The organism is Acetobacteraceae bacterium, from assembly GCA_039613835.1.
Lineage (GTDB): Bacteria > Pseudomonadota > Alphaproteobacteria > Acetobacterales > Acetobacteraceae > Sorlinia.
Genome location: CP154827.1, coordinates 285,096 through 337,500, shown reverse-complemented (window position 1 = coordinate 337,500; position 52,405 = coordinate 285,096). Strand labels below are relative to the sequence as shown.

Annotated in this window: 67 protein-coding genes and 4 pseudogenes (2 of these 71 only partly in view); 24 read left to right on the top strand and 47 right to left on the bottom strand. The window is 56.6% G+C overall.

Annotation, left to right across the window (positions count from 1 at the left end):
• The 3 genes and pseudogenes from AAYR33_01960 to AAYR33_01950 form a co-directional block, all read left to right on the top strand.
• Positions 1 to 545, top strand: the 3' portion of a protein-coding gene (locus tag AAYR33_01960; GenBank protein ID XAO71745.1) for a sensor domain-containing protein. 397 nt of this gene lie to the left of the window's left edge; the window shows 545 of its 942 coding nt (coding positions 398–942); the start codon falls outside the window, past its left edge; its stop codon occupies positions 543 to 545.
• 170 nt (positions 546 to 715) lie between these two features.
• Positions 716 to 2,371, top strand: a pseudogene (locus AAYR33_01955) (fatty acyl-AMP ligase).
• Between the two features lie 178 nt (positions 2,372 to 2,549).
• Positions 2,550 to 3,700 (top strand): annotated as a pseudogene (locus AAYR33_01950) (pyridoxal phosphate-dependent aminotransferase family protein).
• Between the two features lie 51 nt (positions 3,701 to 3,751).
• Here AAYR33_01950 and AAYR33_01945 read toward each other — a convergent pair.
• From AAYR33_01945 to AAYR33_01935, 3 genes are all read right to left on the bottom strand, one after another.
• Positions 3,752 to 4,069 (bottom strand): hypothetical protein, encoded by a 318-nt coding sequence (locus tag AAYR33_01945; GenBank protein XAO71744.1) that lies wholly within the window; start codon positions 4,067 to 4,069, stop codon positions 3,752 to 3,754.
• A 150-nt stretch (positions 4,070 to 4,219) separates the two neighbouring features.
• Complete coding sequence (locus AAYR33_01940) at positions 4,220 to 4,690, bottom strand: hypothetical protein (protein XAO71743.1); 471 nt, start codon at positions 4,688 to 4,690, stop codon at positions 4,220 to 4,222.
• 218 nt (positions 4,691 to 4,908) lie between these two features.
• The gene (locus AAYR33_01935; protein ID XAO71742.1) at positions 4,909 to 5,658 is read right to left on the bottom strand and encodes a diacylglycerol kinase family protein; all 750 of its coding nucleotides are present in this window, start codon (positions 5,656 to 5,658) and stop codon (positions 4,909 to 4,911) included.
• 193 nt (positions 5,659 to 5,851) lie between these two features.
• Between AAYR33_01935 and AAYR33_01930 the strand changes: the two genes are divergently transcribed.
• The 8 genes from AAYR33_01930 (at position 5,852) to AAYR33_01895 (ending at position 11,001) form a co-directional block, all read left to right on the top strand.
• A complete protein-coding gene (locus AAYR33_01930) occupies positions 5,852 to 6,745 on the top strand; it encodes a metallophosphoesterase (protein ID XAO71741.1) in 894 nt (297 codons plus the stop codon).
• Positions 6,742 to 7,140, top strand: a complete 399-nt coding sequence (locus AAYR33_01925; GenBank protein ID XAO71740.1) for an LptF/LptG family permease — start codon at positions 6,742 to 6,744, stop codon at positions 7,138 to 7,140. Before AAYR33_01930 ends, AAYR33_01925 begins: the two co-directional genes overlap by 4 nt.
• Complete coding sequence (locus AAYR33_01920) at positions 7,109 to 7,939, top strand: LptF/LptG family permease (protein XAO71739.1); 831 nt, start codon at positions 7,109 to 7,111, stop codon at positions 7,937 to 7,939. The genes AAYR33_01925 and AAYR33_01920 overlap by 32 nt, the downstream gene beginning before the upstream one ends.
• The gene (locus AAYR33_01915) at positions 7,936 to 8,148 is read left to right on the top strand and encodes a hypothetical protein (GenBank protein XAO71738.1); all 213 of its coding nucleotides are present in this window, start codon (positions 7,936 to 7,938) and stop codon (positions 8,146 to 8,148) included. Before AAYR33_01920 ends, AAYR33_01915 begins: the two co-directional genes overlap by 4 nt.
• Positions 8,149 to 8,151: 3 nt before the next feature.
• Positions 8,152 to 8,274, top strand: coding sequence for an LptF/LptG family permease (locus AAYR33_01910; GenBank protein ID XAO71737.1), 123 nt, complete (start codon positions 8,152 to 8,154; stop codon positions 8,272 to 8,274).
• A gap of 28 nt (positions 8,275 to 8,302) precedes the next feature.
• Complete coding sequence (locus AAYR33_01905; GenBank protein XAO71736.1) at positions 8,303 to 9,130, top strand: sterol desaturase family protein; 828 nt, start codon at positions 8,303 to 8,305, stop codon at positions 9,128 to 9,130.
• Positions 9,131 to 9,254: 124 nt separating this feature from the next.
• Positions 9,255 to 9,914: an NTP transferase domain-containing protein gene (locus AAYR33_01900; GenBank protein ID XAO72344.1), complete on the top strand. Its 660-nt coding sequence runs from the start codon at positions 9,255 to 9,257 to the stop codon at positions 9,912 to 9,914.
• 1 nt (position 9,915) lies between these two features.
• Complete coding sequence (locus AAYR33_01895) at positions 9,916 to 11,001, top strand: glycosyltransferase (protein XAO71735.1); 1,086 nt, start codon at positions 9,916 to 9,918, stop codon at positions 10,999 to 11,001.
• A gap of 44 nt (positions 11,002 to 11,045) precedes the next feature.
• Here AAYR33_01895 and AAYR33_01890 read toward each other — a convergent pair whose 3' ends face one another.
• Positions 11,046 to 11,384 (bottom strand): hypothetical protein, encoded by a 339-nt coding sequence (locus AAYR33_01890; protein ID XAO71734.1) that lies wholly within the window; start codon positions 11,382 to 11,384, stop codon positions 11,046 to 11,048.
• A gap of 143 nt (positions 11,385 to 11,527) precedes the next feature.
• On the opposite strand from AAYR33_01890, the pseudogene AAYR33_01885 reads away from it, so the two are divergent.
• Both AAYR33_01885 and AAYR33_01880 read left to right on the top strand, forming a co-directional pair.
• A pseudogene (locus AAYR33_01885) lies at positions 11,528 to 12,380 on the top strand (inositol monophosphatase).
• A gap of 124 nt (positions 12,381 to 12,504) precedes the next feature.
• Complete coding sequence (locus AAYR33_01880; GenBank protein ID XAO71733.1) at positions 12,505 to 13,314, top strand: lipid-binding SYLF domain-containing protein; 810 nt, start codon at positions 12,505 to 12,507, stop codon at positions 13,312 to 13,314.
• Positions 13,315 to 13,316: 2 nt separating this feature from the next.
• Here the strand turns inward: AAYR33_01880 and AAYR33_01875 are convergent, their stop codons facing one another.
• Complete coding sequence (locus tag AAYR33_01875) at positions 13,317 to 13,613, bottom strand: endolytic transglycosylase MltG (protein XAO71732.1); 297 nt, start codon at positions 13,611 to 13,613, stop codon at positions 13,317 to 13,319.
• Between the two features lie 2 nt (positions 13,614 to 13,615).
• On the opposite strand from AAYR33_01875, the gene AAYR33_01870 reads away from it, so the two are divergent.
• A complete protein-coding gene (locus AAYR33_01870) occupies positions 13,616 to 13,747 on the top strand; it encodes a hypothetical protein (GenBank protein ID XAO71731.1) in 132 nt (43 codons plus the stop codon).
• Between the two features lie 61 nt (positions 13,748 to 13,808).
• Here AAYR33_01870 and fabF read toward each other — a convergent pair whose 3' ends face one another.
• From fabF to AAYR33_01795, 15 genes are all read right to left on the bottom strand, one after another.
• Positions 13,809 to 15,089 carry a beta-ketoacyl-ACP synthase II gene (gene fabF, locus AAYR33_01865; GenBank protein ID XAO72343.1) on the bottom strand — a complete coding sequence of 427 codons (1,281 nt, stop codon included), beginning with the start codon at positions 15,087 to 15,089 and terminating at the stop codon, positions 13,809 to 13,811.
• 152 nt (positions 15,090 to 15,241) lie between these two features.
• Complete coding sequence (locus AAYR33_01860; GenBank protein XAO71730.1) at positions 15,242 to 15,481, bottom strand: acyl carrier protein; 240 nt, start codon at positions 15,479 to 15,481, stop codon at positions 15,242 to 15,244.
• 244 nt (positions 15,482 to 15,725) lie between these two features.
• Positions 15,726 to 16,466: a 3-oxoacyl-[acyl-carrier-protein] reductase gene (gene fabG / locus AAYR33_01855; protein ID XAO72342.1), complete on the bottom strand. Its 741-nt coding sequence runs from the start codon at positions 16,464 to 16,466 to the stop codon at positions 15,726 to 15,728.
• A gap of 11 nt (positions 16,467 to 16,477) precedes the next feature.
• Positions 16,478 to 17,443, bottom strand: a complete 966-nt coding sequence (gene fabD / locus AAYR33_01850) for an ACP S-malonyltransferase (GenBank protein ID XAO71729.1) — start codon at positions 17,441 to 17,443, stop codon at positions 16,478 to 16,480.
• Between the two features lie 182 nt (positions 17,444 to 17,625).
• Positions 17,626 to 18,045 (bottom strand): hypothetical protein, encoded by a 420-nt coding sequence (locus AAYR33_01845; protein ID XAO71728.1) that lies wholly within the window; start codon positions 18,043 to 18,045, stop codon positions 17,626 to 17,628.
• A complete protein-coding gene (locus AAYR33_01840) occupies positions 18,039 to 18,239 on the bottom strand; it encodes a hypothetical protein (protein XAO71727.1) in 201 nt (66 codons plus the stop codon). Before AAYR33_01840 ends, AAYR33_01845 begins: the two co-directional genes overlap by 7 nt.
• A 17-nt stretch (positions 18,240 to 18,256) precedes the next feature.
• A complete protein-coding gene (locus AAYR33_01835; GenBank protein ID XAO71726.1) occupies positions 18,257 to 20,137 on the bottom strand; it encodes a hypothetical protein in 1,881 nt (626 codons plus the stop codon).
• A gap of 655 nt (positions 20,138 to 20,792) precedes the next feature.
• Positions 20,793 to 21,455: a glycine betaine ABC transporter substrate-binding protein gene (locus tag AAYR33_01830; protein XAO71725.1), complete on the bottom strand. Its 663-nt coding sequence runs from the start codon at positions 21,453 to 21,455 to the stop codon at positions 20,793 to 20,795.
• Between the two features lie 149 nt (positions 21,456 to 21,604).
• Positions 21,605 to 22,030, bottom strand: a complete 426-nt coding sequence (locus AAYR33_01825) for a sensor histidine kinase (protein XAO71724.1) — start codon at positions 22,028 to 22,030, stop codon at positions 21,605 to 21,607.
• Between the two features lie 40 nt (positions 22,031 to 22,070).
• Positions 22,071 to 22,301, bottom strand: coding sequence for an HWE histidine kinase domain-containing protein (locus AAYR33_01820; protein XAO71723.1), 231 nt, complete (start codon positions 22,299 to 22,301; stop codon positions 22,071 to 22,073).
• A 261-nt stretch (positions 22,302 to 22,562) separates the two neighbouring features.
• Positions 22,563 to 23,291 (bottom strand): hypothetical protein, encoded by a 729-nt coding sequence (locus AAYR33_01815; GenBank protein XAO71722.1) that lies wholly within the window; start codon positions 23,289 to 23,291, stop codon positions 22,563 to 22,565.
• The gene (locus tag AAYR33_01810; GenBank protein ID XAO71721.1) at positions 23,240 to 23,626 is read right to left on the bottom strand and encodes a hypothetical protein; all 387 of its coding nucleotides are present in this window, start codon (positions 23,624 to 23,626) and stop codon (positions 23,240 to 23,242) included. The genes AAYR33_01815 and AAYR33_01810 overlap by 52 nt, the downstream gene beginning before the upstream one ends.
• A 78-nt stretch (positions 23,627 to 23,704) precedes the next feature.
• A complete protein-coding gene (locus tag AAYR33_01805) occupies positions 23,705 to 25,768 on the bottom strand; it encodes a M13-type metalloendopeptidase (GenBank protein ID XAO71720.1) in 2,064 nt (687 codons plus the stop codon).
• Positions 25,769 to 25,847: 79 nt separating this feature from the next.
• Positions 25,848 to 26,498 carry a hypothetical protein gene (locus tag AAYR33_01800; protein ID XAO71719.1) on the bottom strand — a complete coding sequence of 217 codons (651 nt, stop codon included), beginning with the start codon at positions 26,496 to 26,498 and terminating at the stop codon, positions 25,848 to 25,850.
• Between the two features lie 42 nt (positions 26,499 to 26,540).
• Positions 26,541 to 27,362, bottom strand: coding sequence for a ferritin-like domain-containing protein (locus AAYR33_01795; protein ID XAO72341.1), 822 nt, complete (start codon positions 27,360 to 27,362; stop codon positions 26,541 to 26,543).
• 215 nt (positions 27,363 to 27,577) lie between these two features.
• Here AAYR33_01795 and bioB point away from each other — a divergent pair, with 215 nt between their 5' ends.
• Positions 27,578 to 28,582, top strand: a complete 1,005-nt coding sequence (bioB, locus tag AAYR33_01790; GenBank protein ID XAO72340.1) for a biotin synthase BioB — start codon at positions 27,578 to 27,580, stop codon at positions 28,580 to 28,582.
• Between the two features lie 214 nt (positions 28,583 to 28,796).
• On the opposite strand, the gene AAYR33_01785 is transcribed toward bioB, so the two are convergent.
• The 4 genes from AAYR33_01785 to AAYR33_01770 all read right to left on the bottom strand — a co-directional run bounded on the left by AAYR33_01785 (position 28,797) and on the right by AAYR33_01770 (position 30,895).
• Positions 28,797 to 29,126 carry a hypothetical protein gene (locus tag AAYR33_01785; GenBank protein XAO71718.1) on the bottom strand — a complete coding sequence of 110 codons (330 nt, stop codon included), beginning with the start codon at positions 29,124 to 29,126 and terminating at the stop codon, positions 28,797 to 28,799.
• Positions 29,127 to 29,197: 71 nt separating this feature from the next.
• A complete protein-coding gene (locus AAYR33_01780; protein ID XAO71717.1) occupies positions 29,198 to 29,836 on the bottom strand; it encodes a TonB-dependent receptor in 639 nt (212 codons plus the stop codon).
• Positions 29,833 to 30,036 (bottom strand): hypothetical protein, encoded by a 204-nt coding sequence (locus AAYR33_01775; GenBank protein ID XAO71716.1) that lies wholly within the window; start codon positions 30,034 to 30,036, stop codon positions 29,833 to 29,835. Before AAYR33_01775 ends, AAYR33_01780 begins: the two co-directional genes overlap by 4 nt.
• 73 nt (positions 30,037 to 30,109) lie before the next feature.
• A complete protein-coding gene (locus tag AAYR33_01770; GenBank protein XAO72339.1) occupies positions 30,110 to 30,895 on the bottom strand; it encodes a TonB-dependent receptor plug domain-containing protein in 786 nt (261 codons plus the stop codon).
• 85 nt (positions 30,896 to 30,980) lie between these two features.
• On the opposite strand from AAYR33_01770, the gene AAYR33_01765 reads away from it, so the two are divergent.
• From AAYR33_01765 to AAYR33_01750, 4 genes are read left to right on the top strand one after another with little or no spacing between them, the layout of a single operon-like run.
• Complete coding sequence (locus tag AAYR33_01765; GenBank protein XAO71715.1) at positions 30,981 to 31,343, top strand: hypothetical protein; 363 nt, start codon at positions 30,981 to 30,983, stop codon at positions 31,341 to 31,343.
• On the top strand, positions 31,333 to 31,989 hold the full coding sequence (locus tag AAYR33_01760) for a PepSY-associated TM helix domain-containing protein (protein ID XAO71714.1): 657 nt from the start codon (positions 31,333 to 31,335) through the stop codon (positions 31,987 to 31,989). The genes AAYR33_01765 and AAYR33_01760 overlap by 11 nt, the downstream gene beginning before the upstream one ends.
• Positions 31,895 to 32,605, top strand: coding sequence for a PepSY-associated TM helix domain-containing protein (locus AAYR33_01755; protein XAO72338.1), 711 nt, complete (start codon positions 31,895 to 31,897; stop codon positions 32,603 to 32,605). Before AAYR33_01760 ends, AAYR33_01755 begins: the two co-directional genes overlap by 95 nt.
• A 24-nt stretch (positions 32,606 to 32,629) precedes the next feature.
• Positions 32,630 to 32,776: a hypothetical protein gene (locus AAYR33_01750; GenBank protein XAO71713.1), complete on the top strand. Its 147-nt coding sequence runs from the start codon at positions 32,630 to 32,632 to the stop codon at positions 32,774 to 32,776.
• Between the two features lie 213 nt (positions 32,777 to 32,989).
• On the opposite strand, the gene AAYR33_01745 is transcribed toward AAYR33_01750, so the two are convergent.
• The 9 genes from AAYR33_01745 to AAYR33_01705 all read right to left on the bottom strand — a co-directional run bounded on the left by AAYR33_01745 (position 32,990) and on the right by AAYR33_01705 (position 37,413).
• Positions 32,990 to 33,280, bottom strand: a complete 291-nt coding sequence (locus AAYR33_01745) for a hypothetical protein (GenBank protein XAO71712.1) — start codon at positions 33,278 to 33,280, stop codon at positions 32,990 to 32,992.
• Between the two features lie 22 nt (positions 33,281 to 33,302).
• A complete protein-coding gene (locus AAYR33_01740) occupies positions 33,303 to 33,440 on the bottom strand; it encodes a hypothetical protein (GenBank protein XAO71711.1) in 138 nt (45 codons plus the stop codon).
• 257 nt (positions 33,441 to 33,697) lie between these two features.
• Positions 33,698 to 33,895 carry a hypothetical protein gene (locus AAYR33_01735; GenBank protein ID XAO71710.1) on the bottom strand — a complete coding sequence of 66 codons (198 nt, stop codon included), beginning with the start codon at positions 33,893 to 33,895 and terminating at the stop codon, positions 33,698 to 33,700.
• On the bottom strand, positions 33,892 to 34,245 hold the full coding sequence (locus AAYR33_01730; GenBank protein ID XAO71709.1) for a hypothetical protein: 354 nt from the start codon (positions 34,243 to 34,245) through the stop codon (positions 33,892 to 33,894). Before AAYR33_01730 ends, AAYR33_01735 begins: the two co-directional genes overlap by 4 nt.
• Positions 34,217 to 34,852 (bottom strand): MCE family protein, encoded by a 636-nt coding sequence (locus tag AAYR33_01725; GenBank protein XAO71708.1) that lies wholly within the window; start codon positions 34,850 to 34,852, stop codon positions 34,217 to 34,219. The genes AAYR33_01730 and AAYR33_01725 overlap by 29 nt, the downstream gene beginning before the upstream one ends.
• Positions 34,852 to 35,352: a hypothetical protein gene (locus AAYR33_01720; GenBank protein ID XAO71707.1), complete on the bottom strand. Its 501-nt coding sequence runs from the start codon at positions 35,350 to 35,352 to the stop codon at positions 34,852 to 34,854. The genes AAYR33_01725 and AAYR33_01720 overlap by 1 nt, the downstream gene beginning before the upstream one ends.
• 273 nt (positions 35,353 to 35,625) lie before the next feature.
• Complete coding sequence (locus tag AAYR33_01715) at positions 35,626 to 35,841, bottom strand: hypothetical protein (protein XAO71706.1); 216 nt, start codon at positions 35,839 to 35,841, stop codon at positions 35,626 to 35,628.
• A complete protein-coding gene (locus AAYR33_01710) occupies positions 35,838 to 36,893 on the bottom strand; it encodes an adenylate/guanylate cyclase domain-containing protein (GenBank protein XAO71705.1) in 1,056 nt (351 codons plus the stop codon). The genes AAYR33_01715 and AAYR33_01710 overlap by 4 nt, the downstream gene beginning before the upstream one ends.
• A complete protein-coding gene (locus tag AAYR33_01705; GenBank protein ID XAO71704.1) occupies positions 36,814 to 37,413 on the bottom strand; it encodes a hypothetical protein in 600 nt (199 codons plus the stop codon). The genes AAYR33_01710 and AAYR33_01705 overlap by 80 nt, the downstream gene beginning before the upstream one ends.
• A 321-nt stretch (positions 37,414 to 37,734) precedes the next feature.
• On the opposite strand from AAYR33_01705, the gene AAYR33_01700 reads away from it, so the two are divergent.
• On the top strand, positions 37,735 to 38,550 hold the full coding sequence (locus tag AAYR33_01700; GenBank protein XAO71703.1) for a folate-binding protein: 816 nt from the start codon (positions 37,735 to 37,737) through the stop codon (positions 38,548 to 38,550).
• A pseudogene (hisI, locus tag AAYR33_01695) lies at positions 38,534 to 38,958 on the top strand (phosphoribosyl-AMP cyclohydrolase). The gene AAYR33_01700 and the pseudogene hisI overlap by 17 nt, the downstream one beginning before the upstream one ends.
• A 24-nt stretch (positions 38,959 to 38,982) precedes the next feature.
• On the opposite strand, the gene lpxB reads toward hisI, so the two are convergent.
• The 5 genes from lpxB to rpmI all read right to left on the bottom strand — a co-directional run bounded on the left by lpxB (position 38,983) and on the right by rpmI (position 44,388).
• Positions 38,983 to 40,176, bottom strand: coding sequence for a lipid-A-disaccharide synthase (gene lpxB, locus AAYR33_01690; GenBank protein XAO71702.1), 1,194 nt, complete (start codon positions 40,174 to 40,176; stop codon positions 38,983 to 38,985).
• Positions 40,177 to 40,183: 7 nt separating this feature from the next.
• On the bottom strand, positions 40,184 to 42,646 hold the full coding sequence (gene pheT / locus AAYR33_01685) for a phenylalanine--tRNA ligase subunit beta (protein XAO71701.1): 2,463 nt from the start codon (positions 42,644 to 42,646) through the stop codon (positions 40,184 to 40,186).
• Positions 42,647 to 42,649: 3 nt separating this feature from the next.
• A complete protein-coding gene (gene pheS / locus AAYR33_01680; protein ID XAO72337.1) occupies positions 42,650 to 43,720 on the bottom strand; it encodes a phenylalanine--tRNA ligase subunit alpha in 1,071 nt (356 codons plus the stop codon).
• An 81-nt stretch (positions 43,721 to 43,801) separates the two neighbouring features.
• The gene (gene rplT / locus AAYR33_01675; GenBank protein XAO71700.1) at positions 43,802 to 44,173 is read right to left on the bottom strand and encodes a 50S ribosomal protein L20; all 372 of its coding nucleotides are present in this window, start codon (positions 44,171 to 44,173) and stop codon (positions 43,802 to 43,804) included.
• Between the two features lie 11 nt (positions 44,174 to 44,184).
• Positions 44,185 to 44,388, bottom strand: coding sequence for a 50S ribosomal protein L35 (rpmI, locus tag AAYR33_01670; GenBank protein ID XAO71699.1), 204 nt, complete (start codon positions 44,386 to 44,388; stop codon positions 44,185 to 44,187).
• 164 nt (positions 44,389 to 44,552) lie between these two features.
• On the opposite strand from rpmI, the gene AAYR33_01665 reads away from it, so the two are divergent.
• Positions 44,553 to 45,038, top strand: a complete 486-nt coding sequence (locus AAYR33_01665) for a hypothetical protein (GenBank protein XAO71698.1) — start codon at positions 44,553 to 44,555, stop codon at positions 45,036 to 45,038.
• Between the two features lie 11 nt (positions 45,039 to 45,049).
• Here AAYR33_01665 and AAYR33_01660 read toward each other — a convergent pair whose 3' ends face one another.
• The 9 genes from AAYR33_01660 to AAYR33_01620 all read right to left on the bottom strand — a co-directional run bounded on the left by AAYR33_01660 (position 45,050) and on the right by AAYR33_01620 (position 51,148).
• A complete protein-coding gene (locus tag AAYR33_01660; protein XAO71697.1) occupies positions 45,050 to 45,487 on the bottom strand; it encodes a SufE family protein in 438 nt (145 codons plus the stop codon).
• Positions 45,487 to 46,800 carry an ATP-dependent protease ATPase subunit HslU gene (gene hslU / locus AAYR33_01655; protein ID XAO71696.1) on the bottom strand — a complete coding sequence of 438 codons (1,314 nt, stop codon included), beginning with the start codon at positions 46,798 to 46,800 and terminating at the stop codon, positions 45,487 to 45,489. The genes AAYR33_01660 and hslU overlap by 1 nt, the downstream gene beginning before the upstream one ends.
• Positions 46,801 to 46,814: 14 nt before the next feature.
• The gene (hslV, locus tag AAYR33_01650; GenBank protein XAO71695.1) at positions 46,815 to 47,378 is read right to left on the bottom strand and encodes an ATP-dependent protease subunit HslV; all 564 of its coding nucleotides are present in this window, start codon (positions 47,376 to 47,378) and stop codon (positions 46,815 to 46,817) included.
• 48 nt (positions 47,379 to 47,426) lie between these two features.
• The gene (locus AAYR33_01645) at positions 47,427 to 47,888 is read right to left on the bottom strand and encodes a response regulator (GenBank protein ID XAO71694.1); all 462 of its coding nucleotides are present in this window, start codon (positions 47,886 to 47,888) and stop codon (positions 47,427 to 47,429) included.
• Positions 47,885 to 48,205: an ATP-binding protein gene (locus AAYR33_01640; GenBank protein XAO71693.1), complete on the bottom strand. Its 321-nt coding sequence runs from the start codon at positions 48,203 to 48,205 to the stop codon at positions 47,885 to 47,887. Before AAYR33_01640 ends, AAYR33_01645 begins: the two co-directional genes overlap by 4 nt.
• Positions 48,206 to 48,325: 120 nt before the next feature.
• Positions 48,326 to 48,898, bottom strand: coding sequence for a histidine kinase dimerization/phospho-acceptor domain-containing protein (locus AAYR33_01635; GenBank protein XAO71692.1), 573 nt, complete (start codon positions 48,896 to 48,898; stop codon positions 48,326 to 48,328).
• Entirely contained in the window at positions 48,858 to 49,367 is a 510-nt protein-coding gene (locus AAYR33_01630) for a response regulator (protein ID XAO71691.1), read from the bottom strand. The genes AAYR33_01635 and AAYR33_01630 overlap by 41 nt, the downstream gene beginning before the upstream one ends.
• Positions 49,368 to 49,673 carry an ATP-binding protein gene (locus tag AAYR33_01625; protein ID XAO71690.1) on the bottom strand — a complete coding sequence of 102 codons (306 nt, stop codon included), beginning with the start codon at positions 49,671 to 49,673 and terminating at the stop codon, positions 49,368 to 49,370.
• Between the two features lie 110 nt (positions 49,674 to 49,783).
• Positions 49,784 to 51,148, bottom strand: coding sequence for a hybrid sensor histidine kinase/response regulator (locus tag AAYR33_01620; protein XAO71689.1), 1,365 nt, complete (start codon positions 51,146 to 51,148; stop codon positions 49,784 to 49,786).
• Between the two features lie 215 nt (positions 51,149 to 51,363).
• Here AAYR33_01620 and AAYR33_01615 point away from each other — a divergent pair, with 215 nt between their 5' ends.
• Both AAYR33_01615 and AAYR33_01610 read left to right on the top strand, forming a co-directional pair.
• The gene (locus tag AAYR33_01615; protein ID XAO71688.1) at positions 51,364 to 51,768 is read left to right on the top strand and encodes a hypothetical protein; all 405 of its coding nucleotides are present in this window, start codon (positions 51,364 to 51,366) and stop codon (positions 51,766 to 51,768) included.
• Positions 51,749 to 52,405, top strand: the 5' portion of a protein-coding gene (locus AAYR33_01610; GenBank protein ID XAO71687.1) for a YdcF family protein. The gene runs 15 nt beyond the window's last position; the window shows 657 of its 672 coding nt (coding positions 1–657); the start codon lies at positions 51,749 to 51,751; its stop codon lies off the right edge, out of view. The genes AAYR33_01615 and AAYR33_01610 overlap by 20 nt, the downstream gene beginning before the upstream one ends.

Below are 52,405 nucleotides of genomic sequence, written 5' to 3'. Positions count from 1 at the left end.
TGGTTTACAACCCGCATTTCTCTCGCGCGTTATCGTCGTGGCGTCGCTTCGGGCGCGACGTGCTGGAGTATTTTGCGAACCAGACCCATTTCAATCTGATATTCGCCCCGCATTACAGGTTGTTCAACCGTCATCGCGAGGAGGGGCAGAAGTTGACTGAGCAATATCGCGCGCATGCGCACATGTTGATTGACCCGGGCAGCATGCGCAGCGTCGACATGACCTATACGCTGGCCGCGGACATTTATCTTGGCGATGTCAGCAGCCAGGTTGCCGAGTTCATCACCCGGCCACGCCCTTGCATCTTCCTGAATGCACATGATACAAAATGGCACAATAATCCAAACTATCGCAGTTGGACGTTAGGCGACGTTATCGTCTCCCCGGCTGAACTTGCCATGGTGTTGCTCAGAAATGCGCGCCATCCTGATACATATCGTGATGAACAAATACGCTATATGCAGGAAACATTCGACCATGATGAAGCCGATTCTACATCCGATGCGGCGCAGGCAATCATTGAATATCTGTCTCGCTCGGTCTAAAAAGACGCGCTTCACGCATTTCAGACAATAATTTATGTATGAGAGGAACGGAACCAAACTTTGGTTGAGGATTGTAAAATAACGAGCCCGGAGGTGCGGCAGGACGCTTCGTTCCTACAGATTCTGGTCAGGCGCGCACCTATGGTGCGTTTAAAACGTTTAGCGATGCGCTGGATTACGCCGCGCTCGGTCAGTCCGGCTATAATGTTTATAATGGCCGCGGACAGTTGATTGAGGCCCTGCCCTATGCCCGTTTACGGGAACAGGCTATTGAAACAGCGCACAAGCTTTTCGCTTGGACTGAAGAAATCTGACCGTGTGGCCATCATCGCGGAAAGTGATGGTGATTTCGCGCGTATCTTTTACGGATGCCAATATGCCGGACTTATCCCGGCCCCCTGCCCCTTCCTGTCGCTTTCGGCGGTCGCGAAGCCTATATCGCCACCCTGCGCGGTATGGTTGAGGCTGCGGACGCAAGGGCCGTCGTCATTCCGGAGCTGATCGGGAGCTGGACAGCAGAGATTGTCCGGGACATGCATCTTGTCTTCGGGGGCAGTCCGGCTGAGCTCCTCGCCCTCCCCGCGGCGGAGACCGGCGCGCTTCCGGAGTTGACCGAGACAGACATCTCCTATCTGCAATTCTCATCCGGGAGCACACGTTTCCCGATGGGAATCGCCGCCACGCAGAAAGCCGGGCTTGCCAACGCCCACGCCATCGCAAAATACGGTTTACAGGTAAAAGATTCCGGGGATCGCTGTGTTTCCTGGCTTCCGCTCTATCACGATATGGGGCTCATGGGTTTCTTCCTGACACCGATGAGCTGCCAATTGACGACGGACCTCCTCCCCACGCGGGAATTTGCGCGTCGTCCTCAGGTTTGGCTTGACCTCATCTCCCGCAATCGAGGGACAATCGCCTATAGCCCGTCCTTCGGGTATGAGCTTTGCGCCCGTCGTCCGCCGCCGTCAGGTCTTGATCTGTCAAGCTGGCGCGTTGCCGGAATTGGCGGTGATATAATCAGGCCGCATATCCTCGGCGATTTTGCTGAAAATTACAAAGTCCATGGGTTTGACAGCAAGGCTTTCGTCGCCAGTTACGGCATGGCGGAAACCACCCTGGCCATCAGTTTCGCGCCGCTTGAACATGGTATTCTCGCTGACACGATTGATCTGAAACATCTTGAGACTGAGCAGTTCGCGTGCGGTGTCAATAATTCAGAATCGCCCAAGCGGACATTTGTCGTCTGCGGCCATGCATTGCCGGGCCACCATATTGAAGCCTGGGACAGTGAGGGCAAAACCCTACCGGACCGAGCCATCGGGACGATTTACGTCAGGGGTCCAAGCATGATGACCGGTTATTTCGGTCGGGAGAAGGAGACGCATGCTGTCCTGTTCCCCGATGGTTGGCTTGATACAGGTGACCTCGGCTACATGCTGAATGGTCAGGTTGTCATCACCGGACGGGCGAAGGACCTGATGGTGATCAATGGGCGCAATATCTGGCCACAGGATATTGAGTGGTCGGTTGAAACCGCCATCACAGGGGTGCGCTCACGTGATGTTGCCGTATTCTCGATCGAGGCGGAAAAGGGCAAGTCAATTTTTGCCCTCGTGCAATGCCGTCTTACCTCCGTCGAGGCGCGTGCGGAAATGAAAGACAATATTGCAAGCGTCATCCGCCGTCGTCACGGTGTTGACGTGGAGGTTGTCCTGGTGCCGCCGCACACCCTGCCGCAAACATCGTCAGGTAAATTAACCCGCGCGAAGGCAAAAGCCATGTATCTGGCGGGTCAGTTTGCGCAAGAGGAGAGTTCCGCAGCCTGACATCGAACCCGGTTCTGTCGCGCTTTACGGACACGTCAAATCTGCGCGCCATGCCGTCACATCACTAAAAGCTTGGGTTGACGCGCAGCCAACATAAAGGATCGAGAGTTGGTCACGCTTAGCGGATTGCCTCGATCCTCGGATACGACGTAGCCTGAAGCGCAATGGAGACAAAATAATGACTGCCACGCCGCGCAACCCGTTTGACGTGGTGATCGAACGCCCCCTCTCGGCCACGATCGGTTTGATTGAGGGGCGGGAAACCCTCCTTTTCGGGACGAATAATTATCTCGGCCTCAGCCAGTGCCCGGAAGCGATCGCCGCCACCGTCAAAACCCTCCAAGAAGAGGGGGTGGGCACAACGGGCTCACGTATTGCCAATGGTACTTAATGGGTTGCATCCCCAACTTGAAAATAAACTTGCCGCATTTTTCAGGCGGTGGCACTGCATAATTTTCTCAACCGGTTATCAAGCCAATCTGGGTCGTATCTCCGCGCTTACGGGTAAGGATGACATTCTTTTTATTGATGCTGATAGTCACGCCAGTATTTATGATGGCAGTCGCCTCGGTAATGCGCAGGTAATCCGCTTTCGACATAATGACCCGGCGGATCTCGATAAACGGCTCAGCCGCGTCAAGAACCATCCAGGCGCCAAGTTGATCGTGATTGAGGGCGTTTATTCCATGACCGGAAACGTCGCCCCGATGCGCGCTTTTGCTGAGGTCAAAAAGAAGCACGGCGCCTGGCTTCTCGTTGATGAAGCGCATTCTTTCGGCGTTCTGGGCGAGAATGGTCGCGGCGTTGCTGAGCAGGATGGCTGTGAAAACGATGTGGATTTCGTCATCGGCACATTTTCCAAAAGTCTCGGGACGATTGGCGGCTATTGCGTGTCGAACCATGACGGCGTCGAGATGATCCGATTGGCATCACGGCCATATATGTTCACCGCATCTCTGCCGCCTGACATTATCGCCGCCTCAGGGGCCGCTCTCGATGCCCCTCAGGCGCAACCCCATTTGCGGGCGCAACTGACGCAGAATGCCTGGCAACTTCATGCGGGGTTGAAGAAACTTGGCCTCTCCGTCAGCCAGCATGTCAGCCCGGTTGTCGCTGTCACTTTGCCGGATATCCCGACAGCCGCGGGTTTCTGGAATCGACTTCTGGAGCTTGGGGTTTACGTCAATCTGTCTCTGCCACCCGCAACGCCGGATGACCGGCCTCTGCTTCGCTGCTCGGTAATGGCCGCCCCACAGCCCGGCCCAGATTGACACTGCCCTCACCGCCTTCGCAAAAGCCGCGCAGGATCTCGGCGTTCTAACGGCTTGACAGGCCACGGAAGACACGCATCTTCCCTGCGGCGTTCATGAAAATGGAAATTCAGGAACGTCGCAGGATGCTTCTCGCGCGCCATAACAGGCGGGGCAGACAGATGAGAGGGTGACGCGCCTCAAAAGGTGAAAGGCGCATGGCCAGACCGCTATGGCGCTGGATTTTGTCCGCCAGATAAAGAGCGCCATTCTCAAAAGTGAAGGCCGCTTTGACAAGGCGCGCAGCATTCAGCCACCACCCGAAGCGCCGCATTTGACGCCATTGTCGCCGTGCTTTTAAAAGCCGCAGCCGCGATATGACCATAAAGCGCCCGCCCTCGTCATTTTCCCGGACAGGAAAACCGAGTTTCGACCAGCTATGCGTCAATATCGCCTCGAACCAGTCAGCGCGCCCCTCAATGATCGACGCCGCGCGGCCCGCATTTTCCGGACGTAATTCATTGCGATAGGTTTCAGAAAAGAGATGGCGCCAGATCTCGGCGGGTTGGGCCGGGCCGGGCAGCAGGCACGCGACCCACTATGCGGCTGTCAGAACCGCCTCCCTGACAGCCATGAGGATTTGGTCAGCCGCGACTGTATCGCGCACCCAGACAAGTCGAGTTGGTTGCGTAAAGCGCGACCAGATGCAGCTATCATAACTTGCCGGGCCGGCGCAACGCGTGAATTGATCGATCGTCATCACGGCGACCTTCGCGCGCATGAGGCGCCCGTTAATTGTCTGGCGCACATAGACGACATTGGGCTGCAGATATTTACCGGCCAGACGGATCACGCGGTTGCGCCATTCCCAATCACTCATGTCATCGACAATGACATAGAAGTCGAGAAGCGCATCCAGATCGTCAGATCGCATCCCCGCACCATAGAACAGCACGCCTAAAGGACGGCATGCGCCCAGCATCTGCGCGGCGAAAGCGGATATTTCCGGCGGAACCGCCTTGATGAGTGTCGAAGACAGGATGGGGGAGAGCGCGTCCATTTCAGTCATGCAGAAACTGGAATTGTGGCCCGTTTGAGAGCGTCACCTGACGCGAAGGGCCGGAACTGAATTTTTCACCGTCAAGGATGAAGTCGCTAGGGCATGTCATGGTCAAGCTGTCGGCTCGATCACTGTGATAGGATGGATGCTGCCGCAACCATTTTGGTGACCGTCCCCGGACGAATAATCTGACAGCACGCCATAAATGTTGAGGATGGCCACTGACATTAAGGAAACGCAAGCCCTGTCGGGGGGGTTTTCCGGCGTTGGTCACCGTCACCGTCCCAGAAAGGCCACATCCCCATCGTCAGACGATCCAGCGCCGTGGAAATGAAGAGAAAACTCGGCCCATCGCTTCTGACGGCCTCATCGCATTCAAGTCGCAGGCGATCGCCATCGAGCCACATATTCCGATATTTGCGGTGCAGAAGCTTCCAGAGTGTTGCGATCAACGTCGCGGCAACGGCCAGATTATGGGGTGCGAACCTCAATAAATGAGGGGAGTGCGCAATTTCAATCGCGCGCTTAAATCCGGTCGTGCCATGAAACATGTCGATCCGCAATTGCGTGCCCCGATCCGTCCAATTGATCCGGAGCGTGCCGCGTTTCTCTTTCGTGAGAGATTGTGGATCATGGAGGAGGCGCTCAAAAGCCTTCCGCCCGCGGGATTTAAAGCCGACATCCCGGGCGATGAGATTGGAGTTGCCGGAGGGGAAAATCGCCAGTTCAGGCAGATCATCCTCACCATAAACATGATATAAGGCCATCATCACGTCGCTGATCGTGCCATCGCCCCCGCTAATGGCGATTGTCCTGATACTCTGTCGATGTAATTTTTCGATGACGCTTCGCAATTCAGCTTGCGTCCGCGGCTCAAAAAAGCGATCAGCCAGGCAATGGCGCGCTCTTTTGGTAAATCTGTCCAGACATTGACGGTTTTTTCGGCTGCGAGGGTTGTTTATAAGAGCGAGAGGCACAGAAAATCTAATCCAAATTCATGAACGCGATCAGCCAAATCTTTACATTCATCATTGATAAATGACGTTTCAGCGGCGCCAGCGCAAGCGCCCTTGCGCAGTGTGTCAGAGCGCCATAGCATAGTTGTCCACATCGAACCAGAAGAGCATTGAAGAAGGCTATGTTATTTCCCCATGCAGCCGAGGCTTTGTGATGGGCCAGGGCAGTGACAAAGCAACGATTGCACATATAGCAGACGTGCACTTGCCGACACCCGGCAAGCTCCCGCTTCGGGACCTTCTGAACAAACGCTGTTTAAGCCTTCTTTCCTGGAAGATGAAGCGCCAATATCGACACCTAACGGAAATTTCATCCCGGATCGTGGCGGATATGGCGCTTCATCGTCCGGACAGGATCCTCAATATTGGCGACATCACCAATCTTGGCCATAAAAGTGAGTTTGAACAGGCTGAAAAATGGATGCGCGCCCTCCCCGCACCCTGTTATTTTGTGCCGGGAAATCATGATATTCTGGTCCGGGAGGATGTCCGTGAAGGGCTGGATCTCATGTCATCCTGGATGGAAGGGTCGGCGCAACAATTCCCCTTTGTCACGAGATTCAGAGACGTGGCCATCATCGGGGTCAACAGCGCCATACCGACGCCGCCTTTCAAAGCGTGGGGCCGCGTGGGAGAGGTTCAGGGGCAGCGCCTTCTCAACGCTCTGGAAACCACGAGGGGTTTATTCCGTATTGTCATGATCCATCACCCTCCCGGATACGGACTGGTCAAGTCCGGGAAACGTCTCAAAGACGTGAGAAAGATTGCCGAAATCATCAAACAGGGCGGGGCGGAACTTGTGCTGCATGGACACTCTCATAACGAGTCGCTTGTGACTGTGCCGGAGACGGAGATCCCCCTTCTTGGCGTGTCTTCAACCTCCATGCACTCTTCCAAGCCATGGCGCCGCGCGTCATGGAACCGTCTCGACATCTCAAAAAAAGAGGGTTTCTGGTCGCTTGGCATCACGCAGAGGCTTCTGGCTGACAATGATGTCATGGAAGACGGGTTTACGCGCCATCTCAAGCTGCCGATGAAAAGCAAGTGAGGAAGAGACCCCTTCGTGAGCTGGATCGCCACCTTCTTCGCCAGCTTATCCCACCTTTCCTGATTTCTCTCGGGACCGTCATGACGGCCCTGCTTCTCGAACGGCTGCTCGTTCTGCTGGATGATCTTGCTTCTGAAGGGAGCTCGCTTGCGACTTTCCTGTCCTTATTGACCGACCTGCTGCCCCATTATCTGGGGCTCGCCATTCCGGCGGCGTTTAGCGTCAGTATATTCATCACCATTCGCAGGATGAGCGACCACAATGAGATCAATGCCCTGATGGCGAGCGGCATCTCCCTCTCCCGCATATCGCACACATATGTCCTGATCGGCATTCTGCTCGGCAGCAGCAGTCTTCTGCTTTATGGCTACATCCAGCCTCTGGCGCGCTATTGATTTCCGTTCCGGCTTCTACTCAGCCGCGCATGCGGCCTGGACGCCGCGTTTCCAGGCGCGCATGTTTGCCACCACAACGGACGGCGCCATGCTGACCACCGAGAAAACACGCGCCAATGGCTCCGTGCTGGAGAAAGTTTTCATCCGCGCCAACGGAACAAACGACACGCTCCATCTTATTTCAGCGCAGAGAGGGTTGATCACGACCCTGCCCTCACGATCTGAAACGCGGCTGGACCTCTGGAATGGCGATATCATCACGGCGCGCCATGGCAATATGCGGGATCTGCATAAAACCCATTTTGAGCATAGTGCCCGGTTTTTCATCAATGACCCGACCGTGCACTCCTTCCGCTCGCGCGGCAAGGATGCGCGGGAACTAACACTTTTCGAATTGATCAGACGGCTGGAGCATTCCCACCAGATCATCTCCCCTTCCGCCGATCCCGATACGATCCCGCGTTCCAATCTGCGCGCGGAGCTTGATTTCCGGCTTGCACAAGCGCTGACAATGCTCTTTATTGCGCCGCTTGCCGCCACGCTGACGATCGGTATCAAAAGACGACGGCCGATAACAGGGATGATTTTACTCGCCATTCTGCTTGTCGGATTTTATCACCTCCTGCAATTCGGTCAGAGTCTCGTCGCCACCGGCGCTGTCCAGGGTTTTTACGGCGTGTGGATACCTGAATTAACTTTCTGCGCCATATGCATTCTGCTTTTCGTCACGCGCTCTCAAGGCGGCTGGCTCCGACCCAAAAAGGTCAAAATCCCGAACGGAATGCCCATCACGCGATGACATCAATATTCAGTCTCCATGGCTCCGTTCTTTACCGTCATCTTATTACCGCGGTCCTCGCACGGACGGCGCTCGTCAGCGCGATTTTCATCTCATTGATGGAAGTTCTGGGCCTCTTGGAGAAAATGTCGTCAATACTTGGCCGACATCAGGGCCTGTCGGGCGTCATTTACTATTGTGCCCTGAGATTTCCCGTATTGCTTGAGTAAAGTGTGCCTTTATCCCCGCTTCTCGGCACGATTTTCCTGCTTGTGCAGATGAATCAGCATAGTGAAATTGCAAGTTTGCGTGCTGCCGGCCTGTCAACGCCGCGCCTGTATGGGCGTGGATCTTAAAACTCGAGGCAGGATGAGGTATCGCTTAATGGCTCGAAACGACAATTTTCTCCGCGCATTCTGGCGCGCCCGTAAAGAGCAGGTGTCTCTTAAAACGGGGTGGAGCTTCGACCTGGGCAAGATGTCCCTTCCGCAGCTCTGGATGGCGCATCTGACGCATCGCACGATATTGCTCTATTTTGGCATTATTGTGGCAGGCGCCTGTGCGTCCATTTCTTTCAGCCATAGCGTGTTCGGCTTTATTGTGCCCGCTCTCGTCGTGATCGCGATCTACCCTTATGCCTGGTACTTCATCCATCGCAGCATTCTGCATGCGCGCTGGCTTTATCGCACCCCTTTCACCGCGGCGCTGTGGAAACGCGTGCATTTTGATCACCACCAAGACCCGCATCTGCTTGACGTGCTTTTCGGCTCACCCGCGACAACGCTGCCGACAATCGCCATCATCGTCATGCCTGTCGGTTATGCGATTGCGGGTTGGCAAGGCAGTTTTTCAGCACTTACGACCGGCGTCGTCGTGACATGCATTTGTGAGTTTTTCCATTGCATCCAGCATCTCGCTTATAAGCCGAAATCCACGTGGGTGCACCGCATCAAGCAGCTTCATGTCCTGCATCACTTCCACAATGAAAAAGGCAATTACGGCATCACAAACTACCTGCCGGACCGCCTCTTTGGCAGTTTCTTCGCCGATGCACGTCAATGGGCGCGCAGCAGCCATGCTTTTGATCTCGGATATGATCTCAAGAAAGCGCAGCGTTATCCCTGGGTGATGGAGCATACGGGCGCGCCGCCGAGGCAGCGCCCTGAAGGCGCGCGCCCCGCACGGGAAGTCCCGACAAACCGTGCAGCATGAGCGCCAGAGCGCTCATCCTTGCCGGATCACGCGGGGGCCCGGGCGAGACGCGCTTGAGAGCGCCATGCAGGTCGACCAAAAAGCCCTCCTGCCGATCATGGGCCGACCGATGATCGACTGAGTCATCGCGGCCCTGCGCGCCTCCCCGGAAATTTCGGCGCTCGCTATCAGCGCCACCCCAACGGAAACGTTACGCGCCTGTGTCCGAGACATTCCCGTTATCGAGACGGGTCATGGGCCGAGCGGCAGTGTCGCCCGCGCTCTGGAAATTTACGATACGCCCCTTCTGATCATGACGGCCGACCACCCGCTTTTGCGACCGGAATGGGTCATGGACTTCATGGCGCAAGCCTCCAGCAACTGTGATTTCGCCATTGCCATCGCGACGCGCGAGGCCATTTTGCGCGATGTCCCGAATACAAAGCGCACCTTCATCCGATTGGCGGATGTGCAGTTCTCGGGGTGCAACATGTTTTACGCGGCCACACCCAAAGCAAAGGCGATCGTCCAATTCTGGCAGAATATTGAGCGCAATCGCAAAAAGCCCTGGCAGCTGGCTTTAGGTATTGGCTGGCCCGTCATCTGGGATATTCTGCGTCGCCGCCTGACGACGGAACGTCTTGCCGCGCATATTTACCGACTGACAGGTGCCGCGATCAAATTTATTTCCATAGAAGATGGCCGGGCTGCGGTGGATGTCGATAAGCCTTCTGACCTCACCCTTGTTGAACAGATTCTCGCAACTGCCCCACATCCCGTCGCTTCCGGCGCTATGACAGATTAACATGAAAATCGCTTATCTCATTAATTCGGTCGAAGGTGGCGGCGCTGCTTTCCCCGTCCCGGATATTGTGCAGGTTCTGAAATCCAGGGGGCATGAGGTCGTTATTTTCGCCCTGACCCCGCGCGACCGCTTGGCAGCACCGAATATCACCGCCGCCGGGATCAGGCTGGAAATCCGTGAGGGCGGCACGAAGGACCACCTGTCAGTCTATTACTGGCTCGCACGCCGATTGGCGGCTTACCGTCCTGACCTTGTCTGGACATCCCTGACGCGGGCCACGCTCCTCGGGCAATTATGGGCCAGAAAGCACCACGTCCCGACCGTGCACTGGCAGCATTCCGCCCATCTCAAACCCGCTAATGCTTTTCTTTTGCGCCGCATCCGACGGTGGACGCATTTATGGATCGCCGATTCGCAATGTGTGTATGACATGGCGCGTCGAAGACTGGGTTTGTCAGAAAAATCCCTGACATGCTGGCCGATTTTCCGCGCGGATGAAAGCCATCCCGTCAGCGCGAAATGGCGCGAAGGCACACCCATCCGCATCGGGACATTGGAACGTCTGCACCCTGTCAAAGGATATAAAACGCTCATTCAGGCCGCCGCCCTGCTGAAGAAAAATCCGGAAATCCCATCTTTCGAGGTTGAGATTGCCAGTGAGGGCATTGAGCGGGAGGAACTGGGAGCGGAAATCCTCGTTTCACAAGCGCCCGTGCGTTTACTGGGCCATGTGGAGGATACAAAGCGCTTCCTCAAACGACTCCATATTTACATGCAGCCTTCCCTTTGGGAAGGTTTCTGCCTCGCCGCGCATGAGGCGATGTTGAGCGGGCTGCCGGTGATTGCCACACCAGCGGGTGAAATACCGCATTCCGTCACACCAGAGACGGGGATCATCATCCCGAAACTGGATGCGCAACGCTTCGCCGACGCGATGGCGCAACTGATGCTGCAAGCTGAGACGCTGCACGATATGGGTCAAAAAGCGCGGGAGCGTGTGTTGGCGCGTTTCGGCGCGACAATCTTCAGCGCGAAGGGCCAAGTCATAATTCAGGGCATTGAGGATTGGATGTCTTCACGGGCTTAGCACTTGTCGGAGCCAAGACGCATTCAGTGCGCCCGCGGCGTCGATCAGTCCGCGGAGGGCTCGAAAGTTTCTTCAGATCGCAGCTGCGATAATTGCGACGAGATATTGACATCGAGCATGATGAGCAACAATGCTGCGAACAGAAACAAAGCGTAAAGCACCCGCGCGATAGGTTTCTTCTCAAGAATGATGGCGCATGTGAAAGCGTACGCACTTGCGCCCTCCGTGACGACGCGCAGCAATTCATCCTCATGTGAGTAAGTGACCGAGATCGCGAATAAAACAAAACCCGCACAGGCGCTTGCGGCTGATTTCTCTCGCTTGACCCAATCCATCACGGTCGGTTGCGGGTGGGGCCTCCCTTTTTTGGCGTCACACGTCATCCTTTTCAGGAAAAGGAAATATCAGGTCACATTTTCGGGCGCATTTATAACGCCTCTTTGGCTTTTGCGGCCCTAACTGCTATGGAACGGCAATTGCAAGACCCTATCAAGACGGTCTCCATTTACCCGAAACAGGCGATATTATGTCAGAAACACCGATCAACCGCCAGGCTGAACATCATTTTGTACAAGATGCGGAATCACCCCCGTTTATTGCACAGCGCCTCGCCTTTGCGCAACCAATTGTCAGAGATGCGGCGGCGCTGGCGATGGCCTTGCGCCCCGCGGCCCCGCGGCCAGCCTCAATGGCCGTCAGGATTACGTGACGGAGGCGGATAAAGCGGTTGAGAAGCTCATCTCAGCGCGCATCAAAGCGCTTTATCCGGCGGATGGTTTTATCGGTGAGGAGGATGGCAGTCAACGCGAAGGTCATTTTACCTAGGTTGTTGACCCGATTGACGGCGCATCCAACTTCGCCCGTAGGCGGGACAGGTGGTGCGTGTCTCTCGGTCTGCTTGAACAGGGGCGGCCGATTGGCGGGATTATTTTCGCACCTGCTTTGGATGAATTTTATCTGGGGCAGACCGGTGTCGGTGCCTGGATGAATGGCCGCCCCTCAAGGCTTCACCCTTGACGGATGGCAAATCAGCCATGATCGAAATGGGTTGGAGCCCATTTGTCACGACCGAAGAATATGCCAGACGCATGTCGCAATTTCTGGGTTTGGGCGCCATGCCACGTTCCTCCGGCTCGGGCGCTTTGGCCGCGGCGGATGTGGCCAGCAGGCGACTGGATGCTTACCTCGAAATCGCCATTAATTTATGGGATGTCGCCGCCGCGCTGGTTCTCCTGACCAAAGCGGGTGCCGTAACGTCCGATTTTTTTGGTGAAGGCGGGGCGACGCGCCCGACGCGCTTCTTGGCTGCGGCACCGGGCCTAGGAGAGGCCCTTCAGCGCGCAACCGACATACCGCTCAAATCTGCCGAATCTTCCTGAAAGGGGATGGCGTCGCCCGGCAAAATGCCCTTATATTGTCAGACTGAAAATGACGCCCGGATTTATCTTTCAGGAAGCAGGGATTAACATGCGAAGAATGACTTTCAAGACCTGTTTATTCACGATGGGCGCGCTATGCGCCATCAACCTGCCCGGCAAAATCCACGCGGCGAGCAAGCAGCAACTCCTCGTTGACCGTGCGGCCCTCGCCGTGCAAAGCATCTTCGTGGAATCCGCCGGTCATGAGCGGGCGGGGCGCTATTTGCGAAGTGCGCGCGCAGTGATGATCTGCCCGTCCCTCTTCCGCATGTCGATCGTCTTTGGCGGGTCAGGCGGCAGGTGTGTGCTGCTGGCACGGGACGCGCAGGGCTCGTGGTCTGATCCGGCATTTTACACGCTCAGTAATGCGTCCTTCGGCTTCCAACTCGGCGTCGAAAGCTCCCAGATGATGTTTTTCATCATGTCGGATCGCGGTTTGCAGGCCCTTCTCGATAGTCAGTTCAAGTTTGAAGCCGGGGCGTCAGCATCCTTCGCCAATCTCGGGAGCGGGATCCAGAGTGGCAGCGCGGGTGCGCGCAACACGGACATTCTCGCCCTGCAGAAATCTTCGGGCCTTTATGCCGGTGCATCGTTGGGCGGTACGAAGCTGACATCGGACAGTAGCGCCAACCGTGCTTATTATGGGCAGCTTGTCGGGCCGGAAAGCATCGTGATCAGTATGCGCGTCAATAATTCGGGGGCCGATCCGCTTCGTCGCGCCTTGATGCAATATTCCAACGCGAAAGCGTCATCGACAAAGGCGGGTCGGCATTCTTCCTCTGACCCGGATGCGGAAAACCCTGCTGGCACAGATGATATCGATACAAACGGCTCGACCTATCACGGCAAAAACAAAAACGACATTCAGGTCCAAAGCCTTCCCGCGCGGCGGTAATGTCACTCCGCCGGGACCGTCCCTTTTGCCGGGTGCGGCAGATGATAGTGGTAACGGCGGACCTCTGCGAGATGTGCCTTGAGGGTTGTGGAGAAGACATGCGACTCATCCCCTTTTGCCACAAAATATAATTCGTCACCTTGCGGGGCGTGGGCAACGGCCATGATGACCGCATATCCGGGCGCGCAGATCGGCCCGGAGGGCAATCCGTCCTGCGCATAAGTGTTATGGCCGTCATTAAAAGCCAGCTCAGACCGCGTCAGCGGATGGGGTAATCCCCTCGCCTTGGGATACATCATAAATGACGGTCGGGACGGATCAGATGCGCCGCGCGGAGTGTCGCGATCGTCATCTGCATATTGCCCCGCGGGATGACGATATCTGCCGTGGCCGGCATGGGGCCGGGCACCCGGTAAATGTGCCGGACCCATAAAAACCCCAGGCACCGCCACCCACCAGAAAGAGGATGACCGTGACAGCGATAAGGCGGCGTGTTAGACGCGGCGCAGGATCAGACACGCGTTGGTGCCACCGAAACCGAAGCTGTTTGAAAGTACAGTATCGACTTTGCGGGCCTGCGCCTCCAGCGGAACGCGATCAATGCGGCTCTCCGTTTGTGGATGGTGCAGATTTAGTGTCGGCGGCACGGTGTTGTCCCGCATGGCGAGAAGCGAGAAAATCGCCTCCACCGAGCCTGCCGCACCGAGGAGATGGCCAACGGCCGATTTGGTTGAGGACATAGCGACCCCGCCGCAAGCGTCACCCAGGAACCTCTCAACGGCCCCCAATTCGAGATCATCGGCCATGGTCGATGTCCCGTGTGCATTGATATAATCGATTTCGGACGGTTGGATCTGCGCCCGCTCAAGCGCTGCCTGCATGGCGCGGAACGCTCCAGCATGACCCTCCGCCGGAGCTGTGATGTGGTAAGCATCGCCGGACATACCGTAACCGAGCACCTCACCGTAAATTTTGGCGCCGCGTTTTTTGGCGTGCTCATATTCCTCAAGCACGACGATACCGGCGCCTTCACCCATGACGAAGCCGTCACGATCACGGTCCCACGGGCGTGACGCCTCATCGGGTCTGTTATTAAAACCGGTCGATAGCGCACGCGCCGCCGCGAAACCGGCCAGGCCAAGGGGACAAAGCGCCGCCTCAGCACCACCCGCCACCATGACATCCGCATCGCCCAACGCGATGATACGCGCCGCGTCACCAATAGCATGTGTCCCTGTCGCGCAGGCTGTCACGACAGAATGGTTAGGGCCTTTAGAACCGAATCGAATGGAGAGATGGCCTGAAATCAGGTTGACCAGAGCGCTTGGGATGAAGAAAGGCGACAGGCGACGGCCCCGCCCCTCATACACAGTCAAGGCGCCGTCTGAAATCGTCTGTAAGCCACCGATGCCGGACCCAACCATAACGCCGGTGCGGCACTGCCCCTCTTCATCCACCGGCATCCAGCCGGAATCACGGACAGCCTCAATCCCCGCCACGAGACCGAGATGGATGAAGCGGTCCATCTTCTTGATGTCTTTGTGGGGAATCCAGTCGCTCAGGCTCAGCCCACCCTCTTCCGTGGGGCCGGACGGTACTTCTCCTCCGATCAGGACGGGGAGATCACCGGGATCAAACGATGTGATGCGTCGGATGCCGGATTGCCCCTCGATGAGCTTTTTCCAGGAATGCTCGACGCCGACAGCGAGCGGCGTCACGAGGCCGATGCCCGTGACCACGACACGCCGTGACTCCGTCGAGGAAGATTTCGCCATCATGGGGATTACGGATCTCCGTTGGACGACGCCCAGAGGACAACAGAATTCTGGGTGCCGCGCAGTGTCATCTTTCTCAGCGCCCTTCCCTTTTCGCCCAGGCGGAAAATGGAAAGGCTTGAAGGAAAGGCATGTCATGCCTATCTTAAGAATCAGTCCTCTCTCTTCTTTTCAATGAAGTCGATCGCATCCTTCACAGTCGCGATTTTTTCGGCATCCTGCTCGGGGATTTCAACGCCGAATTCTTCTTCAAAAGCCATGACGAGTTCAACCGTATCAAGACTATCCGCACCGAGGTCATCGATAAAAGACGCTTCCGGAGTCACTTTACTTTCTTCAGCGCCGAGATGTTCAACGACGATCTTCTGAACCTTACGGGTGATTTCACTCATGTTTATCCGCTTTCTGTGTGCCCGGATCTCGGGCGGTTACAAACCTACCTAATGTCCCAAGTTGGGTCCACCGGGTCTACACCACGTGCAAAGGCCGACATGATGATCGGCCTCGCGGCGTCGGACCCCATGAGGCCCACCTCGTACTGACGCGCCCATCGCGCCGGATGAAGCAGCGGGCGCTTAGCACATCTTGCACCCCTCCGCCAAGTGCTTCCGGCACGAGGGGTGAGGCATGGCACCTTCACGGCATCAACATACCGCCATTCACACTCAATGTCATGCCTGTCACCCAGCCTGCCTCATCCGACGCCAGATAAACGCAGGCAGAGGCCACATCGTCAGGATGGCCCATGCGGCCGATTGGGATGACATTTAAGAGTTTTTCCCGCTGACTGTCAGGTAGGGCCTCCGTCATTGCCGTTTCGATAAAACCTGGCGCCACGGCATTAACGGTTACGCCGCGTGTTGCGATTTCCTGCGCCAAAGATTTTGTCATGCCAATCATCCCGGCTTTGGCGGCAGCGTAATTCGCCTGGCCGCCGTTGCCGGAAATCCCCACTATCGAGGCAATATTGATGATTCGACCCGTACGGCGGCGAATCATGCTTTTCACCGCCGCGCGACACAGTCGGAAAGGCGACTCCAGATCAACGGTGAAGACCTGCCGCCAATCCTCATCCTTCATGCGCATCATCAGCCCATCCCGCGTCAGCCCCGCATTATTCACGAGGATATCCAGCGGTGCCCCGGCTTTCGCCTCCGCCCTGCCAATGAGGGCATCCGCCTCTTCCGCGTTGGAGAGATTGGCCGCGCAGATCACGGGTTGGTTTTTCAATGTCGACGCGACCTCTTTCAGCGCCGGAACGCGCGTCCCGGAGAGCGCAATGCGCGCACCTTGCTGATCAAGCGCCCGGGCGATCGCGGCGCCGAGCCCGCCTGACGCCCCTGTGACAAGGGCGGTTTTGTTTGTAAGGTCAAACATGTGTTTCTCCGTCATATGACGCGCAGAAGCGCATCGATATCCTGCGGGGTCGCCGCGTTGCAGGCTGTCAGCTCGCTATTGATACGTCTGGTCAGTCCGCTCAGCACCTTGCCCGCACCGATTTCAACAACCACGGACACGTCTTTTTCCGGCAGGCTCTCGATTGTTTCCCGCCAGCGGACGGAACCCGTCACCTGCTGGATCAGGAGTTTCCTGATCATTGCGGGGTCGGTCACTTCCGAGGCTGTCACATTGGCGATAAGCGGGACATGCGGCGCTGTAAAATCCTGTTCCGCAAGTGCGTCTGCCATAACGTCAGCCGCCGGCTGCATCAGAGAGCAATGGAAAGGCGCGGAAACCGGGAGAATAACGGCCCGTTTGACGCCGCGCTCTTTCGCGCAGTTGAGAGAGGCCTCAATCGCCGCCTTATGGCCGGAAATCACCACCTGGCCACCGCCATTATCATTGGCGACCTCCAATATGGCGTGTCCGGACGCGTCAACATGTCGACGGGCTTCCTCACAGATCTCAAGAGCCTCCGCCGCTGTTACGCCAATCAGCGCCGCCATGGCGCCTTCACCCGGGGGGACGGCCTTCTGCATCGCGCGTCCGCGTATCCTCAGCAGCCGCGCCACATCCGTCAGGGAAATTGACCCGGCAGCTGCGAGCGCGGAATATTCACCAAGAGAGTGTCCGGCCACGACACGCGCCTTCTCTGCCAGCTGCCAGCCCGCCTCCTTCTGCAGTACCCGCAGGACGGCGAGTGAGACCGCCATCAGGGCCGGTTGTGCGTTTTCCGTCCGGGTCAGCTCATCCGGATCACCCTCAAACATCAAGGTTGAAAGACGCTGCTGCAAGGCTTCATCGACTTCCTGAAAAACTTCTTTTGCTGCGGGGAAAGCCTCATAAAGCGCACGACCCATGCCAACAGACTGACTTCCCTGGCCCGGAAAAACAAAAGCACATTGGCCGACCATGCAGCCACCTCCCTTAGTAACGCGAAATACTCAACGGGTCTTGGCGAAATCCGACCCGCCTGTCAAACCTGAGCGCCGTTTTCAGGGGTCAGGAAGGCACGGAAACGCTTTTCAAATCTCACTCCCTGGTTGCGACTCATTTCATCAAGCATGTTCATGACATGACGCGTCGGGCGGGCTGATTACCTGCCCCAGAAAATGACACCCCATCCCATCATGGTCCCATCATGGGTACGGGATGGGGTGTCATGCGCGCAGATTGGATCAGAATAAGAGGATGTTAGAAACTCACCCCCCAATGTGAACATGGCCTGACGCGGCGCCTGGCGCTGCATCGTGCCAAAACTGTAACCTTTATCCCGATTGAACGGGAAGCCATTCGTCCCGATCGTCCCCATCAGCTTGCAGTTCAGGAGATTATAAATGTCGAACCGGGCCGTGACGGGCGGCATCTTCCCGCCCAGCTTGAATGTATGCTGCAAATAGAGGTTGGTCATCCAATAAGCATAGGCATACATATCGTTCTGGTAGGAGAAGGGGCGACGGCTATAGAAAGTTGAACCCACGCCAGCCTCCGTGCCATTATGGGAATAAATCAGCATCGTGGATAGTGTGATCGGCGGATATCCCGGCTGGCGGAACCTTTGATCGGGAAGACCTTACCATCCGCGAAGAGGTCATTATCATAGGTGAATTTGCTGACACCCAATGTCTGGCGCAGCATGAAGCGACGCGTGATGGGCAGGTTGATGGCGACATCACCGCCGATAATGTGAGAGTGCGGAACAGCTGCCACAGTATTGGTGAGGCTGTTCAGCCCCCCCCATCATCTTCAGCGACCGAGAGCAGACGATTGGAGATCAGGTCGTAATAAGCATCCCATGAGAGGCGCACCCAACCGAGATTATCATGGCCGCCAATAATGAAGTTCCAGTTATTTTCCGGCTTGATATTGCGCGTTGCCGCGTCGAAAGTAGCCTGGTCACCGGCGGTCCAGGCCGAAGCGCTATAACCGATCTGACCTTGCGGGGAAACGCGATAGCCGGATTCATTATTCGCGATATCTACAAAAACATTATGCCCTTTACGCCACTGCCACGAAGCTGACAAATGCGGGAGGAAGTAATTGCGCGTTGATAACGTGCTGCGCGGCGCATCCCCTTCAAACCCACCACCCGATGTGGAGGTTTCCAGCGTTTTGAAACCGACCCCTGCATGCAGATTGGGGGAGAGGGTGATGTCGTCCTGAAGGTAAGCCTGACGCTCCCATGTTGACCATTTGGAATTGGCCTGTGTCTTAAAAGCCGGGCCATATTGAGAGAAATTTCCGAAAACACTCAGTGGTGCCCCAGTGCCGAGAAGCGGCTCATTATACCATGAGGTTAATGCCCGTGAATCCGTATGTTCCTGCCAGAAACCGGCGGACAGGGTGTGATGGCCCAATTTGGCCCGAAAGCTCAGCGTGCCGCCGAGACGTTGATTTTGCGGATGCCAAACCTGCTCGGAGAAGGGTGCGCCGGTGAGAGACGGCGTACCTGAATCTGTCAGCACCTCATGCGTGTCGCTATGAGTCATATAAAACGAAGCGCGACCCGAAAGAATTTTGGAAATGCGGAAATCATGCGCCAGGGAGCCGACGAGATCCTGTGAGGAATGCCCGCTATTGTAAGAGACAAGCCCTGCCAGATCCTTGCATGTAAATCCGTTACCACAATCCTTCGCCGCATTTTCCGGCAGGGAGATATTATAGGCGTAAGCGTAATTCGGCGCGAAATAATCACCCCGCCAGCCAAGCTGATCGTTGATCTGGAAGGACTGATCATTATATTCTGTCACTTTGGCGGTCGAGCCGGAAAAATATGCGGTGAAATCACCCCAGGAGACGTCCTGAACTGCCTTGAGGTGGCCGCGCATCGCCTGTTGATGACCATAAGCCATATATTTCTGACTGTAATTACGCTGAAAACCGACAAGCATTTTCGGGCCATGATGGCCGATTTGCCCGGTATCCGCTGAAATCGTCGTCTGGATCGTCTGGTTGCTCCCGTAAGGCTGCCAGATTGAGGCGTCCGCTTTGTTTTTTGGGTTGCGCATGAAGTAATGCAGGTCTCCGCCATTATCGGATGTGGAAAACGTGCTCACACTGCCAGACCCCGGGGATACGGAAATACCTCCCAGATCCTGTGCAATACCGATTTTAAGCACGTTCGTGCCGGTCAGACCGCCCCAGCCAATGTCATTGAGCAGGATGCCCTCATAAGTCACACCGAGTTCATTCATATGAAAACCGCGCAGATAAAGCCCCGCTGTCGTCATATCCACGCCGAAAGGATCCGTGCCGGAAAGGGAAGCGCCCTCCGTATATTGCAACATATAGAGAGGATTGGAGCCGGGCATGATGAGCTTCCAATCTTTCGGCGTCATGGGGCGCCGATTAGGATCCTTCAACAAGTAACAGCCGGCGCTGACATTGATCGCCTCATCCTTGCGCGACTCGTAGCTCACGCTCTTCTCGGCGCTTTTGCTGCGCGGTGTCGCACGCGGCTTCTTGTCGGGCGAGGTTGAAATCGGGGTTTTGGTGGAGTCCTCCTTCGTTTTCGCTTCGGAAAATGAGGGGGAGATGACGCATCCAGCAATAAGGAAAACACCATATTGCTGCATGATGCGCGACATTTTATTGACGAGCACTTGCATGATTTATTCACCATGATGGCCGCGCGCAGAGGGCCACATCCCACCGCGAGACGGCAGGGAAAGCAAAAGCGCACAACCAGATTTTTTCGATTAAATGGGGGTTCCCGTTCGGAAGGGTGTTCCGGTTAGGGGTATATGAGCGCGATTATCGACTCGGGGGCCACGCCGGCTGCACGTTGCCATATTTCCGTTGCTTGTCAGAGCGGCGCAGCGCTCTCACCGGACGTGGAAAAAGAATCGTCGAGATGGGATCCCATCCGAACTTGAGGGGAAGTTCGATTGCTGTTGCGCCGATCGCTCGATATGCAGTCCATCGAGTGAAAGAAAGGGCATTCATGGGCCTTTCCTCCTGATTGATCGTTTGCCACGACCTGATGCGTTAAGAGGTGACCCGCCAGAACAAGTCACCCACACGCGATCCAGTCATCGAATTGTCTCAAAACCGGTATTGGGACGATGATCCCGTCATGAGCACGACCTGTCAAAGCAGGCATAAACGCTTCAAAAACTTCGGGATTATCGACCTCATCCACCCGATTACGAGTCGAGCGTCCTATAACTTCTAGTAATGAGAGTAGCAATTTAATAAAATTTTTACGCGTTACCGCCGCCACAGTTGATGCTGAAAAGCAACAGACTTAAAACGTGTTTTATATCAGCGCGGGATAAGTCGGCCTCTCTGCCAGGATTCAGCTGCATCCTCAGGGTCAACGCCTTCAACCGTGATCGCGTAATCAAGGGCGCTCATGACCTTTAACCCCAGCATCATTTCAGAAAGCTCATCAAACAGATCCGGGTCACCACATTCCGCGAGATTTTCCGAAATCAGGAGCGGCGCTCGCATCGGCGCACCGAGCGCCGGCAGGCCCGTTTCAATAAGCTGGAAGCAGGCATCAAAAAATGCCGCGTGCGGCTGCATCGCCGCGACGAGCACACGTTGATTTTGTTGCGCCGCGTGATTTAACTGGTGGTAAAGGGTTTCGTCATCAATAATGGTGACGTCCTTATGCGACGTGCGTTTGAAAACCTGTAACGCGTCGGCGTAAAGATAACGGGCTGACTCCGCTGCGTAAATCGCATCACACGTCATGGCCCAGCCTTCCCCGATAGTGACGTCTCCTACAGTCAGCCAGGACGGCAGAGGCTGATAAAGATCACCGACCGCACGATAATTGCCATTGAGGAGATCATCATCCATTGGCAACCAGGTTGACGCATAAATATCAAGCTGGTTCGTGAATAACGCATCCTTCACGTCGCCGCGCGTGAGATCGACATAATCAACCTCGAACCCATGGACCTCAATGACTCGTGCCACGGCGCTTGCACATCCTGCGTGGAGTGCCGTGTGGAGAAAACCAAGTTTGATCACGCCCATTCGTCCATCCTAAATTCATGCGGCGTCGGCGAAGCTGACCTGAATGCGACGCGCTTTCGCCGTGATGAGTAAAGGAACGCTCTGAAAAATCAATCCTCACCCGCTTTGCGCATCGACATGCTGAAACTTGCCTGACACCCGGTTTGCGGAAAAGAGAGCGTCGCGTGACACCCCTCGCCCAGGCCGTATTCGATCATCTGAGACCCGAACCCTTTGCGCAGCGGCGCTTTGACACGCGGGCCTCCAGTCTCTACCCATCTGATAACAAGGCGGGCATCTTCTTCCGCGCCTTCTACCAACCAGGAGAGACGCACCTTGCCGGCTTCATTTGAAAGCGCACCATATTTAATGGCGTTTGTGCCCAATTCATTCAGCAGCAAGCCGAGATAGCCAGCCGTTTTTGCACCCAAGGCAACACGCGCGCCATTAAGCTCAAACCGTGTCAGTGGCGCGATCAATTTTAAAACATCTTGCGCGACGTCTTTCAGCTCAGCCTTTTTGCTTTTGCGGGTCATGCTCGTCGTATTGGCGGAAACAAGCGCATGTACCCGCCTTTCAAACGATCTGACGCTGGCCTTGATCCCGACAATCCCGCAGGCTTTGCCGCGCCAGAGCCTGGACGATCGTCAGCGTATTTTTGAGACGATGCGCCATTTCTCGGTAAAGAAATTCCTGCCCGAGCCGGGCTTCCGTCAGATTGGAGACCGCTTCAACCCAGTCAACAACGATGCGGGTGAAATATGTATCTGCGACGCGCCACACGCGTGGCCGCGAGGATGCGATCACGACGCAGTGCTTCAATCGGCCCTCACAGATTGTGGGGATCATCAGATAGGTGCGCGGCCCATCCGCGGTGTCATTTTGTACCTCCGGCAGCAGTCAGCTCACCTCCCTAAGATCACCGATTGCAAGCACCATCCCGTGAGAGAGATATTGCCATATTCGTTGTCCCTGCAACGGCACGTCCGGCGCTTTCGCCATGCCGCGATGGCTCCAGCCGCCATAATCGTGGCTTTTCTGCCCCGTATGCGCGTCAAAATGGAAACATTACACATAATCAACATCAAGGCTCTCACCCAAATGTCGCGCCGCGATGCGATAAGCATCGACGGCCTGATGGGCGAGGCGCAATTCCTTCCCCAAAAGGGCGAGAAGGTCATAATGCTTGATCGTTGTATCATGGTCGCTTGCGTCAGAGACGATCCCGCAAAGATGGGTAGCGTGCGCATCCTCACCTTTGATGAGCGCGACCCGGTATTGAAGCCATCGGGGGCGCTCCGTGACAACGCCGCCAAGGCGGATTTTATAATCCAGCGTCGCACCATCATGCAGGCCGAGCCCGTCCAGAAGATTGCGGCGGGAGGGTAACCGCGGAATGCAGGGCCTGATGGCGGAGATCAGGAAAATATCGCGTTCCTGCAAGGAGAGCATCCGGCAGAGCGACGGTGATATGCGTACCGTGCCGCTTCTGCACATCCGCTTCGAAAAAACCCACAAGACCATTGCGGTTGACGCGTTGCACCGCTGCTGCCCCCTTATTGACGTCCTCATTTTTTCGCATTGGGGCGTGGCGGAAGCTTCGGACGGCCGGGCGGGGCGCGCGGGTGATGCAGTTCGGGTGAGGGTTGCAGCGAGACTTCGCGCCAGAGAGCGGAGCACCGACATGGCCGCGTCGCTCAGATGATCCTTCCGCGGTTTGCGATCCAGCACACCGAATGCCCCGATCAGCGCACCCCCATCATCAAGGGAAGGATCGCACAGAAACAGTAGTACCACGGGCTTTCCATGAGCACGGCCAGGCCGGGCTCCGACCTCTGCAACAGGTCACACGTCTCGAAAAACGGATTTTTCTGCAGATAATTGCGGAAGTCAGCGGCACGAAAAGGGATCTCCTTCGGCAGCGCACCGACACGTAAAACCAGAGCTTCCTTGTGATCAAGAAAGACCGAGACATAGGCCGCCTCGGCAAGACGCAGTCCCCGCGCGACGCAAAGCAGGTCCCGCAATATGGCTGTTTTCTCATTATCAAGTTCAAGAAGATGACGCCACAAACCAGGGTCACAAATTTGCGGCACGTTGAGCGTGCCGTCGGGTGGCTGCAATCCAGACATGTAAAAAGTCTCCTTTTTAGACATGCCTAGACGCTGCCCGGCACGTGCCCTCCTTTCGCTTTAATCCCCGTTATATAATTACCAGATCACAACCCGCTGCTCGGGCGGAATATAAAGCTTGTCTTTCGGTTTTACGTCAAAAGCATCATACCAATCGTTAAGATTATGCGCTGGCAGATTGACTCGTGCTTTTGGCGGAGAGTGTGGATCTGTAGTCACACGTTTTCTGACGATATCATCCCGCAATTTTTCCCGCCAGACCTGCGCCCAACCGAGGAAAACACGCTGGTCACCCGTCAGACCGTGCACAACCGGTGCCGACTTGCTCTTGAGTGATGCGTGATAGGCGTTAAGCGCGAGGGTGAGCCCACCCAGGTCAGCGATGTTTTCGCCCATCGTCAATTTGCTGTTGAGATGAAGCCCGGGGAAGACCTCAAACTTCTCATATTGCGCGCCGAAGCGATCCGCCAGCACGTTGAAGCGCTTGATGTCCTCTGGTGTCCACCACTGATGCACGCGGCCTTTTTCATCAAACTGACGCCCTTCATCATCGAATGAATGCGTCATTTCATGACCGATCACCCCGCCAATCGCGCCGTAATTAATGGCTGTGTCGCCATTCGGGTCAAAGAAAGGTGGCTGCAAGATGGCTGCCGGGAAGACAATTTCAACCTGTGTCGGCTCATTGTAGGCGTTGACGGTTTGGGGCGTCATTTCCCATTCGGTCCGGTCAACATCCTTGCCCACGTGGGACAGATCATGCTGCCATTTAAAGGCCGCAGCGCGCGTCGCATTGCCGAAAATATCGCCCTTTTTCACTTCCAGCGCCGTGTAATCACGCCATTTGTAGGGATACCCAACCTCGATGCGGAAGTTATTGAGCTTGCGCCCCGCTTTCTCACGCGTTTCGGGTGACATCCAAGGATTATGCCGCAATCTCTCAGAAAAAACCTCTTTGACCTCTCCGACAAGGCTGGTGATGCTGGCCTTGGCGCTCGGCGGGAAGTAACGCTTGACATATTGCTGCCCGATGGCCCAACCCATGGCGGCGGACGTGGCGGTGACAGATTGTTTCCATCTTGCACTCAGTTTCGGCTGGCCCTCAAGCTCATGCGCGTTAAAGTCGAAAGAAGCCTGCACGAAATTATGGCTGAGATAAGGGGCCGCATCATCCGCAGGATGAAACGCCATCCACGCCTGACGGGTCGCATTATCGAGCCCGGCAATGTGTGCCGCCATGTTTCGGATCGCAGCAGGCTCAAGCACAACAAGTTTCTCGGACTTGAAATCCTCCGGTTTGATACCGGCCTCGGTCAGGAGAAGCGACCAGTCAATTTCCGGCACTTTCGCCTGTAGCTGCGCCAGGCTCATCGGGTTATTCAAACGCAGAGGGTCGCGCAGGGCCTGAAGGGGCCATTCCGCTTTGGCAAGTTCCGTCTCAAACGTTACGATGCGTGTCGCTTCCAGCGCGGCATTGGGCCAATTAATCAGCCCCAGCATTTTCTCAACATAGGCGCGGTAGGCTTTTTTCTTGGCCGCGAATTCCGGCTTCAGATAATAGTCTCGATCCGGCATACCAAGGCGTCCCTGACCGAGCGCGATGACATATTTTGTCGGGTCGTCAAAACCCGCCATGATGGAGATTTCAAACGGACTATAGAAAAACTGGTGAGATGCTTTGCCGAAGAGAGCAACAGCCGATTTAATATCATGCGCGTTACGAATTTCGGTCAGATAAGGTTTAAGCGGCGTATTGCCGAGCTGGTTGGCTTTCGCCTCATCAAGGAAGGTCGCGTAGTAAACGCCCAGTTTCTCACTTGTCGTGATCGGAGAGTCCGGCGCGTTCTTACCCGCTTCCATCAACAGGGATTTAACGCGCTCACGTGCTGTTTCCGCCAGAACCTCAAACGCGCCGAAGCTTGAGCGATCATCCGGGATGCGAATATTTTTGATGTAGGTGCCGTTCGCGAAACTGAAGAAGTCATCCCCCGGCTTGACCGATCGGTTCATGCCCGCTGTATCAAAACCCCATCCTGCCGGATAAGGCTTTGTTTCGGCACGACCGAACTGCGCCCCGGCCACGACCAGCCAGGTCGCACTCGCGGCAAGAAGACTCTTTTTCAGAATAGATTTTTTGGTCAAACCAGAGCTCCTGATATTTGTCTTTCATGCCGAGCTTGGCATGTCTGTTATAAGCATTTCTGAAGGTCGCCCCCTGCCTTCAGGATGCGCGTTTTGATTGCGCAACGATTCCCGGAACGATGGCTGGATGATAACCATACTCCGTGCGGTCGACAATCAGCCCGGACATGAAAGCGGAAAAAGCCGCATAAGCCGGGTCATAAAAATGCGGATCTGTCACGATGGGCGGCCCCATGACGAAGTGACGGTCCCCTTCCGATCGGAATTGCAGAATATAAAGGAAGTGTCTTCCCGTGGGGGACAGGCTCGGCGCGCCCTCCCACCCCATTTCAATCATGTCGATCGGGTGACTTCCATCCGGGCGGCGGGCATCCTGCGTCAGGCGCGCGAGGCGTTGGGCAAAAGCCTGTTTCTGCGCCGCCGACACATCATCCCGAAAGGTCAGCAGAACGGCCTCCCTCACCCGTCCCGGCTGCCAGTCCTGTGACGTATATCGCGAAACACCCACCTGATCCATGAGCTGCCGCGCCGCTTCCACGGACGCAGTGGACTCGGCGTCTGCGATCGACCCGGCGCTGTAGCGGGCGATGGGCAGGGCATAAGGGTCATGTCGCCAGGTGCCGCTACATGCTGTGAGGGAAAGCAAATCGCCCAGCGTCAGACACAGCACACCGAGCCTGATGGAACGGCCGGATTGAGGAATGCAGAGCTGAACCGTTTTCTTTCTCATCGACGGGATGTCCTGCTTTTGGGTCAGGCTACGCGGTTTATCTCAGCCTGCCAGTTGTTTCTGATATTGCCGGGATTTGAATTGAATGATCCGGTACATCAGCTTCGCCGCGCCTGTCTGGATGACGGAATGCGGCTTGATCCCGATTGTCTTGAATATCATGCTAACAACGCGCCGAATATGGTTCGGGCGGTAACGTGGCATGGCCCGCGCCATATAATCCGCGATGCAGCGCCCGTAATCATAAGGTGTGCCTTCAGGTATATTCGTCGTATAAAAAGCGGAAGCGAGCTCATCATCCTCGCTTTCAAGCACACGCCCTAAAGCGATCTGCGCCCGACGGATCACCCCCAGCTTTTCCCGCCCGAGATAACGGTGCATGTGGTCATAAAAAAGCTTGAAATGGCGGAATTCATCAGCAGCGATCTGCTTACAGATCGCTTTGAGAACAGGCTCATCCGTGCTGTCCGCCAGGGCTGTATAAAAGGAGGATGTTCCCGTCTCCACCATGCAGCGCGCAATCAGCTCCCCTGTGCTGGAGCCTCGGATGGAAGCATCGACGTCCTTGTCAATTTTATAAGTCTGACGGTAACGCTGAAATGCTGATTTGTAGTCCCATATCGGATCAGCGAGCATGGCCCATTTACCTAATGCGTCGCCATGCTGCACTTCCTCAACCGCCCACGCATCTGCGGCTTTGGCAAAATCCGGGTCGCCGATAAAGACATTATTAAGGTAGGCAGCGTAATCCAGACTATTGCGCTCAACGACAGAAGCGGCTTTGACGATAGGAATAATTTCAGGATCGACCTTCGTTACGTCGAAAGCATCCCAATCCAGTTGCTCAATGCGCCAGTGTTTCATACGATCCCCAAACGTGCCACTTGCGGCGGACACCTCGCCTGATCTAATAACATGCGCCTCGTTGCGCGCAGGATCAAGCGAAGTCTGACAGTGTTAACGCTGGCAAGGGGCGCATGTTGCCTGTCGCGGCTTTGCATGGACGTGACAAACGATGCGTCTCATGATATCGTTAGCCGATTTGATGATGGTTTTCTGGAGCATTCGCGACAATGAATATGGCCTTACACTCGCAACCCGTCACCCGGTCCACGGATATGACCCGAAAATCCGAGATAAGACACGATTGGACGCGTGACGAGGTCGCGGCCCTGCTGACGCTTCCCTTTCCGGAACTGATGTTCAGGGCGCAAACCCTGCATCGCACTTATTTTGACCCGAATGAAGTCCAGATCTCGACGCTTCTCTCCATCAAAACAGGGGGCTGCCCCGAGGATTGCGCCTACTGCCCCCAGAACGCCCGACATGCTGAGCGTCAGCAGGCAGAGCGCCTGATGAGCATTGAGAAAGTGCTTGATGAAGCAAAGCGTGCGAAGGATGCGGGGGCCGGGCGCTTCTGCATGGGCGCCGCATGGCGGTCCCCCAAGGACCATGACCTTGAAACCGTGTGTGAGATGATACGCGGCGTCAAATCACTGGGGCTGGAAAGCTGCGTTACGCTCGGCATGTTAACAGCCGCGCAGAGTGCGGCCCTCAAGGAAGCAGGGCTCGATTATTACAACCATAATCTCGACACGTCAGAGGAATTTTACAGCCAGATTATCTCCACCCGCACCTATCAGGACCGTCTTGATACGCTCGAAAATGTGCGTGAGGCCGGCATTCATGTCTGTTGCGGCGGGATTGTCGGGATGGGAGAGGATGAGAATGACCGCGTCGGGCTGATCATGACCCTCGCCAACCTGCCCCAGCACCCGGAGAGCGTGCCGATCAACCTCCTCATCCGTGTCGCTGGCACGCCGCTTGAGAATGCGGCGCCGATTGACCCCATCACTTTCGCGCGTGTCGTCGCAACAGCCCGGATCACCATGCCCGCGAGCCATGTCCGCCTGGCGGCAGGGCGTGAACTTTTGAGTGACGAGGCCCATGCGCTTGTCTTCATGGCGGGCGCGAACTCGATTTTCTGCGGTGATAAACTTCTGACGACACCGAATCCGAGCGAGCATCGTGATCGTCGCCTTTTGGCGCAACTCGGTATGCGCCCCGCGACAAAAACCCATTAAAACCGCATAAAAAACCGCCCTGCCCTGATTTATCAGACGGCAAGGCGGTTTTTGCAGTGTAAAGAAAGGGGCGCGTGTCACCGCCCCTTTTTGCATTACAGATCCGTCGTGAATGAGAATTTATAGACGCGCGGCAGGCCCTGATAGAGGTGGCCGCCATAGGCGGACGTCCGATAACTGTTATTGGCGATGTTATCGACACCGAAGCGCAATGTCAGCGGTTTCTTACCCGCGAGAAAGACATAGCGCGCGGCAAGATCAGCACGCGTCCAGGCCGGAACACGCTGGGTGTTATTGGCATTGGTCCATTGATGTCCCGTCTACTCAACACGGGCGACGAGGGTGAGTCCTTCAGTTTCGGCACATCATATTTAATGTTACTACTGATCATGTAGCCCGGCACGCCCAGCGATTTCAAGCCATTCTGCGCACCATTCGCCGTGCGGATCTGCGTCGCATGAAGGACGGTGGCACCGCCATTGAAGCGCAGTCCTTTAACAATCGTGCCGTTGATATTGAGCTCAATGCCGCGATTATGCTGCATGCCATTGACGGTATAGACCGACCGCCCTGTGTATCGCCCAGAGGCTCGACATATGAGCTGGGGATGCTCATCTAGAAAAGCGCCAGCGAGGCCGCGAAATTGCGCTGGATATATTTCGCACCCACTTCATATTGCACGGTGCGATAAGGTGGGAAGATTTCCCCAAGATTTACGACATTGCCGCCCGCTGTCGGGCCAGGTGACAGGCCCTCTGACCGGTTGAAGTAGATCGCCGTGTGGCGCGTCGGGTGCACAGTCAGGCCGACAACCGGCGTGAAGGCGCCCTGCGCGTAACGATCCGCCGGACTGGCGCCGTAATTATAGAAAATCTGCCGGATATTCTGATAGCAGAACCCGGCGGTCAGAGCGACACGGTCATGAAAAGCCTTGACGGTATCGGAGAAAAAGAGACTCCAGAGGCGCGTCGTATTATTGAGCTGCGGATTATCGACGTTACCCCCTGAGAAGCTGTAAGGCAGGTGCGCCTGATTTCCGTAAGGGCCGTAAAGGTTTGTGTCACCTTTCGTCAGCGCCATGGAATAAGCGGTCGCCATATTCGTCCATACTGAGGAGCCACCGAGATTCACTTCGTGCCGCAGCGGCCCGGTATCGAACTTCCCACGGAAACCCGCCTGAAGGCTTTCATTGGTGGTGAAGGCAGGGACGTACATCCCGCCATAAGTGGCTGCCCCTGTCTGCACATCTGTCACGGTTGGCTGAGCGTAATCGCCCTTCTCCCACCCGCTCTGCCCCCGAATGACGCGTAGCCCATCAAATGCGGGGTGAAATCATGCTCCAGCCTCATGAGGCCGAAAAGGTAATTGAGGTTGGTGTAGGTCCAGGGCAGTCCGTAATTGGCGGAGGCCGATGGCGGGCGGGGGACTGATGTCAGGGTGGATGACAGCAGCACACCCGGGCGGCCATGATAAACGCCCTGATTCTGGTAAGCGATATCGGTAATCAGCCGCGTATGGTTGGAAACATCATGCCAGTCGAAGGCACCGCCAATGGCAAGAGCGCGGCGTTTTCACCCTCAATGGTGTCATTGCCCCCATCCCCGCCGCATTCAGCCGGAAACCGAACTGATCGTTGCGCCCGAATCGCCGACTGACATCCAGCACGCCACCCCCCTGACCGCGGGAGCCATAATTGCCGGTAAGGCGCGTGATCGGGTCCTTACCGGCCTGCTTCAGTTTGAGATTGACGCTACCGCCGATTGAGGTCCCACCCGGGGCCGCACCATTCACGAAAGCATTGGTGCCGTTTAGCACCTGCACCTGCTCATATAATTGCGGCAGGAGGAGCTGACGGGGCGCAATGCCGTAAAGCCCGTCAATCCCGACATCATCTCCGGCGACAGCCAGGCCGCGAATAATAAACATCTGGGAGAAATTACCGTAGCCGAGAGTCATCCGCACGGAGGGATCATTTTCAAGCACCTCCCCCAGCGTCTGCGCCTTCTGGTTGAGCATGATGCTGGACGTGTAACTGCGCACATTAAAAGGCGCGTCAAGTCCGCTCATATGCCCGAGCACGCCGAGATCGCCACTCTGCGTGACTTCCATCTGATTCTCACGTTTGGCACGGACGACGAGGTTTTCCCGATCCGACGCATTCACGGATGTCACATTGCTGGCTGAAGATTGATGCGTCCCTGCATCGACAGGCGTTGCCGGTGCCGCCTGCGCGGTGAAACCTATTGAGGCGCCCAGAAAGGTAAGGCCAACGCGCGTAAAAGAACGAGAGAATTGGCGGGTATGAGAGGTCACCAAAAGAGACTCCATCGTGAAATGTTTGTTGACAAAGGGTTGAACTGACTTCAACTTCCTTCCAGTTGTCTCAAATGAGAAACAGTTGCAATTAGAAATTAACCAGTTTTTTGCTTTTTTGGACGGTTCGTATAAGTTGTTGCAAGTGAGACACAATCTTAACCAGGCGCATGGGTGGTCTGCGCGCCGGCTCCTTGGCGGGCTGGCCGGTGTGTGGGTGCTCGGGTTTGGCGCGTTGAAGCTCGATCAATGGGTGGCAACACATTATCATTCTCCCTTCGCGCCAAATTTCAGCTATCTGCTGGTCTGTTTTCTCATGCCTGCTTTTCTACTTGCCGTGTTTTCAATTCCGTTTAAACGTCCTGACGTCGCCCTGCCCCACCAGGAAGGCGCAGGTGCCGCGGGACATGCTTTAAGTCAGGCGCATTATTCTCCCCATGTTCAGTGACACGCTGCGCCAACGCATGGGTTGGCTGCATGCATGGGTGGGTTTTATTGTGGGACTTCTCCTGGTTGTGATTTTCTCCTGTGGTGCGCTCACCACTTTTGACACGGAAATCACGCGCTGGATGCAGCCTGAACTCGCGCGCGATCCTTCTCCCGAGATAACTGAAGCCGGGATGAACACCGCGATTGATGAAGTTGCGCAGATGCAGGCGCATGGCTTCATCCCGCTCATCATCCTCCTCTCAATCCGTGACCCGTTTTTGCGTGTCGTGCATTATGATGGCACGAGCTTTATCGGCCCGGTCATTGACCCGACCTCCGGCGCACTGCGCACGCGCCGCGTCACTTATGGCGGCACGTTTTTCTACGTGTTTCACCACGGCTTGTTTCTCCCGAAACCCTGGGGCAGCATCCCGACAGAGATCACGGCGCTGATGCTCCTCGTCACGCTGGGGGCAGGCGTGATCACCCAGCTTAAGAGGCTTCTGCCTGATTTTTTTGCTTTTCCGGCGTCAGGGGCCTTCGGTGCGCTCCTGGACAGACGCGCATATATTGGTTGGTGTGCTGCTCGTCCCGTTTACGGCAATGATGGCTTACACGGGCGCGTCAATCCACGCGATGCGACTTTTCCCCGCCATGCCGCATAGCAAGGTGCGGGAGACAAGAAAGCCCGCCATGCCACCGCAAGCACCTTTGGAGGCGCCCGAAATTTCCCGGTTGCTCCATCAGGCGGAAGGGGTTTTCGGCAAAGGGCAGGTTGGCTTCATCACCTTCACGCAAAATGACATCAAATATTTTCGCAGCGACATGGCCAGCACGGTTATCACCCGCGACGCCTTCATCGCTCCCCTTCCCACAGGTGACGTCCGGCTTGAGCGACATAAAGCGTATATCGCCAATGTCAAAGGCTGGCTCGCCGGGCTCCATTACGCGCGTTGGACCCGATATCCGTTTCGTTTCCTCTATTTCACCGGAGGGCTTATCGGAAGTTGGATGATGTCCGCGGGACTTGTCATCTTTCTCATGAAAAGACGCAGTGCAAACGGGCATCGGTTCAGCTTCAGATTGGGAGAAGCGGCGACACTGGCCGTGACGACAGCGTTGCCGCTCGCCATGCTCGCTTATCTTGCGTCAAGCCGTGTGCTTCCGGGAGGGATGGTGAATACTTGTCATGTCGAGCCGGACATCTTCTTTTCAGTCTGGATCACAGCCAGTGGTGCCGCATCTCTGGATGTTTTCCGGGGGCACTATATCTCGGCCTGACGTCGTCAGCTTCTCGCCATCGCTGTGGCCGGTCTGGCCATCCCGGTTCTTGATTTTTCAACGCGCGACACAGCCTGGCATGAGGCCTCCCTCATCTACCCCATCATTGATTTTATTGCTGCCATGCTGGGCATCCTTGCGCTTGGCAGTGCCCGGCGTCTGAAATCATGATGCATATCGGTTTTGACATATCGGCGTGGGCCGTTTTGCTTCTGGGCATCGCTGTGACCCAATTCAGAGGCCCCATTTCCGTCCGAATGGATCGCCTGCGCCATATCATGAGCGCATTTCTGTGGGTCGCTCTGGCGGCGCTGATATTATCGCTTCACCCATTGACTCTGCGCGCCTTCATCACACTCGTCCTCACGGCTTTGCCAGGCAGCATTATCGCCGCGTCGATTCGCTATGCGATAATGCCATCCCAGCGTTAGGGTCGCCTGGCTCATCTGACGGGATTTGGGCGACATTTTCAGCTTCCAGACTTTGCTGGCTTTGGCGCGTCAGCGCACGCGCGAGGTCAGAGCGCCCCAGTTTCCCCACACTCACGGCCGCGATATCAAGCATCTGGCGCATCACACTGTAATTCCCGGTGAGGTGATTCAACGTGACAGCCTCCTGCGCGGCGTTAAGGCTCTCCGTATAACGCCTCTCTGAGCCAATTCGAAGCTGCGGCACGCAGAAGCGGCCCGGTCAGCTCTCAGGCGCGGGATCCTGCGCGCGCCTGGTCAAGCACGGTCAAAGCTTGCTGCGCCTGCGCTTCATGACCCAACGCAACATGGCTCACCCCACAGAAATATTGCGCCCTCAACCCGAACGCGACAGGCGAGGAAGGCAAGTGACAGGCAATATTCCAGCCTGCGCATAATTCCTTCCCTGATATAAGGCCGCCGCCTGCACGAGCGCCAGACGCGCTGGCGTCCTGAAACCCCTTATCGCCAGGTCTTTTTCCGTAACAGAAACGGAATCAAGCGCGGCCTGCCAATGATGATCCCTTCAATGAACCACGGCGAGGTTAAATCCCGCAGAGCCCAGCCCCGCTTGATCATTACTGAGAAGGGCGTGCTGATAAGCCATGCGATAAGCGGAGAGGGCCTACGCCCGATAGCCGAGATCATATGCGCTGCGCCCGGCATCCAGCGATTGTTGCATTTTCTGATCCACGACGGGTAGCGCGGCGCCACGCCCACAGGCCGTCAAAAGCACCGCACCACTCATGACCATCCACATGCGGGATCGGCGAAGGGCGCTGTGCCTGAAACCCCTCGCGCGATTGAGGAGCTGACGCGTCATGGTGAAATCTCCCCGGCCGGCAGGTCATTCTGAGGGGATGCCGCCCCGCCGCCCAGGAACCAGGACTGCTGAAGCTGATCCGATAATTTGCGCAGACTGTCCGCCGTCATTTGCGCCTGGGTCAGCAGGGCCGGGAGCGCAACACTTACCTGATCAACATTGGTGATGGTGGATCGGATTTGCGGCGTCGAACGCTTGAGCCCGTCCGTAATGTGATGAACGTTGCTGACCGCCCCGTTTGTCTGCTTCATGATCGCGTCAACCTGCTTTCCGAGCGGCCGAATCTGGGCAATTGTTTGTTGCAGGTCCCGCGTCATTCTGTTAGCGCGTGCAAGGAGTTTGCGGTCCATAATCAGCCCGCCAGCGAGCCCCTGGCCGTCTTTGAGGGCAGTCGTCACGGCAGCAAGGTCCGTCACCATTTTCGGCACTTTGAATTGTCGGGACAAGCTGTGCCCGAACATCATTGACGGTTTTGATGATGAGGTCGCCCGGATTTTGCTCCGCCTCCGCCCGCACTGTGGCAAAGGCCCAGTCCAGCGGCGCGCCCTGCCCGCGTGCCAATTCGATGTAACTCGCCCCGGCCACGACGAAGCGCCTTTTGATGACGGCTTTACTGTCATCACGGATGAAAGGCTCAAATTGCGGGTCAATCGTGGCGATGGCGTACATATTGCCATGATCATTGATTTTCACTTCCCGGATGGTACCGATCCGCGTGCCCATGAGTTCAACATCATTGCCAACAGCGAGGCCCGCAATGCCGCTTTGCGGAAGCTGGAAATGCAGACGTCCGGAAGGTGTCAGCCACTCCAGCAACACGCCGGCCTGTATCACCACAAAGATGAAGACACCGATGGCGACAAGCACAAGCCCGCCGACCCACTCATTAGCGTAGCGTAAATTCATTGTGGGATCGCCACTCACATCGGCGTCACGCCGCCCCCAAAAGCCGAGCATTATCCCCCGCCCGCGATCGGTTCCAGACCGTTCTCATAAAGCTGATAGAATTTGGCGCCACGGTCACAATATCGTGACCGTGGCGCCAGGTTCTGCGTGAGGCACAGAAAGCCCGTGCCATAAAGACGTGCCTCCGTCACCTGCTGAAGCACAATATCCGCGTCCAGACCTGTGTCCTCATCTAGTGGATTTTCAAGGATCATCAAAGGCGGGCGCGCAAGAAAAGCACGCACGAGGCCCGGCCTCAATGTCGGCAGTCCTGGCAGGTCAAAAATATGGCATAAATTTTCAGCCTCCTGCACGAGTTGCGCAATGGGCAAAGTGGTGTGGTGCATCTGCTGCAAGAGAATGTTCGTATCCATCGTGAAAAGACCGATCCAGGCCCCCTGATTGGTGTAACGCCCGATACGCCCGCGTAACGCATCTGCACGTTTGGCTGAGAGGCGATCCCACTCAAGCCCCAGGCAAAAGGGTTGAGAAATCATCATCGTGCTGCACATCGAGCGCGGTTAGGCAGGTGCTGAGGCTGAGACTGAAACTACTGACGAGAAATTTCAGTGGGATGACCAGATAATCGATCCGCTGCATTGCCCCTGTCACTTCATAGAGAAACGTCCATAAAGGTAAGGATATTACAGACTCAAACCGGCACACCGCATAGCTTGAGACAAGCGACATCACACTGAAGACAACGCCCAGCGTGAAAGCGCTGACCGTGATGGCCAGTCAGTAAATCGTCTGCGCCACAAGCGCGAACCCGACCAGAGCACCCGTCACAAGCGTGCTGATGAGGCCCCCACCTGTTGCCTGCACCAAATTGTGGACCAGAATTCGAGCCGCACGGTGCGCCGCCAATTGCCGACGGAAAGGGCTTCAATGACGACACCCCAGGCGGCACTAAGCATAATCAACGTCGCCCGCAAAATGCGACGCATCAGGCGACCGATTGTCGCGAGGCGTTGCAGCAGGAAAAGATTGACCTCCGTCATCTTCGGGCGGCCAGAATATGCGTCACGGTCAAACCACGACCCGGCATGAAAAACGCGCCACGCGGCCGGAAGAGGAAGCGATCTTTCAGAACCGCCCAGGCCGCATCGGAAACCTGAATCGACCCGGTTTCCGCAGAAGACATGGCCAGACAATCCGCATTGGCGAAAGCTTCACCCCACAGCGCGTAACCCGCGCCGTCTCTCCCGACATGCGCACCGAGCACCGGCCCGACATCCAGTCCCATATTGAAATTGCGGACCATATCGGCGGCATTCAGGATGCGTTGGGCCGCCTCGCGCAGTTCCAGCAAGGCATCCGCCACGTCACAAACCGATTCCGGGTCAAGCGCCGCGCCGCATTTACCAACGAGGAGAACACGATTACCGGCCAGTTGCACCACGGAAAGCGCGTACGTCTCCGCAACTTCCTCCAATTTGGTGGCCAACCTCTTCAAAAGATCAACGGTCGCCTGAACATTCGGCGCATCCTGATGAATGAACTGAATGGTGGCGACGGGTACGGCCGGGAAGCAACCTGTCTCAAACCCGCTTTCCCCCGCATCCAGAAAAACGACTTTCGCCGCCATGACCGGTTGCGGCGCGGCATCAGCGTCAGCAACACGGCCATCGCCGGATGTCGCGCGTTCATCCTGCGCAATGGCCGCGTAGCGGAGCGCAATCATATCATTGATCAATGGGAGGGATTTTGCCCCATTCGGCTGCGTCATGGCGCCCGTCAACACGATCAGCCCGCAAAGTCCATTCTGACGCCGGATGGGATAAACAGCGTAATCCGTGACATCATCCGTCAGGCCCTCCGCCCGCCAGAAGGGCCTTAAAACATGGTCCGTGTCCGACGTCACATTATCCAAAACGGAGGCGCGCTCCAACGCATCCAGAAGCGGTTGGGCCTCGTCAGGATTGATCTCACGGCCAGAACCATGCTGCCCCGTCGTCGCCTCGTAAGCATCTTCACAAATGAGGCGGCGATCCGCTTCCTGAACCCGCCAGAGCGCCACACGCGATATGCCGGTTATTTCTGCGAGATTCACTCAAAATCGGCACCTGCTGCGCAATGTCGAAGATATTATCATCCTCAACGAGCCGACCGATCAGCCCCTCCACGACGCGTTGGGAATCCCGCAAATCATCGACCTGACGCGTTGCGCGCACGGTGCGGCGCTTCTCACGGAAGAGCAGGCCCGCAAGGCCCGCCGCCAGCGCGATAATCAGGAAGGAGAACGTAAAACCCTGCCATCCCGCAACCGAGATTATGCGCGCATAATCGCTTTCCGGCGCGTGAAGGATGAGGAGCCAACCGGGACGGGTGGCGTCGAGAGACGAATAAATCGTGACATATCTCGTTTTACGCCCCGAGATGATTTTCACCCCCGAACCATAAATGCGGTAAAGGGACAGTGCGCGCAAGAAGACAGGCGTTTGCTTCACATCGATCGCCATTTTATCGAACTGCCAATGCGCCTGCGCGGCAATCTCCAGCAGATCACTCCCGGCGACGACACGCCCTTTCTCATCGAGTATGATCGCCTTGCCATTCTGCCCGATCTTCATTTTTTCCAGAAAGCCGGAAAGGCGCGTGAGAGAGATTAATGGCGATGATCCCGATAATCAGAGCGGCAAGGGCCATCCCCCGCCGGAGACGCCTGTCAATGGAATGATCTTCCGGTTTGACGATCTCGAAACGGCATAAACCTTACCTCCGGTGCAGTCTTCCCGAACAGCCAACTGCACTGAACGCAGAGCATGGCGGGCGAAAATCTCGCCACGGGAAACGATACTTGCAAATTGCTCGCTTCTATCACAGTTTAAAGCCAATGGGCGCGTCAAGCGCGACTGTTGCAATTTAACGTGTATCAAGGCGGTAAACATCATATGGCATGCGCCAGGCTTTCTGACCGACGAATTATTTCAATTGCCGGACCTGATCGCGTCGCATTTTTACAGGGCCTCCTCTCCAATGATGTCACGACATGCGATGCACGCACCTTAATTTGGGCCGCTTTACTGACGTCGAAGGGACGTTATCGGGCTGATTTCTTCCTCTCAGCGCATGATGAGAGATTGCTGCTGGATATTGACGCGACCCGGGCGGATGCGACCTTAACTCAGCTCAAACGCTACAGCTTACGGGCGAAAATCGAGATATCCCTCCCTGACGGGCAGGTTTACGCGGGATGGGACGTGCCGCCCCCCTTTGGGGCCTGCGCCGACCCGCGCCTCCCTCAGGCAGGCTGGCGGAAAATCATTTTCGAGGACACGGACACGCTGCAATGCGATCACGATCTATCGGATTACGCGGCGCGATGTCTGGCTCTGGGGCTGCCTCCTTCTTCCATCTATCAGATTGATGAGACTTTATTGCTGGAGGCGAATTTCGATCTTCTCAATGGCATATCCTGGACAAAAGGCTGTTATGTTGGCCAGGAAATCACGGCGCGTATGCATTATCGGGGCGGCGTCAAAAAGCGTCTCGTCCCTGTTTCAGCCCCCCAAGCCTGCCTGCCTGACCCTGGCGCCATCCTGACGCTGGAAAATGGGCAGGAAGCCGGGGAAATCCGCCTTGCTCGTGGGCAAAGTGGCTTCGCATTGCTGCGCAAACCGTTCTGGCGGAGGTCATTCCGACATAACGGCGTCGAAATTATTCCCTCACCTCCTGCATGGTTTCCGGACGATGACTCAGACATATAAACCGCCCTCCGACACATCCATCTCGGAAATCCTGCAGAAAGTCCGTTTCGACGCGGATGGGCTTGTCGCGGCCATCGCGCAATCCGCGACGGCACCGCATGAAGTCCTCATGTTGGCCTGGATGGATGAAGGCGCTTTGCGGGAGACATTGACGACCGGAAGGTCTGTTACTATTCCCGCTCCCGGCAGAAATTATGGCGCAAAGGGGAGACGTCGGGGCAGGTGCAGATGTTGATGTCAGCGGTGCTCGATTGTGATGGCGATGCGGTTCTTCTACGCGTCGCCTAGCACGGCGTGGCGTGTCATAAGGGACGGCGCAGCTGCTTTTACCTCTCCGTCACGTCCGACGGGACTGGTCGAAAACGCCGCCCCCAAATCGCGCCAGAAAAACTCTATCCCAAAGCATAAGGTGATCATGCTTCTCGCGCGATCTTATGGTGTCACGTTTTCAGATGGACGGAGGAGCGCCATCACCTCATAGGCCACCGCTTCTGCCGGGGTGGCGGGCGCGCCATCCCGATCCGGGGCGTGTAATTGCGACATGATATCTATAAAAGCGGTTTTCTGCGCCGCGCGCGCATCCGGGTCCGTTAGAAGTTGGGTGACGGCAGAAGCGAGATTTTCCGGCGTGCATTTCTCCTGAAGCAGTTCCGGCACGATCTCGCGCCCGGCGAGGAGATTGACCATCGCGACAAACGGGACTTTGATCATCCTTCGGGCGAAATAAGCTGTGAGCGCATGCACGCGGTAAGCCACAACCATCGGCGTGCCGGCGAGCGCGAGTTCTAAAGTCGAGGTGCCCGATTTTGTCATGGCCACCCCCGCCGCTGCAAAAGCGTCAAATTTATCGTGCATATCGACGATGATTCGCGGCGGCTCAGCCCATTTCGCCGTGGCGTGACGCACGACACCCTGCATCAGGGGAGATGTCGGTATAACGGGATAGATCTCGCCGAAGCACGCTTTTAAAATTGCCACCATACGCCCGTAAATCGGCAAGAGGCGTGGCACTTCCGACTTTCGGCTGCCAGGCAGAAGCACGATGATCGGGACATGATCGGCAATCCCATGGCGCCGCCGAAAATGCGCGCCATCGCCCGTATCAGCCCCGGACTGAATGACAGGATGCCCCACAAATGTCGCGGGAATGCCCCGCTCCTTAAACCAACCCTGCTCAAAGGGGAGGAGACATAACAGGCGGTCCCATAATTGCGGGAAGGATTTGGCGCGGCTTTCCCTCCAGGCCCAGACCTGAGGCCCGACATAATGCAGGCGCGGGATGCCGAGATGTTTAATCCGCTTTAAAAGGCGCAGGGCGAAGCCGGGGCTGTCAATTGTGACGATGACGTCAGGCTTGCGCAGGGTGATGTCATTTACCGCCTCATCCAACCGCGCCGAAAGCTTGCGGATACGGGGGAGGATTTCCGCAAGCCCCATGATGGAGAGATCCTGCATCGGGAAGAGGCTATGCAGGCCGAGCGCCTCCATCTGTGCGCCGCCGACCCCGACAAACATCATATTATGGTCGAGCCGTGACAATGCCTCCATCAGCCGCGCGCCAAGAATGTCGCCGCTTGCCTCCCCCGCGAGGAGCCAGACGATGCGTGGACGCGCTGGATGGGTCATCTTGGCCTCATTGCCTCAATTCGGCCCCAACCGCTTTGGTCGCGATATTCACGATTTTTTCGGCAACGGCGTCAATTTCTGCAAGTTTCAGTGCAGTATGAAGGGGTTGGATGGTCACCTCAAGTCCCAGTGACTTCTTATCGTCGGGCAGATTTCCGCCTTCAAACACGTCAAAGAGACTAACAGCGATAATCAGATTTCGGTCAACGCCGCGGACGAATTTCAGCAGATCCTGCGCATCCACCTTTTTATCTACGATAAAGGCGAAATCCCGATGGATCGGTTGCAAGCTGGGAATTTCCGGTGCCTGACGCTTTTTGACCTTTCGGGCCGGTAGGGCGTCGAGATTAAGTGAGAAGACAGCCAATGTGCCGCTACAACCCATTTCACGGACGATCTGTGGATGGAGTTCACCAAAAAAGCCGAGAACCGTCTTGAGTCCCAATTGGACGGCGCCCGATTTTCCCGGATGGAAATAAGGCGGCACATTGCGCGACACGGTCACCGCCTCTGACGGAACGCCCATTTCGTCGAGGAGCGCTATGAGGTCACTCTTCACATCCCACAAATTATATTCCCGCGACCGCGCGCCTGGCCGACGCGCGGTTTCCCCCGCGCGCAATCCTGTAAGCAGCGTCGCCTGTCCGGATGGGGTAAAACCCGGCCCCACCTCGAAAAGCGCCGCACGCGCCGCGCGGCGCGCCTCATTACGGTGCCACGCTTTGACGAGATTAATGAGCGGTGTCGGCCGCATATGGCTCAGATCAACGGCGATCGGGTTGAGGAGCGATAATTTCTCGGATGTTTCACCAAAAAGTGCCGCCTCTTCCGTTGAAACGAAGGAGAAACCTATAGTTTCCGTCAAACCCAGCGCCGCACATAAATGCCGGGCACGCCGCGACGCCATGCGTTTCGCCATGACGGATTGATCCGCCTTGCCAGTAAATTCCGGCAGAGGACGCGGCACAATCTCATCCAATCCGCGTATCCGCAGGATCTCTTCAATGAGGTCTCGCTCCCCCTCTACCAAAGTAACGCTCTGCGCCGCGCGTTCCGTGACGTTGTCATTCAGCGTTGGCGACGGGTCCAGCTTGATGGGGGCAGCAATGTCATGACGCCATGACGGCACATGGACCGTTACAGAGGCCGCATCACGTGCAGAGACAGAGAATCCGAGATGCTCCAGCGTTTCCACCACTTCATCGGCCTGAAGCACGGCACCCCCGAAGCTGTCGAGCTTCTCAAAGCGAAGACGCGCCGTGCGCTGCCAATTGGGCAATTTCCCCGCGGAAACGATTTCGCTCGCCTCACCACCGCAGAGATCGAGGATGAGTTTTGTCGCCGCTTCCAGCCCTGGCAGGACGAGAGCGGGGTCAACACCGCGCTCAAACCGATAGCGCCCATCCGTATGGATGCCGAGGCGGCGCCCCGTCAGGGCGATGCGGACAGGTTCGAACAAGGCGGACTCAATAAAGACGTGCTGCGTCTCGTCGGAAACGCTGCTCGCCGCGCCACCAATGATGCCCGCCAGAGACTGGACGCCCCCCTCATCCGCGACGATCAAATCCTGATCGCTTAGCAGATAAGCATTGCCGTCCAGCGCCTTGAAGGTTTGACCATGGCCCAATGTCATAGATAGTGTGTCGCCGGAAAGCTTCCCGGCATCGAAGACGTGTAAGGGGCGTCCTATATCCATCAGGAGAAAATTGGTTACGTCAACAAGCGCCGATATGGGGCGCAGACCCACCGATTTGAGGCGGTTCTGAAGCCAGGCGGGGCTGGGCTGATTGCGGACATTGCGGATCAGCCGCCCCACAACATAGGGACAAGCATCATCGTGCTCGATCTTCCATTTGATCGTCGATGGACCCTGCCCGTCCACAACTTCTGCGAGCCACGCTTTCAGGCGCCCGAACCCGGCAGCGGCGAGGTCACGTGCGATGCCATAGACACTCAGCGCGTCACCCCGGTTCGGGGTAATGGAGATGTCAATGACCGTCTCATTTAAACCGGCAAACTCAGCGTAGGGCTGGCCCAGCACCACCGCTTCCGGCAGTTCGGCAATGCCATCACTCTCCTCCCCCAATCCGAGCTCACGCAGGGAGCACAACATGCCGCCACTGGCCTCACCGCGGATCTGACCTGATTTGATGGTCATGTCACTGCCGGGAATATAAGTGCCCGGCGAGGCGAAAACGACATGCAGCCCGGTCCGCGCATTGGGCGCACCGCAAACAACCTGCACCTTCTCATATCCCGGCCCCGCCGCCACATCACAGACCTGCAAGCGGTCCGCATTAGGGTGGGGGCGCGTCTCAAGGATCTTAGCGAGGCGGAAACCGGATAATTTCTCAGCCTGATTTTCAACGCTCTCGACTTCAAGGCCGATGCGGTTCAGCACTGCTGTGATCTCCTCAATGGAAGCCGTGAAATCGAGATGTTCCCGCAACCATGAAAGGGTAAATTTCATGATTCAGACCCCCTTACCCGGAACACGCGTCTCAAAGGCGGAAAAACCGTAATGCCGTAGCCAGCGCAGGTCACTCTCGTAAAATGAACGTAAATCGGGGATGCCATATTTGAGCATGGTCAATCTCTCCACACCCATACCGAAAGCGAAGCCCTGCCAGACTTCCGGATCAACGCCGCAATTTGCCAGCACACGGGGCTGCACCATCCCGGCGCCAAGCACTTCAAGCCAGTCCTCCCCCGCGCCTATATTGCCCGTTTTGCGGGACCAGCCAATATTCACTTCCATCGAGGGCTCCGTAAACGGAAAATAGGAAGCGCGAAAACGCACGGGCGGATCCGGCTTATCGAAAAATGCTCGTAGAAACGCGATGAGGCAGAATTTGAGATGTGCCAGCGTGATGTCGCGATCAATCAGGATACCCTCACATTGATGAAACATCGGGGAGTGCGTGGCATCATGATCGGCGCGGTAGGTCCGGCCCGGTGCAATCACCCTTATGGGCGGCGCTTTACTCAGCAGGGTGCGGATCTGCACGCCCGACGTCTGCGTACGCAAAACAGGCTCCGGCGCGTCGGCACGTGGGCGCGGCAGGTAGAATGTGTCATGTTCTGTCCGGGCGGGGTGATGCTCCGGCGTGTTCAGGGCGGAGAAATTATGCCACTGACTTTCAATATCCGGCCCTTCCGCCACGCCGAAACCCATTCCGCCGAAAATATCGATCATCTCATCAATCGTTTGATGGATGGGATGCAGCAGCCCATCCTCGCGACGCGCGACGGGCATGGTGACATCCACGCGCTCCGCTTCAAGCTGGGCGGCGAGAAGATCCGACTCAATCGCTTTTTTCCGCTGTGCGAAGGCCGCGTTGAGCATATCCCGAACCTGATTCAGCGCCGCGCCACGCTGGCGGCGCTCATCCGGTGCGAGCGGGCCAAGCGCTTTGAGCTGCTGCGTCAGCCAGCCGGATTTGCCGAGCGTCCTGACCCTGAGCGCCTCCCATGAAGCCTCATCACCCAGTGTCTCAAGGTCAGCCAGGGTCGTGCTCTTCAGAATGTCGAGATCGTCAACCATCATTCACCCGTCACCACGCAACATAAAAAAAGGGCCGTCCTCAAGCAAGACGGCCTATTTCCCGAACACCAGATTGGGAAATCAGGCCTTGGCGGGCTGCTCAAGCGCCTGCTGGGCCTTTTTAACAATTTCCGCAAATATCGCCGCATCGTCAAAGGCAATCGCGGCAAGAACCTTACGATCAATCTCAATCCCCGCCAAGGACAGGCCGTTGATGAATTTGCTGTAAGTCAGCCCATGCTCACGCACGGCGGCATTGATACGCTGAATCCAGAGACCGCGAAAATCACGCTTTTTATTGCGGCGGTCACGGTAAGCATAACGTAATGCCTTTTCGAGCCGCTCCAGCGCGATGCGGTAATTTATCGATGAGCGCCCGCGATAACCTTTGGACAGCTCCAGAACTTTTTTGTGACGCGCGTGAGTCGTCACGCCCCGTTTGACACGTGCCATGATCTATCTCCTCACGAAAGCCCGTAGGGGGCCCATTGCTTGATTGTCTTCGCGTCCATATCCGTCACGGTCTGCGGACCACGGTTGGTGCGCTTCATTTTCTGAGGGCGGTTGATCAGGCCGTGGCGCTTATTGCCGGGGCCGCACATCACTTTACCCGTCGCGGTGATCTTGAAGCGTTTTTTCACCGACGACTTCGTCTTCATTTTAGGCATTTCAGTCTCCTTAAACTTATCCAGGCTGCACAAATCCCTCTCGGGCGGCAGCGTTCCGCGGCCGGGTATGCCACTTATTTGGCCACGGCCGCGCAGGTGAGGTGTGTCACCTAGCCGAATTCGCCCTCCGAAACAACCTTTTTTGACTCGTCTCACCAGGGGAAGTGCCGCGCCCGGGCGCGGAAGAGGCGCAGCCCGATACGGACCAGATGCACGCTTCACATCTTTGGAGCCATGCAAATGGACCAGCGTGCAACCTTGCTGACGTTGAGCCGCTTAGATGTTCGTCAATCCATGACATCAAAGCCCTGCATTCCCGCGTGAAGGAAATCCCGATGCTGAAAAGACTTTTCGCCTCCTCACTCGCCCTCAGCCTGCTGGTTGCGCCGATGACCGTGCAGGCCAAGACGTGCCGCGACGCCGATACCGGCCGCTATGTTAAATGTGTCAAGAAAAAGCCGGTCCGTTGCCGCGATGATAAAACCGGCCGTTTCGTCAAATGCACCACGCCGCACCCGACAAAATGCCGTGATAAGGGACGCTTCACCGCCTGCACGACAGAAGGCGCGATGACGACCACCCCCCCATCTCTGGATAAAGCGACGTCCCCTGTCATGCCGGATGTGCCGCAACCTGCCATGGCGCACTGAGATGCTTCGGGCTATCCGGCTGCGGCAACGCGCCGGATAGCCCGCGCCATCGCCTCCACCCCATTACCACGATTGGCGGAGAGGGCTTTGACAAGTCCCAGACGATGCAGGAAGTCCGGCGGCGTCTCGCCGATTTCCGCCGCGCTGCGCCCTGAATAGACACGCAGCAAAAGGCCGACGAGGCCACGCACAATGGCCGCGTCCGAAGCACCTGCAAAATGGATCTTCCCGCCTTCATGTTGCGCCTCAAGCCACACCTGGCTTTGACAGCCTGGCACACGATGGGCGTCATCCTGCCAGGCTGCCGGAAAAGCCGGTAATTGCCGTCCCATCTCGATGATATATTGATATCGATCCGTCCAGTCATCAAAGAGCGCAAGCTCGTCAGTGATGGCCGCAATGGCGGCGGCGGCCGTTTCCTCCGGGGGTGAGACGAAAGGTGCCACCATCACAGGATGAACCGGCTGAGATCGTCCCGCTTGGCGAGCGAATCGACGCGATCATGCACCTCTTTTGCCGTGATCTCGATCACCTCATCCTTCCTGTCGGACGCCGCGTAAGAGACCTCCTCCAACAGACGTTCCATAACGGTCGCCAGGCGCCGCGCGCCGATATTTTCCACGCGATTATTGATGTTCGCTGCCGTTTTAGCCAGGGCGTCGATTGCGTCCTCCGTGAATGAAAGCGACACACCCTCCGTCTTCATGAGCGCGATATATTGTTTGATGAGGGAATGCTCCGGCTCACTTAAAATGCGGCGCAGATCATCCCGTGTCAGCGTCGCCAGCTCAACGCGAATGGGCAGGCGGCCCTGAAGTTCGGGCAGCAGGTCAGATGGTTTGGCCAGATGGAAGGCGCCGGACGCGATGAATAATATATGATCCGTCTTGATCGTACCATATTTGGTGGACACGGTGGTGCCTTCAATCAGCGGCAGGAGGTCACGCTGCACGCCCTCGCGTGAAATATCAGCACCGCGCACCCCACCCTCAGCCGACCGGGCACAGACTTTATCGATCTCGTCAAGAAAGACGATGCCATGGTCCTGCGTATGGCGCACCGCCTCCTGCGCGAGACTGTCATCATCCAGGAGCTTATCCGACTCATCCCGAACCAGCAAAATACGCGCGGCGGAAATCGTCAGGCGGCGCTTCTGGGATGCGCGATTCATGATATTTTTCATCATGTCGGAAATATTGATCACCGCGCCGGACGTCAGGCCCGGCATCTCCCCGCCATCGCGACCGCCATCCGGCTGAACGTCAACTTCGACTTCCTTATCCTCCAGCTCCCCATTTCGGAGCCGCTGGCGGAATTTGACTTTGGTGTCCGCCGAGGCCTGCTCTCCAACCAGGGCGTCGACGAGGCGTTGTTCCGCCGCGGCTTCGGCCTTGACCTGAACATCCTTGCGGCGCATGTCGCGCAGCATGTTCAAAGATACCTCAATCAGATCGCGGATGATCGACTCAACATCGCGCCCGACATAACCGACCTCGGTGAATTTTGTGGCTTCGACCTTGATGAAAGGCGATTGCGCCAGCCGCGCCAGCCGCCGGGCAATCTCGGTTTTGCCACAACCTGTGGGGCCGATCATGAGGATGTTTTTCGGGACGACTTCCTCACGCATGGCATCGGGCAGTTGCGCCCGCCGCCAGCGATTTCGGAGGGCGATGGCCACGGCACGCTTGGCATCATTCTGCCCGACAATATAGCGATCGAGTTCCGACACGATTTCTCGTGGGGAGAATTGAGGCGTTTCCATTCCTGATACCTGACTTAAAGCGTTTTAATCGTGACAGAGTGATTCGTGTAGACGCAGATGTCTCCGGCTATTTTCATCGCGCGTCGGGCAATATCTCCCGACGACAGACCCTCAATTTCAATGAGGGCGCGCGCCGCGGAGAGGGCATAATTGCCGCCTGACCCGATCGCGATAATGCCATCCGCGGGCTCCAGAACATCACCATTACCCGTCAATGTGTATGAATGATCCTTATCCGCGACAGCCATCATCGCCTCCAATCGACGCAGATAACGATCCGTGCGCCAATCCTTGGCGAGTTCAACGCACGCTGTTTCCAGGTCATTCGGGTAGCGCGCGAGTTTGGCTTCCAGGAGCTCCAGAAGGGTGAAGGCGTCGGCCGTCGCCCCTGCAAACCCCGCGAGGATGTTTTTGTCTGCGCCAATCACCCGCACCTTGCGGGCATTGCCCTTGATAATCGTCTGGCCCAACGTCACCTGGCCGTCACCGGCCATCGTGACATTGTCCCCGCGTCGCACGCAAAGGATCGTGGTGCCGTGCCATCCGACATAGTCGGGATTTTGATGCGTGTTTTTCATGTTCATCCAGATAGTTGAAACTTGTCGCAAAGCAAGATGGCGGGCACGCTAATTGATGATTGACGCAATCGCATCATCCAGCATCGCCCGCGTGAAAGGTTTCTCAAGCACCTGGTGATGCGGCGGTCGGTGCGTCGCATCGGTATAGCCGCTGATATAAAGGTGTTTGAGATCCGGCTGTTTCTCTACAAGGCGATTTCCGCATTCTTGCCCACTCATGCGGGGCATCATCAGGTCCAATATCGCAAGGTCGAATCTCTGCCCGGCCAGGAGGCAGGCGAGCCCGGCTTCTCCATCCGCCACGCTGACAACTTCGTGACCGCTGCGCCGCAGGAACTGCTCTGTCACCAATCGCACAGATGCTTCATTATCAATCAGCAATATCCTCAGTTGCCGCGTCTCGCTCTGGATCGCCGCCCTGTCGGGCGCAAGCTCAGGCCCCTGTGCCGGGACTTTCGGCAGAAGCAGCGAAATGCATGTCCCCTGCCCGGGCACGCTTCTGACTCTCACAATCTTTTGACGAAGCGATAAATCGTCGATAAACCAAGGCCGGTGCCCCGACCGATTTTCTTTGTGGTAAAAAACGGGTCGAAGATACGGGCGACAATCTCGGGCGTCATGCCGTGTCCCTCATCACAAACCGAAATCACCACGCAATGTGCGGTCGGGGACGAGGTGTCTTCTTCAACATGGATCGCCACGGTGCCGCCATCCTGCATCGCGTCCCGTGCATTGATGCAGAGATTGAGCAACGCCATCTCAAGCTGTTCCGGGTCGCTTTGAGCACAAAGATCATCCGCACGCCGCGCCACATGTGAGAGATCCAACGCACATTTCCCGGTTTCCCCGGCGGCATCGCTTGCGCGATTGAGACTTTAAGACAGCAACTCCCTTAAATTTCGGATCAGCCTGACGACATTGACGGCTTACAGGGCCGGTGACTTCGGTCAGCCGAATTCCAGCAGGCTTCGCGTCAGTGTGGCGCCTTTGCGGGCGGAATCTATGGCGTTTTCGACAAGCTTATGCGGGACTGATGCGTCACCCTCCCCATCGGATGGAAGTATGTCGTGCAAAAGATCAAGTGAACCGAGAATGGCGGTCAGCAGATTATTGAAGTCATGTGCGATGCCGCCCGATAAGGTGCCCAAAGCGCACATTTTATCATCCTGGCGCATCCTCTGCTCCAGCACGCGGCGCTCTGTCACGTCCCTTTCAAAACTGGCCTGCCAACGCTGCGCGGTAGGGAGAAGCGCGCCGTCAACCTGGCGCGGCCAGGGCAGGACGATGCGTGTCCGCTCCAGCCAGCTTGTAACGCCATCGCGCGTGACGGGGACACATTGTTCGAGCTTTCCCCGCATCACCACCTCCCGTCTCAGGGCAGTGATGGCGTCACGCTCCTCCGCTGGGTAAAGCGTTTCCTCCAGCACTTCCCGGTCGCCGTCAGGCTGATCGGCAGCATCGCTCTCAAGATCACGATTTTTATTGTGTCGGATCACGCGGCCTTCCGCGTCGGAAAACACGATATCGAAGGCGACGGCACTTTAAGGTGCTTTGAAGGAGAAACCTCTCTTTGAAGAGAGGTTTCTCAGTGTGAAAACGCGACGCGCTCTCCCGCACCACGGCTTTCAACCCATCTGAATCCCACGGTTTGTGCACATAGAACTGTATCCGGCCCTGATTAAGTGCGGTGATCACCACGGAGAGATCCGCATAACCGGTCAGGAGAATGCTTTTCGCATCCGTCTTATCCTGCACCTGTGACAGAAAAACATCTCCCGTCATACCCGGCATCCGCTGATCCGAGATGATAACCGCGATCTCCGGATGGTCTCTGACAAGGGTAAGGGCATCATGGGGGCTGGTGGTGGAGATAATATCAAATTCACCTTCGAGCAGATCACTCAAAGCAACGAGTATTTCCGGTTCATCATCGACGATCAGGATGAGGCTGCGCGGTGTTTTATCGGGCGACGCGGTCGGATGGGTCATTCAGTTTTTCCTATTGTTTCTAGTCCGGATGGCGTCCATTTGACCCGTATTGTCATCGTAAAGCGCGCGCCTCCCCGCGCCCCCTTTGAGACGCGCTTCACTGACCTCAATATTGCCGCTATGCGCGTCAATGACGCCATAAGCAATGGCGAGGCCCAGCCCCGTCCCCTCTCCCACGGGCTTCGTGGTAAAAAATGGCTCAAATACCCGGCCTTTAATAACGGCAGGCACGCCGGGCCCATCATCTGCGACGCTGATGACGTAAAAAGCCCCTTCCTCTGATTGCTGAAGCGATGTTTCAATCACGATACGGCCCAGAGCGGCCCCTGTGCCGGGCTGACCAGCGCCCCCTCCGCGCGGATCGCGTCCGCCGCATTGCTGACCATATTCATCACAGCCTGATTGACCAGTGCTGACTAGCAGATGAGGGTGCGGGGGGCGGCAAGGTGACGCTCCACGATAATGTCGTCGCCGAACTTATGTGACAATAAAGCGAGGGAGTCATCAATCGCCTCGAACACGTCAATCTGACGGAAAGCGCTTTCATCCAGGCGTGAGAAACGTCTCAGGCTTAGGACGAGGTTCTGGATCCTCTGAAGGCCCATGCGCATGGCGCCGGTGCGATTGATGCATTTTCCGATGAGGTCGGACCGCGCCTTATCCGTCAGCGCCTCAGGTGGGTTGGCGAGCTCATTCAGGACGCGCGCGATTGTCTCCTCATGCGCGATGATAAAGGCCAACGGGTTGTTGATTTCATGCGCGATGCCCGCCACCAATTCCCCCAAAGACGCCATTTTAGCCGTTTGCACCAATTGGGACTGTGTTTCCAGCAATCGCGCATTGGCTTCCGCCAATTCGGCATTCGCCTGGGCAAGGGCCTCGGCTATGGCAGCTTTCGCCGCGACGGCCCGCGCCTCATTCCGCGCCGTCTGGAAGGCGACTTCCCGAACCTGGCGGCGGATTTCCTCTTCCCGCAGCGCATCCTGCGCCAGTTTGCGCTGCACCATGACCTTGATGCGCAATGCGAGCACCTCCGGCGCGGTGTCATCCGGGACGAGGTCATCAACCCCCGCATCGAACAGAAAAGCTGAGGAATGACGCCGGAACTGCTCAGCCTCCACCACATCATGCCGCCGCGCATCGATACTCCGGCAGAAACTGTCACTGTCGCCATGAGGTGCCGTCAGATCGAGAATCAGAAGATCAGGCCCCTCATCCCCGCTGAACCACCCTCCCTGGATCATCTCACTCGACCCGAAAACCGTCGTGACAGTGTGCCCATCCCGCCACAGAAATTCCCCTAAAGAAGTGCCAGCGTCATTTCGCGCCCATCGGGCGGGCCTGTCCACCGCATCATCCTCATCCGCCTCAAGGAGTCGGGTCACAATGACAATGCGCGCCCGCCGGAAGGACCCCGCTGTCTCAGCCTGTAGAAAGTCCGAACCGTCCCGCAAAAGCGCGCGCATCCGCAAAATAATGAGATTCGGATGCGCGGATTTGGAGAGATACGCATCAGCGCCGCTTTCAAGCCCCTCACGCGTGTGGCCCAGCCCCCATCCTCTGTCAGCATGAGGATAGGCGTTGAACGCGACTGGGTATTCATGCGGATTTGCCGCACCATCTTGCCCGCCATTCATGCCCGGCAACTGGTAGTCGGACACGATGAGGTCGGGGCGCGACAGCTCAAAACCGGCAAGAGCAGCCTCACCAGTCAGCGCGCGGACCACGGTAAAGCCTTGCCCCTCAAGCAGTTCGGTCAGCCGGCAGGGCGGCGGCGTCATGAGGTTCCACAAGGAGGATGAGCGGTTTTTCATTCGTCAACGTCATCCAGGCCGGACCTCCTCCCTGCCGCGTCCTGCATCCATGTAACGGCCAAATAGTTTCACATTTGGATCATTGTATTTAACCTTGTCCAAGGCTACCTCTGAGAGAGATTTGAGAGGCAGGGCAAGAAGCCCTTCAGGACAAGTTCGATCATGTTGTTGGGATAATCAAAATGGACCCTGATTTACGCGCCCCCATGGGACACGCGCCACGGGCAGCATCTTCCTACAGCCCGGAACGCCGTTTCATCGGTATTCGCGGCCTGTTTTTCGCGGCGCTTTACTGTGCCGCGCATTTCTTCCAGCAGATTGCCGAATTTTTTGCGCCGATTGCCCTCATCGCCGGTATTATCTGGAAGATCGCGCCTTCTTTAACGAATCTATTGGCGGATAAGGCGAAAATGGTATCCGCGCAGTCTGACATTAATCTGGGCCCGCTCGACAATATCATACCCGCCCATCTTTCATTTTCAGGCCTGACATTGACAGCCTCCAATCTGGTCTTTGACGGCTTTTTGATGATGCTCGTCGCTGCCATCGCCTCAACCGTGGCGGTTTATGCGGGACGGCGGATCTGACCTCACCCGGGATGATGGCAGGTTGCGCATTTTCCTCCCCCCATCGCTTTCAAGACATCGTGCCATGACGCGCCGCCTCATTCTGCTGGTCGTCGCCTTACTGGCCGCCGCATGGTTGACGGGGCTGGTTCTGTTCAGCCTCGATGCCATGCGCAGCCGTTATGATCTCGTCAGATGTGACGGGATTGTCGCGCTGACGGGTGGTGCGGAGCGCGTTGAGGTTGCCATTGACCTTCTCGAACGGGGGTTCGGGCGGGATCTGTTGATCTCCGGTGTCGGTGCGCATACGACCCTGCCGCAATTGCGATTGCATGAGGGTTCACCCCTCTCACTTTTGCCGTCCGATCACACCACGCTTGGCCGACGCGCGATTTCAACAATTGGCAATGCTGCGGAAACGGCAGGTTGGGTGCGGGCGCACCAAATTCATACTCTATTGGTTGTCACGGCAGGATATCACGTGCGCCGCGCCATTATGGAAATCCATCGCGCCGCCCCGGAGGTTGAACTTTACCCTTACCCCATTCAATCGCCCGCCCTGCGACACCCTTCCAGCCTTTATACAGCGCGCCTTCTGACTGTCGAATATATGAAATGGCTCGGCTCGCTATTGCGTTTTTCGCGTGGGGAAAATCTG

Bases quoted from the DNA above. Each gene is read 5' to 3' on its own strand.
- AAYR33_01940 (XAO71743.1), bottom strand. From the start codon at position 4,690: ATGACTGAAATGGACGCGCTCTCCCCCATCCTGTCTTCGACACTCATC.
- AAYR33_01930 (XAO71741.1), top strand. From the start codon at position 5,852: ATGGGCCAGGGCAGTGACAAAGCAACGATTGCACATATAGCAGACGTG.
- AAYR33_01920 (XAO71739.1), top strand. From the start codon at position 7,109: ATGGCTACATCCAGCCTCTGGCGCGCTATTGATTTCCGTTCCGGCTTC.
- AAYR33_01915 (XAO71738.1), top strand. From the start codon at position 7,936: ATGACATCAATATTCAGTCTCCATGGCTCCGTTCTTTACCGTCATCTT.
- AAYR33_01905 (XAO71736.1), top strand. From the start codon at position 8,303: ATGGCTCGAAACGACAATTTTCTCCGCGCATTCTGGCGCGCCCGTAAA.
- AAYR33_01895 (XAO71735.1), top strand. From the start codon at position 9,916: ATGAAAATCGCTTATCTCATTAATTCGGTCGAAGGTGGCGGCGCTGCT.
- AAYR33_01890 (XAO71734.1), bottom strand. From the start codon at position 11,384: ATGACGTGTGACGCCAAAAAAGGGAGGCCCCACCCGCAACCGACCGTG.
- AAYR33_01880 (XAO71733.1), top strand. From the start codon at position 12,505: ATGGGCGCGCTATGCGCCATCAACCTGCCCGGCAAAATCCACGCGGCG.
- AAYR33_01875 (XAO71732.1), bottom strand. From the start codon at position 13,613: ATGATGTATCCCAAGGCGAGGGGATTACCCCATCCGCTGACGCGGTCT.
- AAYR33_01870 (XAO71731.1), top strand. From the start codon at position 13,616: ATGACGGTCGGGACGGATCAGATGCGCCGCGCGGAGTGTCGCGATCGT.
- fabF (XAO72343.1), bottom strand. From the start codon at position 15,089: ATGGCGAAATCTTCCTCGACGGAGTCACGGCGTGTCGTGGTCACGGGC.
- AAYR33_01860 (XAO71730.1), bottom strand. From the start codon at position 15,481: ATGAGTGAAATCACCCGTAAGGTTCAGAAGATCGTCGTTGAACATCTC.
- fabG (XAO72342.1), bottom strand. From the start codon at position 16,466: ATGTTTGACCTTACAAACAAAACCGCCCTTGTCACAGGGGCGTCAGGC.
- fabD (XAO71729.1), bottom strand. From the start codon at position 17,443: ATGGTCGGCCAATGTGCTTTTGTTTTTCCGGGCCAGGGAAGTCAGTCT.
- AAYR33_01845 (XAO71728.1), bottom strand. From the start codon at position 18,045: ATGCTGATTTATTCCCATAATGGCACGGAGGCTGGCGTGGGTTCAACT.
- AAYR33_01835 (XAO71726.1), bottom strand. From the start codon at position 20,137: ATGCAAGTGCTCGTCAATAAAATGTCGCGCATCATGCAGCAATATGGT.
- AAYR33_01825 (XAO71724.1), bottom strand. From the start codon at position 22,030: ATGACCCGCAAAAGCAAAAAGGCTGAGCTGAAAGACGTCGCGCAAGAT.
- AAYR33_01810 (XAO71721.1), bottom strand. From the start codon at position 23,626: ATGTCTGGATTGCAGCCACCCGACGGCACGCTCAACGTGCCGCAAATT.
- AAYR33_01800 (XAO71719.1), bottom strand. From the start codon at position 26,498: ATGAGAAAGAAAACGGTTCAGCTCTGCATTCCTCAATCCGGCCGTTCC.
- AAYR33_01795 (XAO72341.1), bottom strand. From the start codon at position 27,362: ATGAAACACTGGCGCATTGAGCAACTGGATTGGGATGCTTTCGACGTA.
- bioB (XAO72340.1), top strand. From the start codon at position 27,578: ATGGCCTTACACTCGCAACCCGTCACCCGGTCCACGGATATGACCCGA.
- AAYR33_01785 (XAO71718.1), bottom strand. From the start codon at position 29,126: ATGCAGCATAATCGCGGCATTGAGCTCAATATCAACGGCACGATTGTT.
- AAYR33_01760 (XAO71714.1), top strand. From the start codon at position 31,333: ATGTTCAGTGACACGCTGCGCCAACGCATGGGTTGGCTGCATGCATGG.
- AAYR33_01735 (XAO71710.1), bottom strand. From the start codon at position 33,895: ATGACGCGTCAGCTCCTCAATCGCGCGAGGGGTTTCAGGCACAGCGCC.
- AAYR33_01730 (XAO71709.1), bottom strand. From the start codon at position 34,245: ATGGACCGCAAACTCCTTGCACGCGCTAACAGAATGACGCGGGACCTG.
- AAYR33_01725 (XAO71708.1), bottom strand. From the start codon at position 34,852: ATGCTCGGCTTTTGGGGGCGGCGTGACGCCGATGTGAGTGGCGATCCC.
- AAYR33_01720 (XAO71707.1), bottom strand. From the start codon at position 35,352: ATGTGCAGCACGATGATGATTTCTCAACCCTTTTGCCTGGGGCTTGAG.
- AAYR33_01715 (XAO71706.1), bottom strand. From the start codon at position 35,841: ATGACGGAGGTCAATCTTTTCCTGCTGCAACGCCTCGCGACAATCGGT.
- AAYR33_01705 (XAO71704.1), bottom strand. From the start codon at position 37,413: ATGAAGATCGGGCAGAATGGCAAGGCGATCATACTCGATGAGAAAGGG.
- AAYR33_01700 (XAO71703.1), top strand. From the start codon at position 37,735: ATGGCATGCGCCAGGCTTTCTGACCGACGAATTATTTCAATTGCCGGA.
- lpxB (XAO71702.1), bottom strand. From the start codon at position 40,176: ATGACCCATCCAGCGCGTCCACGCATCGTCTGGCTCCTCGCGGGGGAG.
- pheT (XAO71701.1), bottom strand. From the start codon at position 42,646: ATGAAATTTACCCTTTCATGGTTGCGGGAACATCTCGATTTCACGGCT.
- pheS (XAO72337.1), bottom strand. From the start codon at position 43,720: ATGGTTGACGATCTCGACATTCTGAAGAGCACGACCCTGGCTGACCTT.
- rplT (XAO71700.1), bottom strand. From the start codon at position 44,173: ATGGCACGTGTCAAACGGGGCGTGACGACTCACGCGCGTCACAAAAAA.
- rpmI (XAO71699.1), bottom strand. From the start codon at position 44,388: ATGCCTAAAATGAAGACGAAGTCGTCGGTGAAAAAACGCTTCAAGATC.
- AAYR33_01660 (XAO71697.1), bottom strand. From the start codon at position 45,487: ATGGTGGCACCTTTCGTCTCACCCCCGGAGGAAACGGCCGCCGCCGCC.
- hslU (XAO71696.1), bottom strand. From the start codon at position 46,800: ATGGAAACGCCTCAATTCTCCCCACGAGAAATCGTGTCGGAACTCGAT.
- hslV (XAO71695.1), bottom strand. From the start codon at position 47,378: ATGAAAAACACGCATCAAAATCCCGACTATGTCGGATGGCACGGCACC.
- AAYR33_01630 (XAO71691.1), bottom strand. From the start codon at position 49,367: ATGACCCATCCGACCGCGTCGCCCGATAAAACACCGCGCAGCCTCATC.
- AAYR33_01620 (XAO71689.1), bottom strand. From the start codon at position 51,148: ATGACGCCGCCGCCCTGCCGGCTGACCGAACTGCTTGAGGGGCAAGGC.
- AAYR33_01615 (XAO71688.1), top strand. From the start codon at position 51,364: ATGGACCCTGATTTACGCGCCCCCATGGGACACGCGCCACGGGCAGCA.